At 62.0% G+C, this 57,213-nt stretch carries 53 protein-coding genes (1 of these 53 only partly in view); 28 read left to right on the forward strand and 25 right to left on the reverse strand.

The window, feature by feature from the left end:
* Positions 1 to 159 precede the first annotated feature (159 nt).
* Positions 160 to 1,701, reverse strand: a complete 1,542-nt coding sequence (locus TU80_RS27660; protein WP_017848568.1) for a phosphoenolpyruvate carboxykinase — start codon at positions 1,699 to 1,701, stop codon at positions 160 to 162.
* A gap of 179 nt (positions 1,702 to 1,880) precedes the next feature.
* Positions 1,881 to 2,783: an Hsp33 family molecular chaperone HslO gene (gene hslO / locus TU80_RS27665; protein ID WP_057005852.1), complete on the reverse strand. Its 903-nt coding sequence runs from the start codon at positions 2,781 to 2,783 to the stop codon at positions 1,881 to 1,883.
* Between the two features lie 126 nt (positions 2,784 to 2,909).
* Here hslO and TU80_RS27670 point away from each other — a divergent pair, with 126 nt between their 5' ends.
* Entirely contained in the window at positions 2,910 to 3,713 is an 804-nt protein-coding gene (locus tag TU80_RS27670; RefSeq protein ID WP_057005853.1) for a phosphatase PAP2 family protein, read from the forward strand.
* Between the two features lie 44 nt (positions 3,714 to 3,757).
* On the opposite strand, the gene TU80_RS27675 is transcribed toward TU80_RS27670, so the two are convergent.
* Positions 3,758 to 4,165 carry an RNA-binding S4 domain-containing protein gene (locus tag TU80_RS27675; protein ID WP_017848571.1) on the reverse strand — a complete coding sequence of 136 codons (408 nt, stop codon included), beginning with the start codon at positions 4,163 to 4,165 and terminating at the stop codon, positions 3,758 to 3,760.
* Between the two features lie 116 nt (positions 4,166 to 4,281).
* On the opposite strand from TU80_RS27675, the gene rimA reads away from it, so the two are divergent.
* Genes rimA through rimK form a run of 3 tightly spaced genes read left to right on the forward strand, consistent with a single transcriptional unit; the run spans position 4,282 to position 6,459 of the window.
* Positions 4,282 to 5,061, forward strand: a complete 780-nt coding sequence (rimA, locus tag TU80_RS27680) for a S6 modification regulatory phosphodiesterase RimA (protein ID WP_017848572.1) — start codon at positions 4,282 to 4,284, stop codon at positions 5,059 to 5,061.
* A 13-nt stretch (positions 5,062 to 5,074) separates the two neighbouring features.
* Complete coding sequence (rimB, locus tag TU80_RS27685) at positions 5,075 to 5,557, forward strand: retropepsin-like aspartic endopeptidase RimB (protein WP_026140222.1); 483 nt, start codon at positions 5,075 to 5,077, stop codon at positions 5,555 to 5,557.
* Positions 5,554 to 6,459, forward strand: coding sequence for a 30S ribosomal protein S6--L-glutamate ligase (gene rimK, locus TU80_RS27690; RefSeq protein ID WP_003213178.1), 906 nt, complete (start codon positions 5,554 to 5,556; stop codon positions 6,457 to 6,459). Before rimB ends, rimK begins: the two co-directional genes overlap by 4 nt.
* Positions 6,460 to 6,556: 97 nt before the next feature.
* Here the strand turns inward: rimK and TU80_RS27695 are convergent, their stop codons facing one another.
* Both TU80_RS27695 and ompR read right to left on the reverse strand, forming a co-directional pair.
* Positions 6,557 to 7,870 carry an ATP-binding protein gene (locus tag TU80_RS27695; protein WP_017848574.1) on the reverse strand — a complete coding sequence of 438 codons (1,314 nt, stop codon included), beginning with the start codon at positions 7,868 to 7,870 and terminating at the stop codon, positions 6,557 to 6,559.
* Positions 7,871 to 7,987: 117 nt separating this feature from the next.
* Positions 7,988 to 8,728: an osmolarity response regulator transcription factor OmpR gene (gene ompR / locus TU80_RS27700; RefSeq protein ID WP_003213175.1), complete on the reverse strand. Its 741-nt coding sequence runs from the start codon at positions 8,726 to 8,728 to the stop codon at positions 7,988 to 7,990.
* Positions 8,729 to 9,085: 357 nt separating this feature from the next.
* On the opposite strand from ompR, the gene TU80_RS27705 reads away from it, so the two are divergent.
* From TU80_RS27705 to tauD, 7 genes are all read left to right on the forward strand, one after another.
* Entirely contained in the window at positions 9,086 to 11,410 is a 2,325-nt protein-coding gene (locus tag TU80_RS27705; RefSeq protein WP_046385051.1) for a Tex family protein, read from the forward strand.
* Complete coding sequence (locus TU80_RS27710) at positions 11,410 to 11,793, forward strand: PaaI family thioesterase (protein WP_017848576.1); 384 nt, start codon at positions 11,410 to 11,412, stop codon at positions 11,791 to 11,793. The genes TU80_RS27705 and TU80_RS27710 overlap by 1 nt, the downstream gene beginning before the upstream one ends.
* 214 nt (positions 11,794 to 12,007) lie before the next feature.
* Positions 12,008 to 13,591 carry a glutamate--cysteine ligase gene (gene gshA, locus TU80_RS27715; RefSeq protein ID WP_046385052.1) on the forward strand — a complete coding sequence of 528 codons (1,584 nt, stop codon included), beginning with the start codon at positions 12,008 to 12,010 and terminating at the stop codon, positions 13,589 to 13,591.
* 261 nt (positions 13,592 to 13,852) lie between these two features.
* On the forward strand, positions 13,853 to 14,830 hold the full coding sequence (gene tauA, locus TU80_RS27720; protein ID WP_057005854.1) for a taurine ABC transporter substrate-binding protein: 978 nt from the start codon (positions 13,853 to 13,855) through the stop codon (positions 14,828 to 14,830).
* Positions 14,831 to 14,846: 16 nt separating this feature from the next.
* Positions 14,847 to 15,626, forward strand: coding sequence for a taurine ABC transporter ATP-binding subunit (gene tauB, locus TU80_RS27725; protein WP_017848579.1), 780 nt, complete (start codon positions 14,847 to 14,849; stop codon positions 15,624 to 15,626).
* Entirely contained in the window at positions 15,623 to 16,459 is an 837-nt protein-coding gene (gene tauC / locus TU80_RS27730; RefSeq protein ID WP_057005855.1) for a taurine ABC transporter permease TauC, read from the forward strand. Before tauB ends, tauC begins: the two co-directional genes overlap by 4 nt.
* 14 nt (positions 16,460 to 16,473) lie before the next feature.
* Positions 16,474 to 17,310, forward strand: coding sequence for a taurine dioxygenase (tauD, locus tag TU80_RS27735; protein WP_057005856.1), 837 nt, complete (start codon positions 16,474 to 16,476; stop codon positions 17,308 to 17,310).
* A 143-nt stretch (positions 17,311 to 17,453) separates the two neighbouring features.
* Here the strand turns inward: tauD and mgrA are convergent, their stop codons facing one another.
* The 4 genes from mgrA to epsC form a co-directional block, all read right to left on the reverse strand.
* Positions 17,454 to 18,491: an L-glyceraldehyde 3-phosphate reductase gene (mgrA, locus tag TU80_RS27740; protein WP_017848582.1), complete on the reverse strand. Its 1,038-nt coding sequence runs from the start codon at positions 18,489 to 18,491 to the stop codon at positions 17,454 to 17,456.
* 108 nt (positions 18,492 to 18,599) lie between these two features.
* Positions 18,600 to 19,928, reverse strand: a complete 1,329-nt coding sequence (locus TU80_RS27745) for an OprD family outer membrane porin (protein WP_082107807.1) — start codon at positions 19,926 to 19,928, stop codon at positions 18,600 to 18,602.
* A gap of 212 nt (positions 19,929 to 20,140) precedes the next feature.
* Positions 20,141 to 22,102 (reverse strand): choline transporter BetT, encoded by a 1,962-nt coding sequence (betT, locus tag TU80_RS27750; RefSeq protein ID WP_169796397.1) that lies wholly within the window; start codon positions 22,100 to 22,102, stop codon positions 20,141 to 20,143.
* Positions 22,103 to 22,526: 424 nt separating this feature from the next.
* Positions 22,527 to 23,453 (reverse strand): serine O-acetyltransferase EpsC, encoded by a 927-nt coding sequence (gene epsC, locus TU80_RS27755; protein ID WP_017848585.1) that lies wholly within the window; start codon positions 23,451 to 23,453, stop codon positions 22,527 to 22,529.
* A 166-nt stretch (positions 23,454 to 23,619) separates the two neighbouring features.
* Between epsC and TU80_RS27760 the strand changes: the two genes are divergently transcribed.
* The 13 genes from TU80_RS27760 to TU80_RS32835 all read left to right on the forward strand — a co-directional run bounded on the left by TU80_RS27760 (position 23,620) and on the right by TU80_RS32835 (position 35,573).
* Positions 23,620 to 24,615, forward strand: a complete 996-nt coding sequence (locus TU80_RS27760; protein ID WP_057005858.1) for a D-cysteine desulfhydrase — start codon at positions 23,620 to 23,622, stop codon at positions 24,613 to 24,615.
* 279 nt (positions 24,616 to 24,894) lie between these two features.
* Complete coding sequence (gene tcyJ / locus TU80_RS27765) at positions 24,895 to 25,689, forward strand: cystine ABC transporter substrate-binding protein (RefSeq protein WP_017848587.1); 795 nt, start codon at positions 24,895 to 24,897, stop codon at positions 25,687 to 25,689.
* Entirely contained in the window at positions 25,689 to 26,354 is a 666-nt protein-coding gene (gene tcyL / locus TU80_RS27770) for a cystine ABC transporter permease (RefSeq protein ID WP_017848588.1), read from the forward strand. The genes tcyJ and tcyL overlap by 1 nt, the downstream gene beginning before the upstream one ends.
* A 3-nt stretch (positions 26,355 to 26,357) precedes the next feature.
* The gene (gene tcyN / locus TU80_RS27775; RefSeq protein WP_046385059.1) at positions 26,358 to 27,104 is read left to right on the forward strand and encodes an L-cystine ABC transporter ATP-binding protein TcyN; all 747 of its coding nucleotides are present in this window, start codon (positions 26,358 to 26,360) and stop codon (positions 27,102 to 27,104) included.
* A gap of 306 nt (positions 27,105 to 27,410) precedes the next feature.
* Positions 27,411 to 28,175, forward strand: coding sequence for a hypothetical protein (locus TU80_RS27780; protein ID WP_017848590.1), 765 nt, complete (start codon positions 27,411 to 27,413; stop codon positions 28,173 to 28,175).
* Positions 28,176 to 28,373: 198 nt separating this feature from the next.
* Positions 28,374 to 29,615 carry an SfnB family sulfur acquisition oxidoreductase gene (locus tag TU80_RS27785; RefSeq protein WP_057005859.1) on the forward strand — a complete coding sequence of 414 codons (1,242 nt, stop codon included), beginning with the start codon at positions 28,374 to 28,376 and terminating at the stop codon, positions 29,613 to 29,615.
* A gap of 41 nt (positions 29,616 to 29,656) precedes the next feature.
* Positions 29,657 to 30,850 carry an SfnB family sulfur acquisition oxidoreductase gene (locus TU80_RS27790; protein WP_057005860.1) on the forward strand — a complete coding sequence of 398 codons (1,194 nt, stop codon included), beginning with the start codon at positions 29,657 to 29,659 and terminating at the stop codon, positions 30,848 to 30,850.
* On the forward strand, positions 30,851 to 32,212 hold the full coding sequence (locus TU80_RS27795) for an LLM class flavin-dependent oxidoreductase (RefSeq protein ID WP_046385062.1): 1,362 nt from the start codon (positions 30,851 to 30,853) through the stop codon (positions 32,210 to 32,212).
* A gap of 110 nt (positions 32,213 to 32,322) precedes the next feature.
* A complete protein-coding gene (locus TU80_RS27800; protein WP_046385063.1) occupies positions 32,323 to 33,132 on the forward strand; it encodes a MetQ/NlpA family ABC transporter substrate-binding protein in 810 nt (269 codons plus the stop codon).
* 2 nt (positions 33,133 to 33,134) lie between these two features.
* Positions 33,135 to 34,250, forward strand: a complete 1,116-nt coding sequence (locus tag TU80_RS27805) for a methionine ABC transporter ATP-binding protein (RefSeq protein WP_017848595.1) — start codon at positions 33,135 to 33,137, stop codon at positions 34,248 to 34,250.
* Positions 34,240 to 34,884, forward strand: coding sequence for a methionine ABC transporter permease (locus TU80_RS27810; protein WP_010214125.1), 645 nt, complete (start codon positions 34,240 to 34,242; stop codon positions 34,882 to 34,884). The genes TU80_RS27805 and TU80_RS27810 overlap by 11 nt, the downstream gene beginning before the upstream one ends.
* Before the next feature lie 99 nt (positions 34,885 to 34,983).
* Positions 34,984 to 35,181 carry a hypothetical protein gene (locus TU80_RS27815; RefSeq protein ID WP_134939535.1) on the forward strand — a complete coding sequence of 66 codons (198 nt, stop codon included), beginning with the start codon at positions 34,984 to 34,986 and terminating at the stop codon, positions 35,179 to 35,181.
* A 194-nt stretch (positions 35,182 to 35,375) separates the two neighbouring features.
* Entirely contained in the window at positions 35,376 to 35,573 is a 198-nt protein-coding gene (locus TU80_RS32835; protein ID WP_126587727.1) for a hypothetical protein, read from the forward strand.
* 92 nt (positions 35,574 to 35,665) lie between these two features.
* Here TU80_RS32835 and TU80_RS33760 read toward each other — a convergent pair whose 3' ends face one another.
* Entirely contained in the window at positions 35,666 to 35,794 is a 129-nt protein-coding gene (locus TU80_RS33760; protein WP_256591055.1) for a hypothetical protein, read from the reverse strand.
* A 409-nt stretch (positions 35,795 to 36,203) separates the two neighbouring features.
* Between TU80_RS33760 and TU80_RS27820 the strand changes: the two genes are divergently transcribed.
* Positions 36,204 to 36,830, forward strand: coding sequence for a class I SAM-dependent methyltransferase (locus tag TU80_RS27820; RefSeq protein WP_046385066.1), 627 nt, complete (start codon positions 36,204 to 36,206; stop codon positions 36,828 to 36,830).
* 118 nt (positions 36,831 to 36,948) lie between these two features.
* Here TU80_RS27820 and TU80_RS27825 read toward each other — a convergent pair whose 3' ends face one another.
* The 8 genes from TU80_RS27825 to TU80_RS27860 all read right to left on the reverse strand — a co-directional run bounded on the left by TU80_RS27825 (position 36,949) and on the right by TU80_RS27860 (position 46,545).
* A complete protein-coding gene (locus tag TU80_RS27825) occupies positions 36,949 to 40,014 on the reverse strand; it encodes an efflux RND transporter permease subunit (protein ID WP_057005862.1) in 3,066 nt (1,021 codons plus the stop codon).
* Complete coding sequence (locus tag TU80_RS27830; RefSeq protein WP_057005863.1) at positions 40,011 to 41,081, reverse strand: efflux RND transporter periplasmic adaptor subunit; 1,071 nt, start codon at positions 41,079 to 41,081, stop codon at positions 40,011 to 40,013. Before TU80_RS27830 ends, TU80_RS27825 begins: the two co-directional genes overlap by 4 nt.
* Positions 41,078 to 42,181 carry an efflux RND transporter periplasmic adaptor subunit gene (locus TU80_RS27835; protein ID WP_057005864.1) on the reverse strand — a complete coding sequence of 368 codons (1,104 nt, stop codon included), beginning with the start codon at positions 42,179 to 42,181 and terminating at the stop codon, positions 41,078 to 41,080. Before TU80_RS27835 ends, TU80_RS27830 begins: the two co-directional genes overlap by 4 nt.
* A gap of 578 nt (positions 42,182 to 42,759) precedes the next feature.
* Positions 42,760 to 43,542, reverse strand: coding sequence for a MetQ/NlpA family ABC transporter substrate-binding protein (locus TU80_RS27840; RefSeq protein WP_046488782.1), 783 nt, complete (start codon positions 43,540 to 43,542; stop codon positions 42,760 to 42,762).
* Between the two features lie 125 nt (positions 43,543 to 43,667).
* Positions 43,668 to 44,594: a sigma 54-interacting transcriptional regulator gene (locus TU80_RS27845; RefSeq protein WP_046385070.1), complete on the reverse strand. Its 927-nt coding sequence runs from the start codon at positions 44,592 to 44,594 to the stop codon at positions 43,668 to 43,670.
* A 49-nt stretch (positions 44,595 to 44,643) separates the two neighbouring features.
* Positions 44,644 to 45,225 (reverse strand): alpha/beta hydrolase, encoded by a 582-nt coding sequence (locus TU80_RS27850; RefSeq protein WP_017848603.1) that lies wholly within the window; start codon positions 45,223 to 45,225, stop codon positions 44,644 to 44,646.
* A gap of 229 nt (positions 45,226 to 45,454) precedes the next feature.
* Positions 45,455 to 45,820: a response regulator gene (locus tag TU80_RS27855; protein WP_046385071.1), complete on the reverse strand. Its 366-nt coding sequence runs from the start codon at positions 45,818 to 45,820 to the stop codon at positions 45,455 to 45,457.
* A gap of 38 nt (positions 45,821 to 45,858) precedes the next feature.
* Positions 45,859 to 46,545 carry a Crp/Fnr family transcriptional regulator gene (locus TU80_RS27860; protein ID WP_046385072.1) on the reverse strand — a complete coding sequence of 229 codons (687 nt, stop codon included), beginning with the start codon at positions 46,543 to 46,545 and terminating at the stop codon, positions 45,859 to 45,861.
* 83 nt (positions 46,546 to 46,628) lie between these two features.
* On the opposite strand from TU80_RS27860, the gene TU80_RS27865 reads away from it, so the two are divergent.
* Positions 46,629 to 47,156 carry an Mpo1 family 2-hydroxy fatty acid dioxygenase gene (locus tag TU80_RS27865; protein WP_057005865.1) on the forward strand — a complete coding sequence of 176 codons (528 nt, stop codon included), beginning with the start codon at positions 46,629 to 46,631 and terminating at the stop codon, positions 47,154 to 47,156.
* 109 nt (positions 47,157 to 47,265) lie between these two features.
* Here TU80_RS27865 and TU80_RS27870 read toward each other — a convergent pair whose 3' ends face one another.
* The 6 genes from TU80_RS27870 to dibA form a co-directional block, all read right to left on the reverse strand.
* Positions 47,266 to 48,246 carry a sulfate/molybdate ABC transporter ATP-binding protein gene (locus tag TU80_RS27870; protein WP_017848607.1) on the reverse strand — a complete coding sequence of 327 codons (981 nt, stop codon included), beginning with the start codon at positions 48,244 to 48,246 and terminating at the stop codon, positions 47,266 to 47,268.
* 3 nt (positions 48,247 to 48,249) lie between these two features.
* Positions 48,250 to 49,122 carry a sulfate ABC transporter permease subunit CysW gene (gene cysW / locus TU80_RS27875; RefSeq protein WP_017848608.1) on the reverse strand — a complete coding sequence of 291 codons (873 nt, stop codon included), beginning with the start codon at positions 49,120 to 49,122 and terminating at the stop codon, positions 48,250 to 48,252.
* 13 nt (positions 49,123 to 49,135) lie between these two features.
* A complete protein-coding gene (gene cysT / locus TU80_RS27880; RefSeq protein ID WP_017848609.1) occupies positions 49,136 to 49,954 on the reverse strand; it encodes a sulfate ABC transporter permease subunit CysT in 819 nt (272 codons plus the stop codon).
* Positions 49,955 to 50,122: 168 nt separating this feature from the next.
* The gene (locus TU80_RS27885) at positions 50,123 to 51,133 is read right to left on the reverse strand and encodes a sulfate ABC transporter substrate-binding protein (RefSeq protein ID WP_017848610.1); all 1,011 of its coding nucleotides are present in this window, start codon (positions 51,131 to 51,133) and stop codon (positions 50,123 to 50,125) included.
* Between the two features lie 177 nt (positions 51,134 to 51,310).
* Entirely contained in the window at positions 51,311 to 51,493 is a 183-nt protein-coding gene (gene oscA, locus TU80_RS27890; protein ID WP_010565387.1) for a sulfur starvation response protein OscA, read from the reverse strand.
* 239 nt (positions 51,494 to 51,732) lie between these two features.
* Positions 51,733 to 53,646, reverse strand: a complete 1,914-nt coding sequence (gene dibA, locus TU80_RS27895) for a phosphodiesterase DibA (RefSeq protein ID WP_046385074.1) — start codon at positions 53,644 to 53,646, stop codon at positions 51,733 to 51,735.
* Positions 53,647 to 53,812: 166 nt separating this feature from the next.
* Here dibA and desA point away from each other — a divergent pair, with 166 nt between their 5' ends.
* Both desA and TU80_RS27905 read left to right on the forward strand, forming a co-directional pair.
* Positions 53,813 to 54,997, forward strand: a complete 1,185-nt coding sequence (gene desA, locus TU80_RS27900) for a delta-9 fatty acid desaturase DesA (protein ID WP_046385075.1) — start codon at positions 53,813 to 53,815, stop codon at positions 54,995 to 54,997.
* A gap of 202 nt (positions 54,998 to 55,199) precedes the next feature.
* Positions 55,200 to 56,201, forward strand: a complete 1,002-nt coding sequence (locus TU80_RS27905; protein ID WP_057005866.1) for a sensor domain-containing diguanylate cyclase — start codon at positions 55,200 to 55,202, stop codon at positions 56,199 to 56,201.
* Between the two features lie 64 nt (positions 56,202 to 56,265).
* On the opposite strand, the gene TU80_RS27910 is transcribed toward TU80_RS27905, so the two are convergent.
* Positions 56,266 to 57,213, reverse strand: the 3' portion of a protein-coding gene (locus tag TU80_RS27910; protein WP_046385077.1) for an HDOD domain-containing protein. It continues 261 nt past the right edge of the window; the window shows 948 of its 1,209 coding nt (coding positions 262-1,209); the start codon falls outside the window, past its right edge; it ends in the stop codon at positions 56,266 to 56,268.

Raw genomic sequence — 57,213 nt, forward strand, 5'->3', positions numbered from 1 at the left:
GATGTTGTGGGTCAGTTCCAGTGCCCGAGCGAGACGCATAAAAAAATCCGATGCCAGTGTAGGCATCGGATTTTGATTTTTTGCGGCCAAAGGTCAAGCGAGAAGGCTTAACTGATCGGCATTACCCACAAGGGGCGGCTTTTTCACAACGACCGAATCTTACAACTTCGGACCCGCTGCCTTGATCGCATCGCTCACGTCAAACTTCTTGAAGTTCTCGATGAACAGACCCGCCAGCGCCTTCGCCGCTTCGTCGTAGGCAGCCTTGTCAGCCCAGGTGTTACGTGGGTTCAACAGGCCGGTCTCAACACCCGGTACAGCCAATGGCACGTCCAGGTTGATGGTGTCGAGGTGTTGCGTTTCAACGCCGATCAACGCGCCGCTCTGGATCGCTGCGATCACGCCGCGGGTGGTCGGGATGTTGAAGCGTTGGCCGACGCCGTAGCCGCCGCCGGTCCAGCCGGTGTTGACCAGGTAGACCTTGGAGCCGAAGCCGCGGATGCGCTTGATCAGCAGCTCGGCGTATTCACCGGCCGGGCGTGGGAAGAATGGCGCACCGAAGCAAGTCGAGAAAGTCGACTTGATGCCGCTGCCCGAACCCATTTCAGTCGAGCCCACCAGTGCGGTGTAGCCGGACAGGAAGTGGTAGGCCGCTTGTTCTTCGCTGAGGATCGACACAGGCGGCAGTACGCCGGTCAGGTCGCAGGTCAGGAAGATCACAGCGTTTGGCTCGCCGCCGAGGTTCTTCTCGGAACGCTTGGCCACGTGCTCGAGCGGGTAGGCGGCACGGCTGTTCTGGGTCAGGCTGACATCGCTGTAGTCGGCATGCTTGGCCTCGTCGATGACGACGTTTTCCAGCACCGCGCCGTGCTTGATGGCTTTCCAGATAACCGGCTCGTTCTTCTCCGACAGGTCGATGCACTTGGCATAGCAACCGCCTTCGATGTTGAACACCACGCCCTTGCCCCAGCCGTGTTCGTCGTCACCGATCAGGTAACGGCTTTCGTCGGCGGACAGGGTGGTCTTGCCGGTGCCGGACAGGCCGAAGAACAGGGTCACGTCGCCTGCTTCGCCAATGTTGGCGGCGCAGTGCATCGGCAGTACGTCGGCGGCCGGCAGCAGGAAGTTCTGCACCGAGAACATGGCTTTCTTCATTTCACCAGCGTAAAGCATGCCGGCGATCAGCACTTTTTTCTGGGCGAAGTTGAGAATCACGCAACCGTCGGAGTTGGTGCCGTCACGCTCAGGCACGCACTCGAAATTGGCCACGTTGAGCACTTGCCACTCGTCACGGCCGGCCGGGTTGTACTGGGCCGGGTTGATGAACAGGCAACGACCGAACAGGTTATGCCAGGCAGTCTGGGTGGTCATCTTCACGGCCAGGTAGTGGTCTTCGGAGGCCCCTACATGCACGTGGGAAACAAAATGTTCTTGCGCGTTGTTGAACGCCTCGACGCGAGCCCACAGGGCATCGAACTTGTCGGCCGGGAACTTGCGGTTGATCGGGCCCCAGGCAATGGCGTCCTGGGTCGAAGGCTCTTCAACGATGAAACGGTCGACTGGCGAACGGCCGGTACGGTGACCGGTTTCTACGACCAGTGCGCCAGTATCGGCAAGCACGCCTTCACCGCGCTGCAGGGCTTCTTTGACCAGATCGTCAACACTCAGATCGGTGTATACGGCGTTATTGGCTTGCGTCATGAGGTTCCCCGTCGGCCTGTGGCCGAGTGCTCCAAACGTTTTGTAGTAGAAAGTTGCGCACTACTACCGCGAAAAAAGTGGGCCGGATTATGCCAGAAAAGCCCAAAAAAAGTAGGGCCCTCCCGTCAGAACAGCGCTAATCCGGCATTTGTCAGGTGATTTACCTGTGCTTAAACGTTTTAGTGGCGGGTATCGGAGGGGGTACCGATACCGGCGCCGGCGAACAATTGGACGATATCGGCGGCGTCGAACAGGTAGCGCTGGTTGCAGAACTGGCAGTCGATTTCGATCTGACCACCGTGTTCCACCACCAGATTTTGCGCATCTTCCAGGCCGAGACTGACCAGCGCGTTCGCCGAACGCTCGCGAGAGCAACTGCAATGGAAGCGCAAACCCTGCGCGTCGAACAAGCGCACAGTCTCTTCGTGGTACAGGCGATGCAGGATGGTTTCGTTGTCCAGGGCCAGCAATTCTTCGGCGGTCAGGGTGCCAGCCAGGGCGGTGAGGTTGCGCCAGCTTTCGGCGCGTTCGTCGTCGTCCTTGATGCGGTCGGCGGGCAGCTGTTGCAGCAACAGGCCACGGGCGCGCTTGCCGTCGGCGTTGAGCCAGAAGCGCGTGCCGATCTGCTGGGACATAACGAAATAGTTGGTGAAGCAGTCCGACAGGTTTTCGCCGTCGAGGTCGACGATGCCCTGGTAACGCTGGCCGTCGGTCGGGTCGACGGTGAGCGCCAGCACGCCGTTGGGCATCAGGTCGGCCAGGGTCGCGTCCGGGGCGATCAGGTCAGCCTCATACCGGGCCAGGCCACGGATCTCACGCTCGCTGGAGCACTCGATCATCAGCAACGGGACCGGACCTTCGGACCGCGCCTGCAGGATCAGCAACCCGTCGAATTTCATGGTGCCTACCAACAGCGCCGCCGCCGCCATCAATTCACCGAGCAGTTGCGCGACCGGCTCCGGATAGGGGTGCTTGGCGAGGACTTCGGCATAGCTGCGCTCCAACGAGACCAGTTCGCCGCGGGCGTCGTTCTCGTCGAAGATGAAGCGTTGGGTGAAGTCGGTATCCGGTAAATCAGTCATAGGTCTAGGTATCTGAATTGATGACAAAATTGTTACAACGTTTATAAAATTGAACGCTTTAGCACCATTTTGGTGCGGCTCTCTCCTGGAAACAGAGAGCTTATATAGAGCAAAGAGGGACAGTTTATGAACAATCCGGGTTTGTTCCAAGCCAAGTGGAACCTCCGGCGATGGGCTTTTTGCAATCTACTCGCATTCGGGCTGCTGTGTTTTTGGCTGTGGCCCACAGGCCAGATGCTATGCGTGTTTTTCGACGAGTGGCTGTTTCACCTGTTCAATGCCCCCCTGGCGAGCAATCCGACCTGGCTGCATGTGTGGGCCGTGGCCAGCCTGCGGCCGTTTGATGCGGTGGTCGGCGTGATTCTGCTGACGCTGTTGATTCGCGGCGATTGGGTGTTCAAGGCGGCGCAGGTGCGCCAGGCGTTTCTTGGCTTCTTCGGGATTCTGCTGCTGTTGCTGTTTATCCGCATGCTGTTTTCCAAACTCGCGGCGCAGATGGGTTGGCAACACAGCAGCCCTTCGATAGTGCTCAGCGGCGCGATTCGGATGAGCGACTATTTCCCGGGGCTGGAGAAAACCTGGGAGTTGAAAGACCGTTCGAGCCAGAGTTTCCCTGGGGATCATGCTTCGGTGCTGCTGATCTGGGGAATGTTCATGACGGTATTCGCCCAGCGGCGGGGCCAGGTGCTGGTGATCTGGGGCCTGGCGTTGTTGTTCATGATGCCGCGGCTGGTGGCGGGCGCACATTGGGCGCAGGACGATTATATCGGCGGAGTGTTGCTGGCACTGCTGGCATTGGGATGGGGCTATTACACACCGTTTGCGGCAAAGGTGTCGCAGGTGTTGCTACGGCTGACCGCGCCGGTGTTCGGGTTACTCGCCAAGCTGCCGGTGATCGGGCGATTGAGCGTCATGCGCGCATCCTGCTGACGCCCCACATCTATCGATCCGCTTTGCGCTGACAATATGCGCGGTCAATCGTCATTACCGCTGCCGCGAAACTTGAACAGGTCGCGGCGCTGCTTCTTGCTCGGCTTGCCATCGGTGGTCATGCCTGTGGCGCCGGCCTTACGCATCGCCGCTGCGTTTTCGCGCTTGGCAACGCTGGCTTCGGTCTCGGCATACAGCGCCTGCGCTTCGGGTGCGCCACGGCGCACGCTGGAAAGCGCCTGGACCACGACAGTTTTTTCGTCAAATCCGATACGAATCTGCAACTCATCACCCACGCGCGGCTCTTTGCCCGGCTTGCAGCGTTCGCCGCGATGATGCACCTTGCCACTCTCGATAGCAGCCTTGGCCAAGGCACGGGTTTTATAGAAACGCGCCGCCCACAGCCATTTGTCCAAACGGATTTTTTCTTCCTCTGCCTGCTTCTGAGCCACTTGAATTCCTCGTTCTGAAAAATGTCGCAACTTTACTGTTGAAACCCTTCGACGCATAAACCCCAAGGCTCACCTAAGATACGCCAGGTAGCCCCCTGTTTTCGCGAGGATACCCTGTGACCGACTTCCCGACTTCACTCACCTCGCCCAACCAGCATTGCGTGGGCTGCCAGCAAAGCGAGCCCTTGGGTTTTGATTTTGCATTCGCCTACCAACCGATCGTAGACCTTCGCGACCATTCGGTTTTTGCCCACGAAGCCTTGGTGCGGGGTTCACAGGGCGAAGGGGCGTTGTCGGTGCTGGCCCAGGTCAACGATAGCAACCGCTACCGTTTCGACCAGCGTTGCCGTACCCAGGCAATCGCCGGCGCCGCGGCCCTGGGGATGCAAACCTGTCTTTCCATCAATTTCATGCCCAACGCGGTGTATCGACCCGAACTGTGCATTCGCAGCACCCTGGAGGCCGCCCGCACGCACAATTTTCCGCTTGACCAGCTGATTTTCGAGACGCTGGAAAGCGAACACATAGATAACCATCGCCATTTGACGAATATTCTGCGTGAATACCGCGAATTCGGCTTCAAAACTGCCATCGACGATTTCGGCGCGGGCTATTCGGGGCTGAACCTGCTGGCCGATTTCCAACCTGACTTGATCAAACTCGACATGGCGCTGATTCGCGATGTCGACCAGGATCGTGTCCGCCAGGTCATCGTCCAGGGGATTGTCACAATCTGTGAGCAGTTGGGCGTTACTGTCATCGCTGAAGGCATTGAAAGTGCCGGTGAGCGCGACTTCCTGTCCGACTGTGGAATATTTCTGATGCAGGGCTACTGGTTCGCCAAGCCCGCATTCAACGCGCTGGCCGAGGTTTCCCCTCAAGCCTGGGCGAATTGACCGGTTACCCATATTGAAGACATTTGACCATTTGACCGTTGTCGGTCTGCGTGAGTGGGTGGCACTTCCCGACTTGGGAGTGGCAGGCCTGCGCGCGAAGATCGACACCGGTGCCAGCACTTCGAGCCTGCACGCCACCGATATCGAACCCTTTGAGCGCGACGGTGAGAAATGGGTGCGCTTTACCGCACACCTGGGCAGCGTTGTGCAGTTGCGTCACCGCCGCTGCGAAGCGCCGCTGGTGGCGATGAAAACCATCAAGAGCTCCAATGGTCATGCGCAGGTGCGCTATGTGATCAGCACCACCCTGGCGCTGGGCGACCGGGTATGGCGGGTGGAATTCACCCTCGCCTGCCGCAAGGCCATGCGCTACCGCCTGCTCCTCGGTTCCAAGGCGCTGATTGACGGCCAGTTGGTGGTCAATCCCGGCGTCAAGTACGTTCAAGACAAGCCGGTGTTCCCGGTCTCCACTATTTCTGCCCCAGGTGCTGCATGAAGATTGCTGTGCTGTCGCGAAACCCGCGTCTGTATTCCACCCGCCGCCTGGTCGAGGCCGGCACCGAACGTGGCCACGAAATGGTGGTGATCGACACGTTGCGTGCCTATATGAACATTGCCAGCCATAAGCCGCAGATCCATTACCGCGGCAAACCACTGGAAGGCTTTGATGCGGTGATCCCGCGTATCGGCGCCTCGGTGACCTTTTATGGCTGCGCGGTGTTGCGCCAGTTTGAAATGATGGGCGTCTCCCCGCTGAATGAATCCGTCGCGATCGCGCGCTCGCGGGACAAGCTGCGCTCGCTGCAATTGCTGTCGCGCCGGGGTATCGGCCTGCCGGTCACCGGCTTTGCCCACTCCCCCGACGACATTCCCGACCTGATCGAAATGGTCAACGGCGCGCCGCTGGTGATCAAGGTGCTGGAAGGCACCCAGGGCATCGGCGTGGTGCTGTGCGAAACCGCCACGGCGGCGGAGTCGGTGATCGAGGCATTCATGGGCCTCAAGCAGAACATCATGGTGCAGGAATACATCAAGGAAGCCGGCGGTGCGGATATCCGCTGCTTCGTGGTCGGCGACAAGGTGATTGCCGCGATGAAACGCCAGGCCAAGCCTGGGGAATTCCGCTCCAACCTGCACCGTGGCGGCAGTGCCAGCCTGATCAAGATCACCCCCGAAGAGCGCATGACCGCGCTACGGGCGGCCAAGGTCATGGGGTTGAGCGTGGCGGGCGTGGACATCCTGCGTTCCAACCATGGCCCGCTGGTGATGGAAGTCAATTCATCACCTGGCCTGGAAGGCATCGAGACCACCACCGGCAAGGATGTGGCGGGGATCATCATTCAGCATCTGGAAAAGAGTGGCGGGCCGAACATGACCCGGACCAAGGGCAAGGGCTAGAGGAGCAGTCTTCAGCTTGAAGCTTCAGGCTGCAAGAGACGGGCAGAAGCCGTTTGCTTTTCTCTTGCAGCTCTAAACGTGCAGCTTGCCGCTGCAGCTACACCGCGTCTCGGGGCAACATCAAACCCAACGGCAAGCGCACCCGCGCTTCCAGCCCGCCGCCCTCGCGGTTGCGCAGCTCAACATTGCCGCCATGCATCGAGGCAATCCGCCGCACAATCGCCAGCCCCAAACCGGTGCCCTTGCCACCCCGAGCACGGTCGCCACGGGTGAAGGGGTTGAAGATGCCTTCCAGCTCGGCCGGGTCGATACCGGCCCCGCGATCCATCACGCTCAGCACCACATAGGGCGCAGCACTGTCACCGGAGACATACGCCGCCACTTCCACATCCGAACCGGCGTGGTGCAAGGCGTTGCCGATCAGGTTGTTCAGCAGGCGCTTCATCGAGACCCGACGCAACGCAAACGGCTGGATCGGCTCCAGGCGCATCCGCACCTGCTCGCCATTCTGGTTGTAGGGCGCTACCACCTCGCGCACCAGGTCCGTCAGGTCGACGACTTCCACCACCTCATCGCGACCATCGCGGATAAAGGCCAGGAACTGGTCGAGAATCGCGTCCATGTCCTCGATATCACGCACCATGTCGTCCGTGAGATCGGTATGGTTGCCCATCAGCTCCAGGGACAGCCGCAAACGCGTCAATGGCGTGCGCAAGTCATGGGACACGCCCGCAAGCATCAGCTCGCGCTCGCGCCCGGCCTGTTCGACGTCCTCGGCCATCTGGTTGAACGCGCTGTAGACCTCGGTCATCTCGCTGGGCGTGTCGCTGACCGGCAGGCGCACACTGCGCCCCTGTCCCAGCTGGCGGGCGGCGAACACCAGGCGTTTAAGCGGTTGATTGAGCTGGCGCACGAAAATCCACGCGGACGCCGTCGAAAGCAAGCCGATAGCCAGGAACCAGCCCAGTACATTCCAGATCTTCTGCCCTCGCAAAGGGTGCGGATACAGCGGCACCTTCAGCCAATCTTCCCCCAGGCTCGGCGCGCGCACCCACAGCGCGGGTGACACATGCATACGCAGCCGAACTTCGGTGTCGTCGCCCAGTTCCGCCTGCATCTGGCGCTGGTAAATCTCACTGTAGGGCCAATGCTGCTCGCCTTCCGGCACACCTGCACCCGCCACGCGCACCAGTGTCGCCGCCTTGGCGATTTTCTCGCGGTTCTCGGGGTCGGCCGCCCAATAGGCGCGCAAGGTCAGGGCGACACCGTGGCTGTACTGTCGATCCACCAGCACGTCTTCGTTCATCAACAGATAAACCAGCGTGAGTGCCTTGGAAAACAGAACGACGATGAGCACCAGCCAAAGGGTGCGGGAGAAGAAACTTTGCGGGAACCACAGCGGGGTTTTCATAGGAGACAGCTAGACACCTTGCAGGAACGAGCGGCGCTCGCAGAATTGCAGACGCCGGACATCCCGTCGCCCCTCATGGAGCCAAACGCCAGGATGCCCGCCCCTGCAAATCATCGGTCACTTGGTTGCAGTGCCATCCGGCACAAACACATACCCCACGCCCCACACCGTCTGGATATAACGCGGCTTGGACGGGTCCGGCTCGATCATTCGGCGCAGACGGGAAATCTGCACGTCGATGGAGCGCTCCAGAGCGTCCCATTCCCGACCACGGGCCAGGTTCATCAGTTTGTCGCGGGTCAGCGGCTGGCGCGCGTTCATCACCAGCGCCTTGAGCACGGCGAACTCGCCGGTGGTGAGCATGTGGACTTCATCGCCACGCTTGAGCTCACGGGTGGCCAATGACAGTTCGTAATCGCCGAAGGTGACGCTTTCGTCTTCACTGCCCGGTGCGCCCGGCACCGGCGCCGCCTGGCGACGCAATACGGCCTTGACCCGCGCCATCAGCTCGTCCGGGTTGAACGGCTTGGCCAGGTAATCATCAGCGCCCAGTTCGAGGCCCTTGATGCGGCTCAGCTCATCGCCCTTGGCGGTGAGCATGATGATCGGAATCTGGTTGTTCGCGCCGCGCAGGCGTTTGCAGGCGGTGAGGCCGTCTTCGCCGGGTAGCATCAGGTCGAGCACGACCAGGTTGAACACTTCGCGCCCCAACAGGCGGTCCATCTGCTCGGTGTTCGGCACCGCGCGGGCACGATAACCCTTGGAGTTGAAAAAACGCTCCAGCAGGCTGCTCAGCCCCGGATCGTCATCAACGATGAGAATTTTTTCGCCTTCAGCAGTTTGTGCAGTGCTGCTCATTGGATGCTCCTCTTATCTCGGCGCGCATTATGGCCTAGCTGCCGTTATACGCACCGTGTGCATTGTTAGCAGATTTTTCCTCTACTGCCAGCGAACCCACGCCCTACAACCTGCGGCGCAGTCCCCCCCAAGGACAGAACGCTGGTTATAATGCGGCGCCTTCGTGCAGGGCAACGTCAGATCGTTACCGTTTACTGCCGGGCTTTTTTTCACCCGCTTGTCGTGTTTTTTACGATTTCGAGGGTCAATAGGCAGCCTCTTGACCCAGGCAGCGGCGCCAGTCGGGCCGCTCAACCAGCCTCGTCGGGCCTTGTTTTCCGGGCTTGCGAGCTGCTTTTAAGAATTTCAGGTGGTTTTATGGACAGCATCAACAGCCGCATCGCCGAGGAACTCGGCGTACGCCCCCAACAGGTCGAAGCGGCCGTCGCTCTACTGGATGAGGGCTCCACGGTGCCCTTCATCGCCCGTTACCGAAAAGAAGTGACCGGCAGCCTCGACGACATTCAACTGCGGCACCTGGAAGAGCGCCTGCGCTACCTGCGAGAACTCGACGAACGGCGCATCAGCATCCTCGCCAGCATCGCGGAACAGGGCAAGCTGACCCCGCAATTGGAACGCGACATCAAACTCGCCGATACCAAGACCCGTCTCGAAGACCTCTACCTGCCGTACAAACAGAAGCGCCGCACCAAGGGCCAGATCGCCCTGGAAGCCGGCCTCGGCGACCTGGCCGACGGCCTGTTCAACGACCCATCGCTGAACCCGGATACCGAAGCCGCGCGCTTCATCAACGCTGAAAAAGGCGTCGCCGACGTCAAGGCCGCCCTCGAAGGCGCCAAATACATCCTGATGGAACGCTTCGCCGAAGACGCCAGCCTGCTGGAAAAGCTGCGCACCTACCTGAAGCAGGAAGCCATCCTCAGCGCCCGCGTGATCGCCGGCAAAGAGGAAGAAGGCGCCAAGTTCCGCGACTACTTCGAACACGACGAACCGCTCAAGAGCATGCCGTCCCACCGCGCCCTGGCGATTTTCCGCGGCCGCAACGAAGGTATTCTCAGCTCCGCGCTGAAAGTCGGCGACGAACTGCCGGGCACCATGCACCCGTGCGAAGGCATGATCGGTCAACAATTCGGCATCCAGAATCAGAACCGTCCTGCGGACAAGTGGCTCGGTGAAGTCGTGCGCTGGACCTGGAAGGTCAAGCTCTACACCCACCTGGAAACCGACCTGCTCGGCGAGTTGCGCGACGGTGCCGAAACCGAAGCGATCAACGTCTTCGCCCACAACCTGCACGACCTGCTGCTGGCCGCACCGGCCGGCCCGCGTGCCACCCTGGGCCTCGACCCAGGCCTGCGCACCGGCTGCAAGGTCGCCGTGGTCGACTCGACCGGCAAGCTGCTGGACCACGCCACCGTGTATCCGCACGTGCCCCACAACAAGTGGGACCAGACCCTCGCGATCCTCGCGGCCCTGTGCGCCAAGCACGCGGTGGACCTGATCGCCATCGGCAACGGCACCGCCAGCCGTGAAACCGACAAACTGGCCGCCGAACTGATCAAAAAATACCCAGCCATGAAGATGACCAAGGTCATGGTCTCCGAGGCGGGCGCTTCGGTGTACTCAGCGTCGGAACTGGCTTCCAAGGAATTCCCGGACCTCGACGTGTCGATCCGTGGCGCGGTGTCCATCGCCCGTCGCCTGCAAGACCCACTGGCCGAACTGGTGAAAATCGACCCGAAATCCATCGGCGTCGGCCAATACCAGCACGATGTGTCGCAGCTGAAACTGGCACGCGGCCTGGATGCGGTGGTGGAAGACTGCGTGAACGCCGTGGGCGTGGACGTGAACACCGCCTCCGTCGCGCTGCTGGCGCGGATCTCCGGCCTCAACGCGACCCTGGCGCAGAACATCGTGACCCACCGCGACGAAAACGGTGCGTTCAAGACCCGCGCCGCGCTGAAAAAAGTCGCACGCCTGGGTGAAAAAACCTTCGAACAGGCCGCCGGCTTCCTGCGTGTGATGAACGGCGACAACCCGCTGGACGCCTCGGCGGTCCACCCGGAAGCCTACCCGCTGGTGCAACGCATCGCCGCCGAGACCGACCGCGACATCCGCTCGCTGATCGGCGACGCTGCGTTCCTCAAGCGCCTGGACCCGAAGAAGTACACCGACGAGACCTTCGGCGTGCCGACCATCACCGACATCCTGCAAGAGCTGGAAAAACCCGGGCGCGACCCGCGTCCCGAGTTCAAGACCGCCGAGTTCCAGGACGGCGTCGAAGACCTCAAGGACCTGCAACTGGGCATGATCCTCGAAGGCGTGGTGACCAACGTGACCAACTTCGGTGCCTTTGTGGACATCGGCGTGCATCAGGACGGTTTGGTGCATATCTCCGCGCTTTCGGAGAAGTTCATTAAAGACCCGCGCGAAGCGGTGAAGGCCGGTGATGTGGTCAAGGTCAAGGTCATGGAAGTCGACATCCCGCGCAAGCGCGTCGGCCTGTCGATGCGTATGAGCGACACCCCCGGCGAGAAAATCGACGGTGCCCGTGGCGCCCGCCCAGGCTCGGCGCCGCGCCAGTCGCAAAACAACGCGCCACGCAAGGAAACCGCGACCGCAGCGCCGAGCAACAACGCCATGGCCTCGCTGTTCGCCAACGCCAAACAGTTGAAGAAACGCTGATGGAGATTCCAGCCGGTTTGACCCAAAGCGCGTTCAGCGAACTGATCGGCTGCCGCCTGCAACGCCTGGAGCAGGGCGTTGCCGAGGTGGCCCTGAGCCTGGAGCCGCAACTGCGCAACCGCGCAGGCAAGCTGCATGGCGGGGCGATTTTCAGCCTGGTCGACATCACCATGGGGCTGGCCTGTTCCAGCGCCCACGGGTTCGACCAGCAGAGCGCGACCATCGAATGCAAAATCAACTACATCCGCGCGGTGGAAAACGGCGAGGTGCTGTGTACCGCGCGAGTGATTCACCCCGGGCGGCGCACGTTGGTGGTCGAAGCCGACGTGTACCAAGGTGAAAGACTTGTCGCAAAAGCGCAGGGCACCTTCGCTGTCCTATAGCTCCCCGCCCTCGATTTGAGTTAATTTCGGCGCTGCGATAACAGCGTCGGAATTTTCTTGCTGCGCTACAGCCCAATTCATGGAGTGATGTAGGCTTTTTCAAAGCGGGTCAAATCGACTCAAAACCAGGCGATCACGCCAGTTTTAACTTCACCCTTGTAGACCGTCCTGCCCACCCCCATATTGGGGCGACTGACGCGTGAAGGAATCCAACTTGAGCGAACTTCTCAACCGCCGCCTGGCCCTGCTCGGCAAGCGCGAACACCTCTCCCTGCTGGAGCATTGCTTGCACGGCATCGAGCGCGAATGCCTGCGTGTCACCCATGAAGGTCGCCTGGCGCAGACGCCGCATCCCGAAGCCCTGGGCGCCGCGCTGACCCACGAACAGATCACCACCGACTACTCGGAATCGTTGCTGGAGTTCATCACCCCAGCCCTGCCCAACCCGGCCGATACCCTGAGCAGCCTGGACAAGATCCATCGCTTTGCCTACAGCAAGCTCGGCAGCGAATACCTGTGGAGCCCCTCGATGCCGTGCCCGTTGCCGGCCGAGGAAGACATTCCGATTGCCTACTACGGCACCTCCAATATCGGACAGCTCAAGTACGTATATCGCAAGGGCCTGGCCCTGCGTTACGGCAAGACCATGCAGTGCATTGCCGGCATCCACTACAACTTTTCCCTGCCGGAAAAATTGTGGCCGCTGCTCAAGGAAAGCGAAGGCTTCGTCGGCACCGACCGCGACTATCAGTCCGACGCCTATATCGCCCTGATCCGTAACTTCCGCCGCAACAGCTGGCTGCTGATGTACCTGTTCGGTGCCTCGCCAGCGCTGGACGCAGGCTTCCTGCGCGGCCGTTCGCACCAGTTGGACGTGCTGGATGCCGACACCTTGTACCTGCCGTATGCCACCAGCCTGCGCATGAGCGACCTGGGTTACCAGAGCAACGCCCAGGCCGGCCTGACGCCGTGCTACAACGATTTGGCCAGCTACACCGACAGCCTGCGCGAAGCGGTGGCAACGCCCTACGCGCCTTATGTCGAAGTCGGCACCCACAAGGATGGAGAGTGGGTGCAGCTCAACACCAACATCCTGCAGATCGAAAACGAGTACTACTCCAACATCCGCCCCAAGCGCGTGACCTACACCGGCGAGCGGCCGATCCAGGCGCTGATGGCCCGTGGCATCCAGTACATCGAAGTGCGCTGCCTGGACATCAACCCGTTCCTGCCGATGGGCATCGACCTGCAAGAGTCGCGCTTCCTCGATGCGTTCCTGCTGTATTGCGCGATGAACGACAGCCCGCTGTTCGCCGACAACGAGTGCGGCAACGCCACCTCGAACTTCCTCAGCGTGGTCAAGGAAGGCCGGCGTCCGGGCCTGCAACTGCAGCGCAAGGGCCAGGCGGTGGACATGAAGGAATGGGCCACCGAGCTGCTGGAGCAGATCGCGCCGCTGGCGGCACTGCTCGATCAGAGCCACGGCATCGAGGAACACCGCCAGGCACTGGACGCCCAGTTGGCCAAGGTCAACGACCCGGCCCTGACGCCATCGGCCCAGGTGCTGGCCGCGATGGCCGAGCGCAAGGAAAGTTTCGCCCAGTTCTCCCTGCACCAGAGCGAGGTGCATGCCGAGTATTTCCGCAGCGAACCGTTGCCCGCCGAAGAGCAGGCGCACTTTGAAGAACTGGCACGCAAGTCGCTGGCGCAACAGGTGGAGCTGGAGCAGAACGAAGTGGGCGATTTCGATGTGTTCGTCGGCTCGTACCAGGCTAGCATCCTGGCCATCAGCAACTAAAAACCGAACTCACTCCCCCAGGGAATGAGCTTCATGTGGGAGGGGGCTTGCCCCCGATAGCGGTCCTCAGTTAACTGATCAGTGACTGAACCACCGCTATCGGGAGCAAGCCCCCTCCCACATTTGCCCTCACTGGGATGAAGAATCCCGCCCACCCTTCTCCTCATAAGCTAATTCGAAAAAGTTATTTATTTTCGTATTCTTAGATCATTTAGTCTCCTCACACGCCGACACTCGGCCGCCTGATTGAGGAGCTTCCCTTTGAAACTGCATTCCCCTCTCCGCCTCTTGGCGGCATTGTCCCTGGCCGGTGCCAGCCTGTTCGCCCAGGCGGCGGATGTGACCATCGCCTACCAGACCACCGTGGACCCGGCGAAAGTCGCCCAGGCCGACGGCGCGTATGAAAAAGCCACGAACACCAAGATCGACTGGCGCAAATTCGACAACGGTTCCGATATCATCGCCGCCATCGCGTCCGGCGATGTGCAGATCGGCTACCTCGGTTCCAGCCCGCTGACCGCCGCCATCACCCGTAAAGTGCCGGTGCAGACCTTCCTCGTCGCCACCCAGATCGGCGGTGCCGAAGCCCTGGTGGCGCGCAACGGTTCGGGGATCAATGGCCCGCAGGACCTGATCGGTAAAAAAGTCGCCGTGCCCTTCGTATCCACCGGCCACTACAGCCTGCTGGCCGCGCTGAAGCACTGGAACATCGACCCGGCGAAAGTGACCATCCTCAACCTCGCGCCGCCGGCCATCATCGCCGCCTGGAAGCGCGGCGATATCGACGCCACCTACGTATGGGACCCGGCCCTGGGCGTGGCCAAGGAAAACGGCAAGGTGCTGATCACTTCCGGCGAGCTGGCCACGTTCGGCGCGCCGACCTTCGACGCGTGGATCGTGCGTAAGGACTTCGCCGAGAAGCATCCGGAAATCGTCAGCGCTTTCGCCAAAGTCACCCTGGATGCCTACGCCGCGTACCGCAAAGACCCACAAGCCTGGCTCGCCGACAAAAGCAACGTCGACAAGCTGGTGAAACTCTCCGGGGCCAAGGCCAGCGACATCCCCGCGCTGCTGCAAGGCAACGTCTACCCGCTGGCCGCTGAGCAGGTGACCCTGCTGGGCGCGCCGACCATCAAGGCGGTAACCGACACCGCGGCATTCCTCAAGGAACAAGGCAAGGTCGAGGCGGTGCTGCCGGATTACGCCCCTTACATCAGCGCCAAGTTCATCACCCACTGATCAGGAGTTCATCGCGATGGCCTTGCTACAACTGGAGCGCATCAGCGCACGGTACCCAGGCGCCACAGAACCGGTACTGTCTGATATTTCACTCGAACTTGGGCCCCGGCAATTGCTGGTGGCCCTCGGCCCGTCCGGCAGTGGCAAGACTTCGCTGTTGAACCTGATTGCCGGTTTTGTCGAGCCCTCTGCCGGGCGCATCAGCCTCGATGGCGTGCCAGTCAAAGGCCCGAGCGCCGAACGCGGCGTGGTGTTCCAGGACGATGCCCTGCTGCCCTGGCAGGACGTGCTGGCCAATGTCGGCTTCGGCCTGGAGCTGGCTGGCGTGAGCAAGGCGCAACGCGAAGTGCGCGCCCGGGAAATGCTCGCGCTGGTGGACCTGGCCGGTTTCGACAGCCGGCGCATCTGGCAACTGTCCGGCGGCCAGAAGCAACGCGTCGGCCTGGCCCGCGCCCTGGCGGCGGACCCGCGCGTACTGCTGATGGACGAACCCTTCGGCGCCCTCGATGCATTCACCCGCGAACAGATGCAGGAGCTGCTGCTGCAAGTCTGGCGGCGCACGGCCAAGCCGGTGTTCCTGATTACCCATGACATCGAAGAAGCGGTGTTCCTTGCCACCGATCTGATCCTGCTGGCGCCCAACCCCGGTCAGATCGTCGAGCGCCTGCACCTGGATTTCGGTCAACGTTATGCGGCCGGCGAGTCTGCGCGAGCGATCAAATCCGACCCGCGCTTTATCGAAACCCGCGAACACGTGCTGGGCAAAGTGTTCTCCCAACGGCAGGTGTCCGCATGAGCAGCTACGAACTTCCCGCCACGGTCGCCAAGCCGGTGGCGCGCACCGTTATCCCGCTGCGGCGCAGCCTGAGTACGCGTTGGATCAGCCTGTTGACGCTGGTTGCCTTGCTGGTGATCTGGTGGGCGGTGACCGCCAGCGACCTGATCGAACCATTGTTCCTGCCGCCACCGTCCGCCGTGCTGCAAAAAGGCTGGTTGCTGGCGACCACGGGCTATATGGATTCCACCTTGTGGCAGCACCTCGGCGCGAGCCTCGAACGCATCGGCCTGGGCCTGGGCTTTGCGGTGCTGACCGCGGTCCCGGTGGGGATTGCCATCGGCTCGAACCGTATCGCGCGGGGCATTCTCGACCCGTTGATCGAGTTCTACCGGCCGATTCCACCCCTGGCCTACCTGCCGCTGATCGTGATCTGGTGCGGCATCGGTGAGCTGTCCAAAGTGCTGCTGATCTACCTGGCGATCTTTGCCCCGATTGCCATCGCGACCGCGACCGGCGTGCGTACCGTCGACCCGGCCAAGCTGCGTGCCGCGCAGTCGCTGGGGGCCACGCGCGCCCAGCTGATTCGCCACGTGGTCCTGCCGAGCGCGCTGCCCGACATCCTCACCGGCGTGCGTATCGGGCTGGGAGTTGGCTGGTCGACCTTGGTCGCCGCCGAGCTGATCGCCGCCACCAGCGGCCTGGGCTTCATGGTGCAGTCGGCGGCGCAGTTCCTGGTCACCGATGTCGTGGTGCTGGGGATTCTGGTGATCGCACTGATCGCCTTCGCCATGGAAATGGGCCTGCGGGCCCTGCAGCGTAAATGGGTGCCGTGGCATGGCCAGGCACACTGAGTGATGAGAACCCAATGAGCAGCCTGACCGTTACCCCATTAAGCACCGCCCTCGGCGCGCAGATCAGTGGCGTCGATATCACTCAACCGCTGAACCCCGAACAGCGCGACGCCATCGAACAGGCGTTGCTCACTCATTCGGTAGTGTTTTTCCGCGACCAGCCGCTCACGCCGCAGCAACAAGCACGCTTCGCGGCGAACTTCGGCGATCTGCACATTCATCCGATCTACCCCAACGTGCCGGAACAGCCTGAAGTGCTGATCCTCGACACCGCCGTCACCGACGTGCGCGACAACGCCGTGTGGCACACCGACGTGACCTTCCTGCCCACCCCGGCCCTCGGCGCGGTGCTGAGTGCCAAGCAACTGCCGGCGTTTGGCGGCGACACGCTGTGGGCCAGCGGGATTGCTGCGTATGCGGCCCTGTCCGAGCCGCTGAAGAGGCTGCTCGACGGGCTCACCGCCACGCACGACTTCACCAAGTCCTTCCCGCTGGAGCGCTTTGGCAGCACTGCCGAAGACCTGGCGCGCTGGGAAGAAACCCGCAAGAAGAACCCGCCGCTGTCGCACCCGGTGGTACGCACCCACCCGGTGAGTGGGCGCAAGTCGCTGTTTGTCAGCGAGGGCTTCACCACCAGAATCAACGAGCTGGAAGCGGCGGAGAGCGAGGCGATCTTGAAACTGCTGTTCGCCCACGCGACACGCCCGGAGTTCACGATTCGCTGGCGCTGGCAGGAGAATGACGTGGCGTTCTGGGATAACCGCGTCACCCAGCATTACGCGGTGGATGACTACCGGCCACAGCGGCGGGTGATGCATCGGGCGACGATTCTTGGCGATGTGCCGTTCTGAGCCGAACACGACAGTCGCCACACTGAAGACAAAATGTGGGAGGGGGCTTGCCCCCGATTGCGCTGTATCAGTCAATGCATGTACTGACTGACCCACCGCAATCGGGGGCAAGCCCCCTCCCACATTGACCGGGTCGTGCCGGGTTATTCAGCCGTCGATGGCTTTTCCCACAAGTTGATCCCGCCTTCCAACGCGAACCGATCGATCTCCGCCAGTTCTTCGGCGGTAAAGCTCAAGTTCTTCAGCGCCCCGACGTTTTCAATGATCTGCTCCGGCCGGCTCGCGCCGATCAGCGCACTGGTTACCCGTGGGTCACGCAGGGTCCAGGCCAGGGCCAGTTGGGCCAGGCTTTGGCCACGGCGCTTGGCGATTTCATTCAGCGCGCGCACGTGAGCGAGGTTGGCTTCGGACAAGTGCTTGGCCTGCAACGAACCGCCACCGGGGCGATTGACCCGTGCATCGGCCGGCACGCCATTGAGGTACTTGTCGGTCAGCAGCCCCTGGGCCAACGGCGTGAACGCGATCACCCCGGCGCCGAGGGCTTCGGTGGTGTCGAGCAGGTCTTTTTCCACCCAGCGGTTGAGCAGGTTGTAGGCCGGCTGATGGATCAGCAGCGGGACTTTCCACTCGTTGAGCAAGGCCGCGATTTCGCGGGTTTTCACCCCGGAGTAGGAAGAAATACCGATGTACAACGCCTTGCCTTGCTGCACGGCGGTGGCGAGGGCGCTGGCGGTTTCTTCCAGGGGGGTGTCGGCATCGAAGCGGTGCGAGTAGAAAATATCCACATAGTCGACGCCCAGGCGCTGCAGGCTCTGGTCCAGGCTCGCCAGGATGTATTTGCGCGAACCGCCGCCCTGGCCATAAGGGCCGGGCCACATGTCCCAACCGGCCTTGCTGGAGATGATCAATTCGTCGCGGTAATGCTTGAAGTCTTCGCGCAGCAAACGCCCGAAGTTGATCTCGGCGCTGCCATAGGGCGGGCCGTAGTTGTTGGCCAGGTCGAAGTGGTTGATCCCCAGGTCGAACGCGGTGCGCAGCAGGGCGCGCTGGGTGTCGATCGGGGTGCTGTCGCCAAAGTTGTGCCACAGCCCCAGGGACAGTGCCGGCAGCACCAAGCCACTGCGGCCGACGCGGCGATACGGAATAGATTCGTAGCGGTTTTCGGCAGCGATATAAGTCATCGAATCCTCTCTTGGACGGGGGCAAATAAGGCCTGGGAATAAGCCTATTCCCAGGCCTTTTAAGCAGCTGAATCGCTTAACGTTGCCTTTCCGTTTTACAGCAAACTCCTACCAGAGTGGAACGACATAGCTGACATAAAAGCGGTTTTCATCCTGCACGGTAGCACCGGTAATGTCTGGGCTGGCGTGGGCGTTTTTCCAGGTCACGCCCAGGCCCTTGAGGGTGCCGGTCGGCACTTGGTAGGCCACGGCAACGTTACGTTCCCATTCGCTGGTAGTGCCCTGTGCGGTGCGGATGTCATCGCCGTGGGCATAGGCGGCGGAGAACGTCAGGCCGTTGAGGCCCAGTTTGCCGAAGTCATATTTGTATTGCGCCAGCCAGGTGCGTTCGCCGGCGTGCTGGAATTTGTTCAACTGCATGTTGGTCAGCGCCGGGGTGTCGGCACCCGAGCCGGGGCCCTGGCGGCTGTCGCCGCTGTTCAGGCCGGAATCCAGGTAGGGGAAGTCGCTGCTGCCGCTGTTTTTCTGGATGCCGAGGCCGACGGTATGACCTTCCAGGCTGTAGCTTTCCAACAGGCTGACGGTGGACTGGTTGATGCGGCCCTTGTTCACGCCATCGCCATAGACCCCCGCCGCGGCATAATCCTTGTCGCCATCGGCGTTACCGCCCACCCCCAGGCTGCGGAACATACGCACATCGGTGTCGATCGCACCGACCGACAACGCGTCATGGCGCTTGGCACCGAGGAAGAACTGTTGGTAGTAATCCTCAAGGTTGGAATACCACAGGCTGACGGTGGTGCCCGGCAAGCCGGTGTAGTCGGCACCGCCGAAGAGGAAGCGGTCGCTTTCCTTGGTGCCGCCCGCGGTGATCATGCCCTGGTCGCCGGTTTCATTGCGGATCTTGGTCTTGAAGATATCGCCACCGGTGAAGGTGAAGTCGCTGAGGTCCTTGGAGACCAGTTGCACACCGGTGTTGGTCTGCTGGTACAGGCGGCCGTCGGTGTTGGCCAGCACCGGGTTGTTGCCATACAGCGTACCGACCCGCAGTTCATCCTTGGCGAAGCGCATTTTGAACGTCGGGCTCAGCACGCCGAACTGGTCAGCGGATTTACCGTCGTCCAGCGGGAACATGCTGCCGGGGTAGCGGCCCTGGTGATTCTTGTCATTGAGGTCGCCGCCGGAGTCCAGTTTCAAACCGTAAAACGCCTGCAAGTCGAGGCCGAAACCCACGGGGCCTTCGGTGTAGCCGGACTTGAAGTTGAACTCGAAACCCTGGCCCCAATCGCGAATGCTGTGGGCCTTGGCATTGCTGCCGACCACGTCACGCCCCTGCTGGTTGAGATAGCGGTTGAGCAGGGTCACATCGGCGTGGCTGTCATCGATAAAATCGGCATGGGCGGACAGCATAAAGCTCGCCATGGCGACACCGACCATGGGGCTTAATAACGTCTTCATTGTTACCGGTCTCCGTCACTGTTCTGAAATGAAAGCGTCAAACGCTTCACACAATTACGCAGTGGCTAGATGACAGTTGCGCGTCAAAACGCGGCGGGGGCACATGAAATTAAGTTTAAGAAAGCCCCGTAATAGAGGCTTTGCGTGGGGGTAAAGCGCGCCCTGCCCACGCGGGAGCAGGGCCTGGAACATCAACGCACCAAGTGCAGGAACTGCAGGTGGCGCTCGTACTGGTCGAGAATATCGTTGATGACCTGCTCCTTGGTATAGCCCACCAGATCGTAGTCCTGGCTGCCCTCGCTCAAGTGGACTTCGGCCCGGTAGTAGCGACGGTTGTTGAGCTCCTTGGAACCCATGCCGCCACGGGCAAACGACGGTGTGAAGTACCCGCGCATTTGTACCTGATAAACGAACGGGTGCTCTTCGCCATGGCCGATTTCCAGGCTGACGCTGTCGTTGGACGGGTCAGGCTGGGTGACCACATTCAGGCCCTTCTCGACGAACACAGCGGTCACTTCTTCAATCGCCGGGCGTACCGTCGACTCAAGGAAGCGGTACACCTCGTCGCGCGACGGGAAATGCACCGCCTGGCTCAAACGCTGGCGCCAACCGCCACGGCCCTTGCGCGCCGCGGACACAGGGGCCAACGAATGCAGTTGGGCGATCTGCTTCTGCGATTCGAGGTAGAAGGCTTTGTGCAGCCCCCACATCATCAGCAGCAGGATCAACGAGAACGGCAACGAGGTCAGCACCACCGCCGATTTCAGCGAATCGATACTGCCGGCAAACAGCAAGGCACTGGTCACCAGCGCAGTCATCGCGCCCCAGAACACCCGCAGCCACTTCGGCCCGTCTTCATCGGCGTTGCCGCCTTTGGATGACAGCGTGGACAGCACCACGGTGCCGGAGTCGGCGGAGGTGACGAAGAACACGAAGCTGATAAACACCGTGACCGCGATCACCGTCTTGCTCCACGGGTAGGTTTCCAGCAGCAGGTAGAGGCTCATCGACGGGTCATCGATGGCCGACTGGCCGAGCGCCGTCATCCCGTGATTGAGCACCTGGTCGATGGCGCTGTTGCCGAAGATCGACATCCACGCCAGGGTGAAACCCAGCGGGATCAGCAGCACGCCAAACACGAATTCGCGGATGGTGCGGCCACGGGAAATACGCGCGATAAACAGGCCCACGAACGGCGACCAGGCAATCCACCAGGCCCAGTAGAACACGGTCCAGCCACCCAGCCAGTCGCTTGGCTTGTCGTAGGCGTAGACGTCGAAACTCTTGGTCGGCAGTGCGCCGAGGTAGTCGCCGATGTTCTGGATCAGGGTGTTGAGCAAGTGCTGGGTGGGCCCGGCGAACAACACGAACAGCAGCAGCGCACAGGCCAGCAGCATGTTGATGTCGGACATCACGCGCACGCCCTTGTCCACGCCGGCCACCGCCACCAGGATCGCCGCCCCCATCATCAGGGTGATCAGGCCGACCTGGATCCACTGGGTGTGGGCAATGCCAAACAGGTAATCCAACCCGGCGTTGAGGTGCAGCACACCAAAGCCCATGTCGGCACCGAGGCCGAACACCGTGGCGATGATGCCGAAGCCGTCCACCGCGTAGCCGATCGGGCCGTTGATGCGCTTGCCGATCAGCGGGTACAGCGCCGAACGCAACGCCAGCGGCAGGTTATGCCGGTAGGCGAAGTACGCGAGGGCCATGCCGACAAAGGCGAACACGCCCCAGCCATGCAGGCCCCAGTGCAGAAACAGGATCTGCATGGCCTGGCGCGCGGCATCGGCGTTCATCGCCGCGCCCTGGGGCGGTTGCACCAGGTGCGTCAGCGGCTCGGAGACGCAAAAGAAAAACAGCGTGATGCTGATCCCGGCGGCGAACAGCATGCCGGCCCAGGACAGGTAACTGAACTCGGGCTCGTCGTGGTCGGCACCGAGTTTTATCTTGCCGTAGCCCGATAGCGCGGTGACCACCACGAAGACCAGATACAGAGTCATCGCGAGCATGTAGTACCAGCCGACCGTATTGGCCGCCCAGTTTTGCGCCGCCAGCAACCAGGCACCGGCCTGTTGCGGGATGGCGATGACGATGATGCCAAACAGCAGGATGAAGCTTGCGGCGAAATAGAACACGGGCGCATTCATACGCACCAGACCGCTGGGTGGGGTGGTCGATGCACTCATGAACGATGCACCCCTGAGGTGTGAGATGTGGCTGTGAATAACGGACTCAGCAAAGGTAAGCCTCCTGTTGTGAGCGGGCAGCGAACCACCGATTTAACTTGAACGAACGTTCAAGTTAAACATGGATAGGCGGTTTTGGACTAATCGCAGGGCTGAGTGGTAGGTGATTCCTACACTAGCTCAAGGACTGGTATGACGCCTGGGCGAGGCAAATCATCCAGCGGTTGCCGACTGAAATACCGCTCACATTTGAAACGCAGTCACCCTGTGGGAGGGGGCTTGCCCCCGATTGCGGTGGGTCAGCCAGCACATGCATTGGGCGGCCCACCGCTATCGGGAGCAAGCTCCCTCCCACAGGTTTGTGTGTGATGTTTAAGGGCGTGCGTTACTTTTGGGTGCCGTCGTCATGCTGCAGATTCGCCTGCGTGATGTTCGCCCCCACCGGTACGCTGCGGGTCAGCCACACGTTGCCGCCAATGGTCGAGCCCTTGCCGATGGTGATCCGCCCGAGGATCGTCGCCCCGGCATAGATCACCACGTCGTCCTCGACGATCGGATGGCGTGGATGGCCTTTCTGCAACTGCCCGTCCTCATCCGCCGGGAAGCGCTTGGCGCCCAACGTCACCGCCTGGTAGATACGCACGCGCTCGCCGATGATCGCGGTTTCGCCAATCACCACACCCGTGCCGTGGTCGATAAAGAAACTCGGGCCGATCTGCGCGCCGGGGTGTATGTCGATGCCGGTGGCCGAGTGGGCGATCTCCGCGCTGATGCGCGCCAACAACGGCAGGCCGGCGCGGTACAGATGATGGGCCAGGCGATGGTGAATCACCGCCAGTATCCCCGGATAGCACAGCAGCACTTCATCCACACTGCGCGCAGCCGGGTCGCCGTGGTAGGCGGCCAGCACATCGGTGTCCAACAGGCTGCGCAGGGACGGCAAGGCCAGGGCGAAATCCTGGATCAGGCGGATGGCGCGGGCGTCGACCTCACTGTCATCCTGGCCGCTCTGGCGCGCGGCGTAGCGCAGTTCCAGGCGCGCTTGGCCGAGCAAGGCATTCAAGGCGACGTCGAGGGTGTGGCCGACGTAGAAATCTTCACTTTCCTCACGCAGGTCCACCGGCCCCAGGCGCATCGGAAACAGCGCGCCGCACAGCGCTTCGAGGATCTGCGCCACGGCCTCGCGCGAAGGCAGCTCACGACCGCCGTGCTCGCCACTCATGCGGCCATTGCGCGCTCGCCACTGGTCCCGCGCGCTGCGCAGTTGGCTGACAATGGTGGGTAATTGCCAATGACTGGAACGCTCACTCACGGTATTCACTCCTGACAAAATGGCCATCACTTTACGATAGGCACCCCGGCTGCTCTTAAGAACCAATGGTGCAATGCTAAGAACCATCAAGCATAAACGATTGGCGGTTGCCCGATGAAAAGTGCCTGCCTATAGTCGCCCCATCACTTAGCAACCGTGCGTAGCCATGATCAAACAACAGCTCGACCGTTTTAACCGCCTGGAACTGCTGGGCGGCGCCACTGCCCTGGAAAAACTCGAGCGGCTGTCGACCTGGCTGGGCAGGGACATCTACGTCAAGCGCGACGACACCACACCGCTGGCCATGGGCGGCAACAAGCTGCGCAAACTCGAATACCTGGCGGCCGATGCCATCGCCCAGGGCGCCGATACCCTGGTGACCGCCGGGGCCATCCAGTCCAACCACGTGCGCCAGACCGCCGCGCTGGCCGCCAAGCTGGGCCTGGGCTGCGTCGCTCTGCTGGAAAATCCCACCGGCACCGAAGACCCCAACTACCTCGGCAACGGCAACCGTCTGCTGCTGGACCTGTTCGACGCCAAGGTCGAGTTGGTAGAGAACCTCGACAACGCCGACGACCAGCTCAACGCCCTCGCCGATCGCCTGCGCAGCAACGGCAAGAAGCCGTACCTGGTGCCCATCGGCGGTTCCAACGCGCTCGGCGCCCTGGGTTATGTGCGGGCCGGGCTGGAACTGGCCGCGCAGATCGAAGACAGCGGTCTGGAATTCGCCGCCGTGGTCTTGGCCTCGGGCAGTGCGGGCACCCACAGCGGCCTGGCCCTGGCGTTGAGCGAAGTGCTGCCGCAGTTGCCAGTGATCGGCATCACCGTATCGCGCACTGAAGAAGCGCAGTTCCCGAAAGTGCAGGGCCTGGCCGAGCGCACCGCCGCGTTGCTCGGTGTGGACATCCCCGAGGCCTTCAAGGTGATCCTGTGGGACGAATACTTCGGCCCGCGTTATGGTGAACCGAACGCCGGCACCCTTTCAGCGGTCAAGCTATTGGCGAGCCAGGAAGGCTTGCTGCTCGACCCGGTCTACACTGGCAAGGCCATGGCCGGCTTGCTGGACGGTATCGGGCGTCAGCGCTTTGAGGATGGCCCGATCATTTTCCTGCATACCGGTGGGGCGCCGGCGTTGTTTGCTTACAACGCCGTATTTAACTGAATAAACAGGGATCAACATGTGGGAGGGGGCTTGCCCCCGATAGCGGTGGGTCAGTGATACATGCATAAACTGACACGGCCCTATCGGGGGCAAGCCCCCTCCCACATTGGATTAAGTACATATTCAAAAATAGAATATCAATTTAGATTTATATTATTTTCAAGTCTTAAAAACCGGCTTTATCATCGCGCCGTAGGCGAAGACGCGCTACGCGCTTTAAGGCAGGATACGTCTACCGCGTCACCTGCTTCGCTCAACATAACAACACAGGGGCTCTTCATGACTATTTCTGTATTCCGTCGCACATTGCTGGTCGGCACACTGGGCCTGGCCCTCGGCGCTGGTTGGTTGGGCCAGGCCGTGGCTGGCGAACAGTTGGGCAACATCAAGAAAGCCGGTGAGATCAAGATCGGTCTCGAAGGCACTTACCCACCGTTCAGCTTTGTCGACGAAAGCGGCAAGCTCAGCGGTTTCGAGGTCGAGCTGTCGGAGGCGCTGGCCAAGGAGCTGGGCGTCAAGGTCAAACTGCAGGCCACGCCATGGGACGGCATCCTCGCCGCCCTGGAATCCAAGCGCCTGGATGCGGTCGTCAACCAAGTGACCATCTCCGAAGAGCGCAAGAAGAAGTACGACTTCTCCAAGCCTTATACCGTCTCCGGTATCCAGGCCCTGACCCTGGCCAAAAACGTCGACACCATCAAGACCGCCGACGACCTGGCCGGCAAGAAAGTCGGCGTGGGCCTGGGCACCAACTACGAACAATGGCTCAAGGACAATCAGCCCAAAGCCATCATCAAGACCTACAACGATGACCCCACCAAGTTCCAGGACCTGCGCATCGGCCGCATCGACGCGATTCTGATCGACCGCCTCGCCGCACTCGAATACGCCAAGAAAGCCAAGGACACTGCCGCCGCCGGCGACGCCTTCTCCCGCCAGGAAGCCGGTATTGCCCTGCGCAAAGGCGAGCCGGAATTGCTCGAGGCCGTGAACAAGGCGCTCGACAAACTGCGCGCCGACGGCACCTTGAAGAAGCTGTCCGAGAAGTACTTCAACGCTGACGTCACTCAATAATGGAAGCAGGTTTCCAACTCGCGCTGGACTCCGCGCCCTTTCTGCTCAAGGGCGCGTATTTCACGGTAATCCTCAGCCTCGGCGGGATGTTTTTCGGCTTGCTGCTGGGCTTCGGCCTGGCCTTGATGCGCCTGTCGCGCTTCATGCTGCTGCGCGGCGTCGCTCGCGTCTACGTGTCGTTCTTTCGCGGCACGCCCCTGCTGGTGCAACTGTTCCTGATCTACTACGGCTTGCCGCAAGTGGGCATCGAGCTGGACCCGATCCCGGCCGCCATGATCGGCTTCTCGCTGAACATGGCCGCCTACGCCTGTGAAATCCTGCGTGCCGCCATCGCGTCCATCGAGCGCGGCCAGTGGGAAGCCGCGGCCAGTATCGGCATGACCCGCGCGCAGACCCTGCGTCGGGCCATCCTGCCGCAAGCGATGCGTACCGCGTTGCCGCCGCTGGGCAACAGCTTTATTTCGCTGGTCAAGGACACCGCGCTGGCGGCCACCATCCAGGTGCCCGAGCTGTTCCGCCAGGCGCAACTGGTGTCGGCGCGCACCTTCGAAATCTTCACCATGTATCTGTCCGCCGCCCTGATCTACTGGGTCCTGGCAAGCATCCTGGCGCATTTTCAAAATCGTCTGGAAGACCGGGTCAACCGGCATGACCTGGAGTCTTGAAGCATGATCGTGGTTGAAAAACTGACCAAACAATTCAACGGCCAGGTGGTGCTCAACGGCATCGACCTGGAGGTCAAGGAAGGCGAAGTCGTCGCCATCATCGGCCCCAGCGGCTCCGGCAAGACCACGTTCCTGCGCTGCCTGAACTTCCTCGAAACCCCCACCAGCGGTCGCATCAAGGTCGGTGACATCGAGATCGACAGCAGCAAACCGCTCAACCAGCAACAGGGCCTGGTGCGGCGCCTGCGCCAGCACGTGGGTTTTGTGTTCCAGAACTTCAACCTGTTCCCGCACCGCACCGCGCTGGAAAACGTCATCGAAGGCCCGACCGTGGTCAAGAAGATGCCCCGTGAGGCCGCGACCGCCCTGGGCCGCACGCTGTTGGCGCGGGTCGGCCTGGCCGGCAAGGAAGACGCCTACCCCCGGCGCCTCTCCGGCGGCCAGCAACAGCGCGTGGCGATTGCCCGGGCGTTGGCCATGGAGCCGGAGGTGATCCTGTTCGACGAACCCACCTCGGCCCTCGACCCGGAACTGGTGGGCGAAGTGCTGGCGACCATTCGCAGCCTGGCCGAAGAAAACCGCACCATGGTGATCGTCACCCACGAAATGAGCTTTGCCCGGGATGTCGCCAACCGGGTGATCTTCTTCGACAAAGGGGTGATCGTGGAGCAAGGCGAGGCCAAGGCGTTGTTCGCCAACCCCAGGGAAGAACGCACGAAACAGTTCCTGAGCAAGTTTCTCGCGCATTGACGCGCGCCCACCGGCAGCACAACGCGTGTGGGGGAGCCCGCTCCCGCACACGCCCGGCCTGCCTGGGTAAAACAGCCCCCGCGCCACCCCCGAAATTCCCGCGCCCAGTCAGACCGTTCTGAATCGTCCCAAACCCGCCGTTTAGCCTTTTGCCGCCATTGACGCCCTCCGGCCAACGCTCTTATCTAGCGCCCAGAGGATTGGATCCTATCCCGGCTTTTCACTGAATCGTTCCTTTCGGCCCCCGTCGCGTTCCCGCGCCAAGGGTCCGGAACGATTGCTGCTGGCTGCATCAAGGAGATTACTATGACGCGCACCGCAACCCCGGCCCTGCTCACTGCCCCGACCCTGCCCCAGGCACTTGGCAACGGCATCAACGCCCTGGCCGCCACACAGCTGCAAGTCGACATCGCGCCCTACCCCGGCATGGATGAGGGTGACCTGATCGAGCTGTTCTGGAACAACTGCTTTGCCGACTCGCGGCGTATCACCGCGTGCAAGGTCGGCACCGCCACCCAACTGCGGGTGCCGGAAAGCTTTGTGCAGGACGGCCATGCGCGGGTTCACTACCAGGTCATGCAGATCGGCCACGGCCCCGCACGCTCAGCGGTGACCACGGTGCAGGTCAAGACCAACTACCCGGGCGGCCAACCGAGCGCGCTGTACAGCGACGAAAACCAGAACCTCGCCCCTGTGGGCCTGCCCGACATGATTCGTCGCTACGGCGTCAACAGCAGCCAGGTGCGGCGCGGTATTCCGCTGACCATCGAACCCTACCTGAACATGACCCGCGGCGACGCCATCACCCTGCGCTGGGGCGATGCGCGCCTGGACCTGCCGAAAATACAGGCCCGAGCCGTCGGCATCGCGGTGCAGGTGTGGGTGCCGTCGGCGATCATCATCGAAGCCGGCGACGACAGCCGGCTGGACGTCACGTACTGCATTCTCGATCGGGTGGGCAATAACTCACGCTGGGCGCCGGCCCGCACACTGCGCATCGCCGCCTATGTGCCGGCGACGCCGAAGCGCCCTTCCAGCGCCGCGCAGATCTATCAACCGCGTCGCCCCTGAAGCGTGGGTAACGGCCCTTCTATGCATATTCCTAAAAGTTAGTTTATTTAAATATTTAACACGTTTAGGGTATATAAACCGGACCACCGGACATTCCTGATTGTTTTGTTTCCATTTCATTGAATGCGAGGTCGGTATGGTCAGAATTACCCCGGTGCATAACGCCAGGGCATTACGTGCAGCCAAGGAGCGGCGCTGATGTCTAACTTGGCTCTAACACCCCCCCAGAGTGATCTGGACGTCGCCCCCCTGCTGTTGCCGGCCGTTGTGCTGCGCAACGATGCCCAAGCGCTGAGCGCGGCCCATGAGTTGGCCCAGGCCGCGCGCGTACAGGCCGCCAAGCGCGACCAGCAGCGCAAGCTGCCCTGGGCGCAGATCGAGCAATTCACCCGCAGTGGTCTGGGCAGTATTTCCATTCCCCGCGAGTACGGCGGCCCGCAGGTGTCGTTCACCACCCTGGCCGAAGTCTTCGCGATCATCAGCGCGGCCGACCCGGCCCTCGGGCAGATCCCGCAGAACCATTTCGGCATCCTGCACCTGCTGCAGGGCGCGGCCACCGAGCGCCAGAAAAAACAGCTGTTCCAGAGCGTGCTCGACGGCTGGCGCATCGGTAACGGCGGCCCGGAGCGCGGCACCAAAAACACCCTGGAGCTCAAGGCGCGGATCAGCGCCGAAGGCGACGGTTACGTGATCAGCGGCCAGAAGTTCTACTCCACCGGCGCCCTGTTCGCCCATTGGGTCGCGGTGAAGGCGCTGAACGACGACGGCAAGCAGGTCATGGCGTTTGTGCGCCGTGGCACGCAAGGGCTGCGCATCGTCGACGACTGGTCCGGCTTCGGCCAACGCACCACCACCAGCGGCACCGTGCTGCTCGACCGGGTGCCGGTGGACGCAGAGCTGGTGGTCGAAAACTGGCGCCTCGGCCAAAGCCCGAATATCCAGGGCGCGGTCTCGCAATTGATCCAGGCAGCCATCGACGCCGGCATTGCCCGTGGCGCGCTGGATGACGCCATTGCGTTCGTCCGCGAGCGCTCACGCCCGTGGATCGACGCCAAGGTCGAACGCGCCAGCGATGACCTGTATGTGATCGCCGACATCGGCAAATTGAAGATCGAACTGCACGCCGCCGAAGCCCTGCTGCGCAAGGCCGGCCAGGTGCTGGACCAGGTCAGCGCCGCGCCAATCACCGCGCAGTCCGCCGCACGCGCCTCGATTGCCGTAGCCGAGGCCAAGGTGTTGACCACCGAAGTGTCGCTGCTGACCAGCGAAAAACTCTTCGAACTGGCCGGCAGCCGCGCCACCCTCGCCGAATTCAACCTCGACCGCCACTGGCGCAATGCCCGGGTCCACACCCTGCACGACCCGGTGCGCTGGAAGTATCACGCGGTGGGCGCTTATCGCCTGAACGGCACATTGCCGGCTCGTCACTCCTGGATCTAACCGCCCAGAACACTTTTTCCACGCGCTTCTGGAGAACACCGATGACTTTATCTACCCACGTCGCGCTCATCACCAGCGACGAACAAGCCCTGATTGTCGCCAGCGACCTGGCTGAAGACCTGCGCCGTGACAGCGCCCAGCGCGACCGCGAGCGCCGCCTGCCGCTGCCCGAACTGGACGTATTTTCGCGCTCCGGCCTGTGGGGCATCAGCGTGCCGAAAGCCTACGGCGGCGCTGGCGTGTCCAACGTCACCCTGGCCAAGGTCATCGCGCTGATCGCCCAGGCCGACGCCTCGCTGGGCCAGATCCCGCAAAACCATTTCTACGCCCTCGAAGTGCTGCGCGTGAACGGCAGCCCCGCGCAGCAACAACGCCTGTACGCCGAGGTGCTGGCCGGCCAGCGCTTCGGCAACGCCCTGGCGGAACTGGGCACCAAGACCGCCCACGACCGCGTGACCCGCCTCACCCGCGACGGCGACGGTTTTCGGATCAACGGCCGCAAGTTCTACGCCACCGGCGCGATCTACGCGCAACGTATCCCGACCTCCGTGGTGGACGAGAACGGCATCCAGCACCTGGCCTTCGTGCCCCGCGACAGCGCGGGCCTGACGGTGATCGACGACTGGAGCGGCTTCGGCCAGCGCACCACCGGCAGCGGTTCGGTGGTGTTCGACAACGTGCGGGTCGCAGCGCACGACGTGCTCCCGTTCCAGAGTGCCTTCGAACGCCCGACCACCGTCGGCCCGCTGGCGCAGATCCTCCACGCCGCCATCGACACCGGCATCGCCCGCGCCGCCTTCGAGGACGCGCTGCACTTTGTACGCACCAAGACCCGCCCGTGGATCGACTCCGGCAGCGACAAGGCCAGCGAAGACCCGCTGACGCTGAAGAGCTTCGGCCACTTGAGCATTCGCCTGCACGCCGCCGAAGCCTTGCTGGAGCGCGCAGGCGAGTTTCTCGACCGCGCCCAGGCCGACAGCCACGCCGAGACCGTGGCCGCCGCCTCGATCGCGGTCGCCGAAGCACGCGCCCTGAGCACCGAAATTTCCCTGGCGGCCGGCAGCACCCTGTTCGAACTGGCCGGCAGCCAGGCGACCCTGGCCGAGCACGGCCTCGATCGCCACTGGCGCAACGCCCGCGTGCATACCCTGCACGACCCGGTGCGCTGGAAGTACCACGCCGTGGGTAATTACTACCTCAACGATGAAAAACCGCCACTGCGGGGGACCATCTGAATGGCGAAGAAAAAAATCCTGCTCAATGCCTTCAACATGAACTGCATCGGGCATATCAATCACGGCTTGTGGACGCACCCGCGGGACACGTCCACCCAGTACAAAACCCTCGAGTATTGGACCGACCTGGCGCGAACCCTGGAGCGCGGGCTGTTCGACGGGTTGTTCATTGCCGATATCGTCGGCGTCTACGACGTGTACCAGGACGCCATCGACGTGCCGCTCAAAGAGTCGATCCAACTGCCGGTCAACGACCCGTTGCTGCTGCTCTCGGCCATGGCCGCCGTGACCCAACACCTCGGTTTCGGCCTGACCGCCAACCTGACCTACGAGCCGCCGTATCTGTTCGCCCGGCGCATGTCCACCCTCGACCACCTGAGCCGTGGTCGGGTCGGCTGGAACATCGTCACCGGCTACCTCGACAGCGCCGCCAAGGCCATGGGCCTGACCGAACAGGTCGAACATGACCGACGCTACGACCAGGCCGATGAGTATCTGGAAGTGCTGTACAAACTCTGGGAAGGCAGCTGGGAAGACGACGCCGTGCTCAACGATCCGCAGGCGCGGGTGTATGCGCAGCCGGGCAAGGTGCACAAAGTCGAGCACCACGGTGAGTTCTACCAGGTGGAGGGTTATCACCTGTGCGAACCGTCGCCGCAACGCACACCGCTGCTGTTCCAGGCTGGCACTTCGGCGCGTGGCCTGGTGTTCGCCGGACGGCATGCCGAGTGCGTGTTCATCAGCGGGCGGGACAAGGCCAGCACCCGGCTCCAGGTGGACAAGGTGCGCGCCAGCGCGGTGGCGGCCGGGCGCAACCCGCACGACATCAAGGTGTTCATGGGCCTCAACGTGATCGTTGGCGCCACTGAGGAACTGGCCTGGGCCAAGCATGCCGAGTACCTGAGCTATGCCAGCGCGGAAGCCGGCGTGGCGCATTTTTCGGCGTCCACGGCGATCGATTTTTCCCAGTACGCCCTCGACGAACCGATCCAGTACGTGAAGAGCAACGCGATCCAGTCCGCCACCCAGCACCTGCAGAACAACGATTGGACCCGCCGCAAATTACTCGAGCAGCACGCCCTCGGCGGGCGCTACATCACCGTGGTCGGCTCGCCCGAGCAAGTGGCGGACGAGCTGGAATCCTGGGTCGCTGAAACCGGGCTGGATGGCTTCAACCTCACACGCATCGTCACCCCGGAAAGCTATGTGGACTTCATCGACCTGGTGGTGCCGGAGTTGCAGCGGCGTGGGTCGTACAAGACCGCTTACGACACTGGAACGCTGCGGGAAAAAGTCTTCCACGGCGGCGCCCGCTTACCCGAACAACACACCGGCTCCACCTACCGCCACGGCCCCCTGTAGGAGCGAGCTCGCTCGCGAAGATCGTCAACGATAACGCGGGGCCTCTGATACCCCGCAGCGCCCTCAAGTTTTTCGCGAGCAAGCTCGCTCCTACACATTGGAAACTACCTATGAAAAAGACCCTGTTGTCCCACCCAGTCAAAGCCCTGGCCCTGGCCTTCGGGCTGTTCAGTTCGACGCTGTTCGCCGCCGACGCGCCGCTGAAAGTCGGCACCACCGCGGCCTTCGCAATTCCCCTGGAAGCCGCCGTGGCCGAGGCCGGTAAGCAAGGCTTGAACGTCGAGCTGGTGGAGTTCACCGACTGGATCGCGCCCAACGTCAGCCTGGCCGCCGGCGATATCGACGTGAACTACTTCCAGCACATCCCCTTCCTGGAAAACGCCAAGGCCGCCGCCGGGTTTGATCTGGTGCCGTATGCGCCGGGCATCATCAACAACGTCGGGCTGTATTCGAAAAAATACAAAAGCTTCAACGACCTGCCCCAAGGCGCCAGCGTGGCGATTGCCAACGACCCGATCAACAGCGGGCGCGGCCTGCAACTGCTGGCCAAGGCGGGGCTGATCACGCTCAAGCCGGGCGTGGGTTACAAGGCCACCGAAGAAGACATCATCGCCAACCCGAAGCAGCTCAAGATCCTGCAAGTCGAGGCCGTGCAGTTGGTGCGCGCCTATGACGATGCGGATCTGGTGCAGGGTTATCCGGCGTATATCCGCCTGTCCAAGACCTTCGATGCCGAGTCGGCGCTGCTGTTCGACGGCCTCGACCACCCGGAATACGTGATCCAGTTCGTGATCCAGCCGAAAGCCAAAACCGACCCGCGGGTGATCAAGTTCGTCGACATCTACCAGCACTCGCCGGTGGTGCGCGCCGCCCTGGATAAATCCCTCGGCAAGCTCTACCAAGTCGGCTGGGAAGGTTGAACATGACGGCCGCCAACATCCAACTGCGCGACCTGGGCACACCACCCAGGAACGCCGAGCAGACTGAACTGCATCCGCACCTCAACCGCGCCCATGTGCGCTTTATCAACCTGGGCAAGACCTACGACGGCACGGTACACGCGCTGCAAGGCATCGACCTGGCGATCCAGCGCGGCGAAGTGTTCGGCATCATCGGCCGCAGCGGCGCCGGCAAGTCGTCGCTGATCCGCACCATCAACCGCCTGGAACAACCCAGCAGCGGGCGCGTGCTGATCGATCAGGTCGACATCGGCGCGTTCGACGAAGACCGCCTGGTGGCGCTGCGGCGGCGCATCGGCATGATCTTCCAGCACTTCAACCTGATGTCGGCCAAGACCGTGTGGCAGAACGTCGAGTTGCCGCTCAAAGTCGCCGGCGTCCCCAAGTTGCAGCGCGAGCAGAAAGTGCGTGAACTGCTGGAGCTGGTGGGCCTGAAGGACAAGCACAAGGCCTACCCGGCGCAACTCTCCGGCGGGCAGAAACAGCGCGTGGGCATCGCCCGTTCGCTGGTCCACGACCCAGAGATTCTGCTGTGCGACGAGGCCACCTCGGCCCTCGACCCGGAGACCACCCAATCGATCCTCGGCCTGCTGCGCGAGATCAACCAACGGCTGGGCCTGACCATCGTGTTGATCACCCATGAGATGGCGGTGATTCGCGAGATCTGCGACCGCGTGGTGGTGCTCGAACACGGGCGCATCGTCGAGCAAGGCCCGGTGTGGGAAGTATTCGGCAACCCGCGGCACGAGGTCAGCCGAACCCTGCTGGCGCCGCTGCAACACGGCCTGTCGGAAGAACTGCAAAGCCGCCTGCAACCCACGCCGGCCTCGGCTGACGCCGCGCTGGTACTGCGCTTGCAGTTCACCGGCAGCGCCACCGATGAACCCGACCTGGCCGCGCTGTTCGGCGCCCTCGGCGGGCGCGTGCGCTTGCTGCAAGGCGGCGTGGAACGGATTCAGGGGCATGCCCTGGGGCAATTGCTGCTGGCGGTGAATGGCTCGCCCCATGACCCCGACACACTGCGCAGCCGCGCCGGGCATTGGGCACAACAGGTGGAGGTGTTGGGTTATGTGGTTTGATCGTTTAGTGCAGGGCGCCATTGACACGCTGTTGATGGTCGGCGTGTCGTCGCTGATCGCGTTGCTGGTGGGGATTCCGCTGGCGGTGTTCCTGGTCACCAGCGACAAGGGCGGCATCTACCAGGCTCCGGCGCTGAACCGGGTGCTGGGGGCGTTCGTCAATCTGTTCCGCTCGATTCCGTTTCTGATCCTGATGGTGGCGCTGATCCCGTTCACCCGGCTGATCGTCGGCACCACCTACGGCGTGTGGGCGGCGGTAGTGCCGCTGACCATCGCCGCGACGCCGTTCTTTGCGCGCATCGCCGAAGTGAGCCTGCGCGAAGTCGACCACGGCTTGATCGAAGCCGCACAAGCCATGGGCTGCCGGCGCTGGCACATCATCTGGCACGTACTGTTGCCCGAAGCGCTGCCGGGGATCGTCGGCGGGTTCACCATCACCCTGGTGACCATGATCAACTCCTCGGCCATGGCTGGGGCGATTGGTGCAGGTGGGTTGGGGGATATTGCCTACCGCTATGGTTATCAGCGCTTTGATACGCAGATCATGCTCACGGTGATTGTGCTGCTGGTGCTGCTGGTGGCGGTGATTCAGCTGGGCGGAGACCGCTTGGCGCGGGGGCTGAACAAGCGCTGAGCACTCGTTTGTACCTGTCAAGGTTGACAGTTGTTGGAGGGGGTTTTCGCGGGTTTAATCGGCTCGACACTGTCTGCGACGGATCAGGGAGCGAATACCATGTCCACTGTAACCACCTGCGCCAGGTGCGCCACGCTGGTGTTGGCGCTGGCCGCCGTCACGCTTGGCGATGCAGCGGCAATTCCGCTTCACGGGCAATATTCGACAACTACCGTTAACGACTCCTTCACGTTCAACAAAGGAGGGATCTTTAACTGGGGTAATAATGTGTTTACACAGAAGCTCCAATACAAATAGACACTGACTGACATGTAGTGTGAGTGGACTTCCACCCTCACCCTTACTCATCACTGTGATTAATTCACAAAGCGCGGGGGCTGAACACGCGCTGAGCACTCGTTTGGACCTGTCAAGGTCGACAGTTGTTGGAGGGGGTTTATGCAGCTTTAATCGGCTCGACACCGTCTGCGACGAATCAGGGAGCGAATACCATGTCTACTATAACCACCTGCGCCAGGTGCGCGACGCTGGTGTTGGCGCTGGCTGCCATCACGCTTGGCGATGCAGCGGCAACTCCGCTTCACGGGCAATATTCAACAACTACCGTTAACAACTCCTTCGCATTCAACAAAGGAGCGATCTTTAACTGGAAAGCTAGCACTTTCTATAGATCGCTTGTCCAATACTGACGTTACTTCAGGGCACGCCTTTACGCGCATGAACCATATCGCCACGGGCCTCGACGGTCACGGCCTGGTAATACAAGCCCCCTCCCACATTTTCAACTGCCCTGCTTCGGTTCGCGAATCTTGTACCAAGCCACATACAGCGTCAGCAGCATGGCGATGATGACCCCGTCAATCATCGCGTAGGCCATCGTTGGGTAGGGATCGGTTGGCGCGCTGAGCACTCGTTTGGACCTGTCAAGGTTGACAGTTGTTGGAGGGGGGTTATGCAGGTTTAATCGGCTCGACACCGTTTGCGACGAATCAAGGAGCGAATACCATGTCTACTATAACCACCTGCGCCAGGTGCGCGACGCTGGTGTTGGCGCTGGCCGCCGTCACGCTTGGCGATGCAGCGGCAACTCCGCTTCACCGGCAAAATTCAACAACTACCGTTAACAACATCCCCCAACCCAAATACAGTTACATCTTGATGTCCTCTTTACGGAGTCTACAAATCCTATCCAATGAGTCGTACTACTCCGTAAATTTCACTGATTAATTCAAGCGCAGTCATCAAATGAAGAGCCGTCTCAGGGGGCAGTCAACTGGACATGGGATATAGTCAGCACTTCACCTCCAAAGCGCCTCCCCATGAAACTCGCCCCCGACGACCTCAACCAGATCACCGCCACTACCCTCGACCACTACAACAGCGTGGCCGAGGACTTCCGTGAAGGCACCCGCGATCACGATGTGAGCCAGAACATCGACGCGCTGCTGCGGCATATCCAGGGCGCGGCGCCGTTTACCGTGCTGGACTTCGGCTGCGGGCCGGGGCGGGATTTGCAGACCTTTACGCGCATGGGGCATATCGCCGTGGGCCTCGACGGCTCCGAGCGCTTTGCGCAGATGGCGCGCGAAGACAGCGGCTGCGAGGTGCTGCAGCAGGACTTCCTGAAGCTGGACCTACCCAACGCACGCTTCGACGGGATCTTTGCCAATGCGGTGCTGTTTCACATTCCCAAGCAGGAACTGCCGCGTGTGCTCAAGCAACTGCATGGCGCGCTGAAACCGGGCGGGGTGTTGTTCAGTTCCAATCCACGCGGTGACAACCGCGAAGGCTGGAATGGGCCGCGATATGGGTCTTATCACGACTTGGAAGCGTGGCAATCGTTGCTGACCGCCGCCGGTTTTGTGGAACTGGAGCACTACTATCGCCCAGCCGGACTACCCCGCGAGCAGCAGCCCTGGTTGGCCAGCGTCTGGCGCAAAACCTGAATAACCGCCTGACGATACATTCCAAATGTGGGAGGGGGCTTGCTCGGGATAGCGCTGGGTCAGTCAAAGTTGCGCCAACTGAAGCACCGCTATCCGGAGCAAGCCGCCTCCCACATTTTTAACCGCGCTCTTCCTGATGTTCCGGCTTCGGCTCGCGAATCTTGTACCAGGCCACATACAGCGCCGGCAGGAACAACAGCGTCAGCAGCGTGGCAATGATGATCCCGCCGATCATCGCGTAGGCCATCGGCCCCCAGAACACTTCCCGCGCAATCGGGATCATGCCCAGGCTCGCCGCAGCCGCCGTCAGCAGGATCGGCCGGCGCCGGTGTTCGGTGGCTTGCACCACCGCATCCCACGGCGTGTAGCCGGCCAGTTCATATTCCTCGATTTGCGTCACCAGGATCACCGAGTTGCGGATGATGATGCCGATCAGCGCCAGAATGCCAAGGATCGCCACGAAGCCCATGGGCGTGCCGGTGGGGACCAGCGCCAGCACCACGCCGATCAACCCCAGCGGCGCGACGCTGGCCACCAGGAACATCTTCTGCACGCTGTGCAGCTGGATCATCAGGAAGGTCGCCATCAAAAACAGCATCAACGGCACCACGCTGGCAATCGGGCCCTGGGCCTTGCCGCTTTCTTCCACGGTGCCGCCGGTGGCGACCTTGTAGCCCACCGGCAGGCCGGCGTTGAACGCATCGATCTCGGGCTTGAGCTGTTTGACCAGATCGGTCGGCTGCATCGCGTCGCGCACCGCCACCTTGAGGGTGATGGTCGGCTTGCGGTCGCGGCGCCACACCAGCGGCTGTTCCAGCTCATAACGCACGGTGGCGAAGGCCAGCAGCGGAATCGAGACGCCGTTGGGCGTGACGATCTGCAGGTTCTGCAAGGTTTCCGGCGTGCCGCGCTCGGCATCTTCGGCGCGGCCGACCACGTCGATCAGGTAGATATCGTCATGCACCTGAGTCACCGACGCGCCGCTGACCACGCTGTTCATCAACTGCGCCACGTCTTCGGAAGACAAGCCCAACTGCCGCGCCTTGTCCTGGGCAATCTCGATGCGCAGGACTTTGCCCGGTTCGTTCCAGTCGTAAATGATCTCGCCCAGGTGGCGGTTCTTGTCCAGCAAGGTCGCCAGTTCGATGGCGTGCTTGCGCACCTGGTCAGTGTCTTTGCCGGAGACGCGGTACTGGATCGGCCGCCCCACCGGCGGGCCCATCTCCAGCGGCTGCACAAAGCTGCCGACGCCGACGAAATCCTCACGCAGGCGTTTTTGCAGGCGCGCGATCAACTCGCCGCGCGCCTTCAGGCCCTTGCTGACGATCACCAACTGCGCGTAGTAAGGGTTTTCCAGTTGTTGGTCGAGGGGCAGGTAGAAACGGATCGCGCCCTGGCCGATGTAAGTGCTCCAGCGCTCGATATCCGGGTCGTCCTTGATGATCGCTTCGAGGCGGTCGACGGCTTTGCGGGTTTCGTTGATCGAGGCGTTTTGCGGCAGGTTGAGGTCGACGAGGATCTCCGGACGGTCCGACGACGGGAAGAACTGGTTCTGCACAAACTGCATGGAAAACACCGACGCCGCGAACAGCGCCACGGTGATGCCGATGGCCCACCAGCGGTTGCGCATCGCCCACAGCATGCCGCCATTGAAAGCGCGGCCGATGCGCCCCGGTTCGGCACTGTGGGGTTTCACGTTGGCGCTGAGGATATGCACGCCGATCACCGGCGCAAACAGCACCGCCACCACCCACGACACCAACATCGCCACGGCAATCACCGCGAACAGGGTGAAGGTGTACTCGCCCGCCGAACTGGCGTTGAGGCCGATCGGCACAAACCCGGCCACGGTCACCAGGGTGCCGGTGAGCATCGGGAACGCGGTGGAGGTGTAGGCGTAGGTCGCCGCCTGCGCCTTGGTTTCGCCTTTTTCCAGGCGCGTGATCATCATCTCCACGGTGATCATCGCGTCGTCCACCAGCAAGCCGAGCGCGATGATCAGCGCCCCCAGGGACACGCGCTGCATGGTGATGCCGGTGTATTCCATGAACACGAACACCAGCGCCAGCACCAGCGGGATCGAGCACGCCACCACCAGCCCGGCACGCAGGCCGAGGCTGATAAAGCTCACCACCAGCACGATGATCACCGCTTCGAACAGCGCGCTGGTGAAGCCGCCGACGGCCTCTTGCACCACTTCCGCCTGGTCGGAGACCTTGTAGACGCCGACCCCCACCGGCAGGTCGGCGGTCAGTTCGTCCATTCGCGTGTGCAGGGCCTCGCCGAACGACTGGATATTGCCGCCCTTCTGCATCGCGATCGCCAAACCGATCGCCGGCTTGCCGTTGAAACGGAACATTGGCGTCGCCGGGTCAACGTAGCCGCGGCTGATGTCGGCGACGTCCGCCAGGCGATAGAAGCGGTCGTTGAGGCGCAGGTTGACGTTGGCCAGGTCTTTTTCCGAGGCGAACTGCCCGGACGTCCGCACGGAAATGCGCTCCGGCCCGGCTTCGATCACCCCGGCCGGGGTCACTGCGTTCTGCGCCTGCAGGCTCTGCACCACCTGGCGTTGGTCGATCCCCAGGGCCGCGAGTTTGCGCGTGGAGAAATTCAGGTAAATCACTTCGTCCTGCTGGCCGATCAGCTCGACCTTGCCCAGGCCCGGCACCGCACGGATCTCGGCGCGCGCCTGCTCCACGTAGTCGCGCAGCTGGCGCATCGACAGGCCGTCGCCGGTAAAGGCGTACACCGAGCCGAACACGTCACCGAACTCATCGTTGAACGACGGCCCCTGCAAGCCCTGGGGGAAGCTGCCGCGAATATCGTCGATCTTCTTGCGCACCTGGTACCAGATCTCGGGGATCGCCTTGGCGCTGGTGGTGTCCTTGAGGTACACGAACACCGTGGACTCACCGGGCCGGGTGTAGCTGTTCACGTAGTCGAGGGCGTCGAGTTCCTCGAGTTTTTTCTCGATGCGGTCGGTCACCTGTTTGAGCGTTTCTTCCTGGGTCGCGCCCGGCCAGCGGGTCTGGATCACCATGGTTTTGATGGTGAACGAAGGGTCTTCCTCGCGGCCCAGGTTCTTGTAGGAAAACACGCCCATCAGCAGCGCGACGAACATCAGGTACCAGACGAAGGACTGATGCTTGAGGGCCCATTCGGATAAGTTGAAACTCCCTTTCATCGCGGGCTGTCCTCGTCGATCTTGACTGTTTGCCCCGGTTGCAGGCTGTTCACACCGGCGACGATGATGCGCTCACCGGGCTTGACCCCACCGTTGAGCAAAACGCTGTCGGCGTCACGACTGAGCACCGTGACTTCACGCGGCTGCACGGTCCGGCTTTGGGTGTCCAGCAACCAGATCCGCGTTTTGCCGCCGATTTGCTGCAAGGCGCTCAACGGCAGTTCGATGCGCGGTGGGATGGCCGAGCTCAAGGTCACGCTGATCGCCGTACCCAGCAGAAAAGCCGCCGGCGTGTCGGCCAGGGTCAGGCGCGCGCGACGGGTGCGCGTGGCGCTCTGGGCCTGGGGTTCGATTTCGCGCACGGTGGCGGTGGTGTTCACGCTGGGGTCGAGTTGCCCGGCGACGAGGAACACCACATCGGGCGGCAGACGCTCGGCGAGGCCGGCGGGCAGGTCGATCACCGCCTCCTTGATGTCCGGGCGCGCCAGGGTCACCACTTGCTGGCCCGCGCTGACCACCTGGCCGGCCTCGGCGTTCCAGGCGGTAACGATGCCGCCATGGTCGGTACGCAATCGGGCGTAGTTGAGCTGGTCCTTGGCCTGGTTGACCGAGGCCTGCGCCTGGTCGAGGCTGGCCTGGGTGGTTTTCAGGTCGGTCTGGGCCACGTCCAACTGGGCCTGGGCGCCGACGCCACGGTTGAACAACGCCTGCTGGCGACGGGCGCTGGCCTGGGCGTTGATGAACTGCGCCTGCACGCGGGCGAGGTCACCTTGGACCGCGCGCAGTTGGTTCTGCTGGTCGGTGGGGTCGAGTACGGCAAGTACCGCGCCCTTCTCCACCTCGGCGCCGACATCCACAGTGCGGTGGGCGATGCGCCCGGGCACGCGGAACCCCAGGTTGCTTTCGTAGCGCGCCTGGATGGTGCCGGCGAAACGGCCGAGGGTTTCCTGGTCTTCGGCTTTCACTTCCATGGACAACACCGGGCGCACGGGCTCGGGTGGCGGGTCGTTCTTGGAGCAGGCCAGCAGCAACAGGCTGGCGGCGAGCAGGCCGGTCAGGCGCATCATGGTTGCACTCCTTGGGCCTGGGCCGAGTCGGGCGGCTGGGCGACTTCGACGCGCATGCCGGGGTGCAGCAATTGCCCGCCGGCCACCACGACTTTTTCACCGCCCTGCAGACCGTCGCTGATGATCACCTTGCCGGTGAGGTAACGCGCCACACTGACCTTGCGCAGCTGCGCCAGGCCGTCGCCATCCACCAGCCACACGGCGGGGTCGCTGAGGTCTTTGGTCAGCGCCGACCATGGCAGCTCGATGCTGGGCTTGGCCGGGCCGTTGGCGGTAGCGCTGACCACCGAGCCCAGATGCATGCCCGCGGGCAGGGCCTCCAGAGCGATTTTGACTTGCACCGTGCCGGTATTGGCAGCGACGGCCGGGGTAACTTCGCGGACGTGGCCCTGGACCTTGATACTGGGGTTATCCAACAGGCTCACCGTGATCGGCGCATCGGCCGGCGGTTCCACCAGCAACGACTCGTACACGTCGAATACCGCGTCGCGCTCGCCCTCGCGGGCCAGGCTGAAGATCGGCACGGTGGCCTGCACCACCTGGCCCACTTCAGCCTGGCGCGCAGTAATCACCCCGGGGGCCTCGGCGAACAGCGCGGTGTAGCCCAGTTGCTCGCGGGCATTGGCCAGTTGCGCCTGGGCGGCGGCCAGGGCGCTTTGGCTGCTGCGCAACGCGGCCTGGGCAGTGTCGTATTCGCTGCGGCTGGTGTAGCCCTTGGGCAGGAGTTTTTCCTGGCGCACGAACGCGGCGGCGGTCTGCTTGACCCGCGCCTGCTCGGCCACGACCTGGGCCTGGGCGGAGTCGACACTGCTCTGCAAGTCCTTGGGGTCGAGCTTGGCCAGCACTTGCTTGGCGCTGACATGGTCGCCCACATCGACCATGCGCTGAATGATCTTGCCCCCCACGCGAAAAGACAGATCGGTTTGCACCCGCGCCTGGATATCGCCGGTCAGCGTGACGGCCACTGCGTAGTCAGTCGGCTGCACGGTCTGCACGAACACCCGCGCATGCTGCTTGGGCTCGGCTTTTTCCTGGCCGCAGCCGCTCAGCAGCGCCAACAGGCCAAGTGCGAAGATAACTGTCGAAGGGTGACCGCCCATGCAGGCTCCTTTACGTGATGCCAACTTGCCGGTGTGTAGGCGACTGCGACCTTATAGCAGGGTTCCATGTGCATGGATGGCGCCCAACGCCAATGGTTCCGAAGCTAAACGAACGCCCTCGCTCAAGACGCCGGGTCGCCCAGCCTTTATTGGCATAAACCGTCGATTTTTGATACCGAAATATCACATTGATATCGCCCAACACGATAGCCGCCAGATTCGCGGGGTTGGCGAGTGACGGCTATGGTTGTGGGGTCTGTGATTCGAGGGAATGAACAATGAACGAAGCGAAACCGATTGATCCGCAGGAGCTGGTGAAATGGTTGGTGGCATTGCGCAGGGCGATCAACGCCCGAGTGCGGTGAAACGCTGAAAATCCACGGTGAGATAAAAATCAAATGTGGGAGGGGGCTTGCCCCCGATAGCGGTATGACAGTCACCGATGCATTGACTGAACCACTGCTATCGGGGGCAAGCCCCCTCCCACAATTTTGAGCGCATTCCAAATTCCACCCATAAAAAACGCCGACGCTGTGCAAGCCGTCGGCGTTTAAACCTTGAAAGGTTTTACCGCTCGATCAGAACGCCGGCACGACCGCGCCGTTGTATTTCTTCTCGATGAATGCTTTGACTTCCGGGCTGGTCAGGGCCTTGGCCAGTTTCTGGATAGCAGCGCTGTCCTTGTTGTCCGGGCGCGCCACCAGGAAGTTCACATACGGCGATTTGGCGTCTTCGATGATCAACGCGTCCCTGGCCGGGTTGAGGCCAGCTTCCAGAGCGTAGTTGGTGTTGATCAGGTCCAGGTCAACCTGGTCCAGCACGCGTGGCAGCAGGGCTGATTCCAGCTCTTTGAACTTCAGGTTTTTCGGGTTGCTGGCAATGTCTTTTGGCGTCGCCAGCGCATTGGTCGGGTCTTTCAGGGTGATCACACCGGCCTTCTGCAGCAGCAACAGGGCACGGCCGCTGTTGGAGCCTTCGTTCGGAATGGCCACGGTGGCGCCATCTTTGAGCTCAGAAATGTTTTTGATTTTCTTCGAGTAACCGCCGAAGGGTTCAACGTGTACGCCCACCACGGTGACCAGGTTGGTGCCTTTACCTTTGTTGAAGTTTTCCAGGTACGGCAGGGTCTGGAAGTAGTTGGCGTCCAGACGCTTCTCGGCCACCTGCACGTTGGGCTGTACGTAGTCGGTGAAGACTTTGATTTCCAGATCCACGCCTTCTTTGGCGAGGGTCGGCTTGACCAGCTCGAGGATCTCGGCGTGCGGGACCGGGGTAGCGGCCACTATCAGCTTTTCGTTGGCCTGGGCGAAGCCCGCAGTCAGGGCAGCCGCCAGTGCGGTAAACAACAGAACCTTTTTCATGAGTGTCCTTATCGACATTCCGGGGCGTCTCTGACGACCGTATTGGGGTGGAGTGCCATCGAAGTGCTATCGCGGCGTGAGAGTGACAATACCTAGATTTTTTATTCCCGAACAATACCTTTTATTCAGGTTGATATTCCATTTTGCTCATGTAGGAATTTGCGCAAGGTTTCCCGCTCGGCCGCACTGGCGCTTTCGAATATCCGCTGCACCTGCTCCAGCGGCGAACCGGCGGTCGGCAGGTTCAAATGCTCCGGCAAGATTTCGTCGCCGCTGCTGACCAGCAAGGCAAAGTGGATGACGTTCTCCAGCTCGCGGGTATTGCCCGGCCAGCTGTGGTGTTCCAGCACGCGCTGGGCCGCGTCGCTGATCAGCGGCACCGGCAGGTCCAGGCGCTGGCTGTAGATGCCAAGAAAGTATTCGGCCAGGGACAGGATGTCGCCGACCCGCTCGCGCAAGGCCGGCAGGTCCAGTTGGCCTTCGCTGAGGTAATGGAACAGGCGCTCATTGAACTTGCCTGCGGCCACGGCCTGGGCCAGGTCGATGCTGGTCGCCGCCACCAGGCGCACGTCCACCGGGCTTGGTTGCTGCGCGCCGACGCGGGTGACTTCGTGGTTTTCCAGGGCGGCGAGCAATTTGACCTGGATCGGCAACGGCAAGTCGCCGATCTCATCCAGGTACAAGGTGCCGCCGTTGGCCGAGCCGAACCAGCCGGCCCGGCTGCTCGCCGCGCCACTGTGGGCGCCGGCCGCGTAGCCGAACAGCTCGGCATCGGCGTAGGTCGGGCTGATCGCGCCGCAATTGACCGAGACAAACAGCCCGGCGCGGTCGCTGCCCCGATGGATATGCCGCGCCAGCAACTCTTTGCCGCTGCCGGTCTCGCCACGGATCAACACCGGCAAGGCGCGGGGCGCGAGGTGTTCCAGCGCTTCGCGCAGTTGCCGCGAACGCGGGTCGACGAACACCAGTGCCTTGGCGCGGATGCTCAGCGGGCTTTTTTCGGCGTCGGGGAAGGTCAGCAGCGGCTGACCGAAGGTTTCATGCAGACTCATGGCAGGCTCCCGCCCCCAATCCGCTCAGGGACGGGGCGTTGAAAAAGGTTCAGGCCGTGCGCCGGGCGTGATGCTCCAGGCGGCTTTGCAGGCGATAGAGATACGCGAAACCCTGCTCCCAGCGCTGGTGGCCGGACTTCACATTGATATGCCCGGCGCCGGACAAAATGCCGGCTTCAGCGCCCCAGTCGCGCGCCAGCTCCATGGCCCTGGGGGCGCTGACGGCACTGTCGTTGTCGGAGCTGACCACCTGGCTGGGAAACGGCAGCAGGTCGCGTGGAATCGGCGCGAAGTTACGCAGCGCGGGGGCACAGGCCGGGCGTTCGACATCCGCCGGCGCCACCAGCAACGCCCCACGCACCTGCCGCAAAAATTGCAGCGGGGCAGTGGCAGCCCAGTGGGCCACGGTGATGCAGCCCAGGCTATGGGCGATCAGAATCACTGGCGTGCTGTCGGCGGCGATCGCCTCGGCCAGCGCGGCCACCCAGTCTTCGCGACGCGGCGTCAGCCAATCGGCCTGCTCCACCCGGGCGCTGTTGGGCAGGCTGTTCTGCCAATGCGTTTGCCAATGATCTTCTGGCGATCCTTGCCAGCCCGGCACGATCAGGTAACGAATCGATTCGCTGTGCATGGGTGTGCCCTCCTGCAGCGTTTAACGTTGCTGGACAGTATAGGGACGGGGTTTATATTCGTTAAGGAATAAGAAGCTATTTATTAATAACCAAAAGATCAAGCCATGGGAGGGGCGGTGTATCAGCTAGCGCATTCATCAATTGATCCACCGTCATCGGGGGCAAGCTCCCTCCCACATTTAACAGCCGGGCTTGCCCGCGATCGCGAGAGCCCAGGCCACACATCTATCAGCGCCCGCGATCGCGACGCAGTAGTTTTTTCACGCGCATGACCAGCGCCTTGTCTTCAAACGGCTTGAGTAAATAATCATCCTCATGCAATTCCAAGTCGCGCAGACGGTCTTCGATCCCACCCGGGCTGGTCAGAAACAACACCGGCGTCTCGCCCTTGTGCCGAATCGCCTGCTGCAGTGTCCAGGCATTCAGCCCCGGCAGCATCACGTCCAGAATCACCAGGTCGTACTCGTTGCCCTCGACAAGCCGTTGGGCGGCCATGCCGTTGGCCGCAACTTCCACGGAATAACCGGCCTCGTTCAAACCCTGGGCCATCCGCTGTGCTTCTTCGGATTCATGTTCCACTAACAGCACGCGCATAACACACCTCGATTGATCAGACCTGCAGGCTAACACCCTCAGGTGTGCGCCGCCTCACGCAGGCGCTGTGCATCGAGGATTTCGATCTCGCCATAGCCCAGGCGCACGATGCCCTGGGCTTGCAGGTCCTTGAGCAAGGCGTTGGTGGTCTGACGCGACAGGCTCAACATCGCCGCCAGGTCTTCCTGGGGTAACTGCAGCCGGCGTTTTGAGGGTTCGATGTCGCCGTACCCTTCAATGATCATCAACAAACGATGGGCCAGCCGCACCGAGGCGGGCATCAGGCTGAGCTGTTCGAGGCCGATGAAACTCAGGCGCAACTTTTGGCTCATCAGCAAGGCCAAGTCGCGCCAGTACTGCGGGGTTTCATCGAGAATGTCGAGCAATGCCTGCTGGGGCACCTGCAACAGCTTGCACGGCCCGACCGCACAGGCGTCGTGGGTGCGCGGCAGGCCGTCGAACAGGCAGATTTCACCGAACCAGTAGGGCGACTCCACCAGGCTGAGCAGCGCTTCCTTGCCCTGCTCGTTCACCGCGCTGATCCGCAAACTGCCGTCGAGCACCGCATACAAGCCGCAGGGCGGGTCACCGCGCTTGAACAGGTATTGCCCCGCCGTCAGCAGCCGCAGCCGCGCGTGGGCCAGCAGACTATGCTGAAAAGCGCCGGGCAAGTGGCTGAACCAGTGCCCGGCAGCCAGCCGGGGTCGCCATTGCTCTGCGTTCATGAGAACTCCGAAGATTGTCGCCCAACTGACAGTTAGGCGAAGGCTGACAGGGCATGATCAAACATCCTACAGGAGGAATAACAATGAAAAGCCTCGTCGACCACCTCAGTCAATACGCCGCCTACCACCGCGACCCGCGCAATATCGCCAGCCACTTTATCGGCATCCCGCTGATCGTGGTCGCCGTCGCCGTGTTGCTTTCACGCCCGGAGTGGCCGCTGGCCGGGCTCTGGCTGTCGCCGGCGCTGATCGTCGCGCTGCTTGCGGCGTGGTTCTACCTGCGCCTGGAACTCGCGCTGGGCGTGCTGATGAGCGTGCTGATGGGCTTGTCGGTGTGGGCCGGGCACGTGCTGGCGGCGCAAAGCACGCCGGTCTGGCTCAGCGGCGGTATCGGTATGTTCGTGGTGGGTTGGGTGATTCAGTTTGTCGGGCATTACTACGAAGGCAAGAAGCCGGCGTTTGTGGATGATGTGTCGGGGCTGATCGTCGGGCCGTTGTTTGTGGTGGCGGAGTTGGCGTTTTTGCTGGGGTTGCGGCACGAGCTCAAAGAGCAGATTGAACGCCGCTCCGGGCCAGTCGCTCGCCGCGATCTGAAGCCGAGAGAAGTCTGAATGTGGGAGGGGGCTTGCCCCCGATTGCAGTGGGTCAGTCACTGAAGATATTGACTGATACACCGCTATCGGGGGCAAGCCCCCTCCCACATTTGTTATTGCAGTGTGTTCAGGCTTTTTGCCAGACCTTGGGTTTGAAGAACAAGGTCTCGCCCCGGGCCAGGCCGATCAGGCTGTCGTGGTCTTTCACCACTTCGGCTTCGATCAGTTCGCTCTGGCCTTCGACTTTCAACGTCACCCGCGTGGTCGCCCCCAGCGGCCGGATATCGCGCACTTCGGCGGCATGGTGGTCTTCCAGTTCATGGCGCGACAGCGACACTTCGTGAGGGCGGAACAGCACGTGTTGGTCGCCCCCCAGGTGCAGGCGGTTGGAGTCGCCGAGGAAGTGGTAGACGAAATCGCTGGCCGGGTTTTCGTAGACGTCGCCCGGTGAGCCGATCTGCTCGATCACGCCCTTGTTCATCACCACGATACGGTCGGCAACTTCCATCGCCTCTTCCTGGTCGTGGGTCACGAACACCGAAGTCAGGTTGATGTCTTCGTGCAGGCGCGCCAGCCAGCGGCGCAGCTCTTTGCGCACCTTGGCGTCGAGGGCGCCGAAGGGTTCGTCGAGCAGCAGCACTTTGGGCTCCACCGCCAGGGCGCGGGCCAGGGCGATGCGCTGGCGTTGGCCGCCGGAGAGTTGTTCCGGGTAGCGGTCGGACAGCCAGTCCAGTTGCACCATGTTCAACAGTTCGTGGACTTTGACCGCGATCTGGCTTTCGTTCGGGCGCTGGTTTTTCGGCTTCATGCGCAGGCCGAAGGCGACGTTATCGAACACGGTCATGTGGCGGAACAGTGCGTAGTGCTGGAACACAAACCCGACGTTGCGATCACGCACGTCGTGGCCGGAGACGTCTTCACCGTGGAATACGATGCTGCCGGTATCCGGGGTTTCGAGACCGGCGATGATGCGCAGCAAGGTGGTCTTGCCGCAGCCGGAGGGCCCCAGCAACGCCACCAGCTCGCCACTCTGGATGTCCAGGTTGATGCTGTTCAGGGCCTTGAAGGCGTTGAAGTTCTTGCTGACATTACGGACTTCGATGGACATGGATTATTCCTCAGCCGCAGCTGCGCGCAGGCGGTTGATACGGTTCTCGCTCCACTGCTTGAGCAGCAGGATGAAGAGCGCCAGGATCAGCAACAGACTCGCCACCGCAAACGCAGCGACGTGGTTGTATTCGTTGTAGAGAATCTCGACGTGCAGCGGCAACGTGTTGGTCACGCCGCGAATGTGGCCGGACACCACCGACACCGCGCCGAACTCACCCATCGCCCGCGCGGTACACAGCACCACGCCGTAGATCAGGCCCCATTTGATATTCGGCACGGTGACATGCCAGAACATCTGCCAGCCATTGGCGCCAAGCAGCCGCGCGGCTTCTTCTTCCTGGGTGCCTTGTTCCTGCATCAGCGGGATCAGCTCCCGGGCCACGAACGGCACGGTGACGAAGATGGTCGCCAGCACGATGCCCGGCAAGGCGAACACGATCTGGATGTCATGCGCCTGCAGCCACGGGCCAAAGAAGCCCTGGGCGCCGAACATCAGCACATAGACCAGGCCCGCGATCACCGGCGACACCGAGAACGGCAGGTCGATCAGCGTCACCAGGATGCTCTTGCCACGGAACGAGTACTTGCTCACGCACCATGCGGCGCTGACGCCGAACACCACGTTGAGCGGCACCGAGATCAACACGGCGACCACCGTGAGCTTGAGCGCCGACAGCGCATCGGGCTCAAGGATCGCGGTGAAGAACGCGCCGAGGCCATTCTTCAAGCCCTGGGACACCACGATAAACAGCGGCAGCACCAGGAACAGGAAGAACACCAGCCAGCCCAGGCTGATCAGGATGCGCCGCGACAACGCACTGCCACGCCGGGCAGCGTTGGCCGAGGACGCGGCGGAGATAGACGATTGGGACATGTTCCGCGCCTCCTTATGGGTGTTCGATGCGCCGCTGCAGCAAATTGATCAGCAGCAGCAACACGAAGGAAACCACCAGCATCAGCACACCGATGGAGGTGGCGCCGTGGTAGTCGTACTGGTCGAGCTTGACCATGATCAGCAGCGGCAGGATCTCGGTCTTCATCGGCATGTTGCCGGCGATGAAGATCACCGAACCGTACTCACCGACGCCACGGGCAAACGCCAGGGCGAAGCCGGTCAGCCAGGCAGGCAGCAACGCGGGCACGAGGATGTAGCGAAACACCTGCAACGGCTTGGCGCCCAGGCAGGCGGCGGCTTCTTCGATTTCCCGGGGGATATCGGCGAGGACCGGCTGCACCGTGCGGACCACGAACGGCAACGTGACGAAGGTCAGCGCCAGGGTGATGCCCAAGGGGCTGTAGGCGATCTTGAAGCCCAGGTCGGCGGCGAACTGGCCGACCAGGCCGGTCGGTGTGTACAGCGCGGTCAGCGCGATACCGGCGACGGCCGTGGGCAGGGCGAACGGCAGGTCGATCATCGCATCGATGATCTTGCGCCCGGGGAAGGTGTAGCGCACCAGCACCCAGGCCAGCAGCGTGCCGATCAGGCCATTGATCAGCGCGGCGTACAGCGCGGTGCTGAAGCTCAACTTCAATGCCGCCAGCACACGCGGTGCGGTGATGATGTTCCAGAACTGATCCCAGGTAAGTTGAGCGGCGTGTACAAACATCGCCGCGAGGGGGATGAGTACGATCAGGCTGAGGTACACCACGGTGTAGCCCAGCGTCAGCCCGAAGCCGGGTATGACGGGGGAAATACGACGCGACATAAAAGTCCTTGGTTAGCAGGTCTGACACACAAAACCCGCAGGTGAATGCGTGCTCTGTAGGAGCGGGCTTACCCGCGAAAAACGTCAACGATAACGCGCACATTCTGGGTGCACGCGGTGCCTGGACCTTCTTCGCGAGCAAGCTCGCGCCTACAGAGGGCGGTGTTTTTATTGCGCCGAGTAGATCTGGTCGAACACGCCACCGTCATTAAAGAATTTCGGCTGCGCAGTTTTCCAGCCGCCGAAGTCTTTGTCGATAGTCACCAAATCCAGCTTCGGGAACTGCTGGGCGTATTTGGCGGCGATTTTCTCATCGCGTGGGCGGTAGAAGTTCTTCGCCGCAATCTCCTGACCAGCCGGGCTGTACAGGTGCTTGAGGTACTCGGTAGCGATCTCGGTGTTGCCCTTTTTCTCGGCGTTCTTGTCGACCACGGCCACAGGCGGCTCGGCGAGGATCGACAGGGACGGTACGACGATGTCGAACTTGTCGGCGCCGCCGTTTTCTTTCAATGCCAGGAACGCCTCGTTTTCCCAGGCCAGCAACACGTCACCCTGACCGTTGTTGACGAAGGTGATGGTCGAACCGCGCGCCCCGGTGTCGAGGACCGGTACGTGCTTGAACAGCTCTTTGACGTATTCCTGCGCCTTGGCTTCGCTGCCACCGGCTTTCAGGCCATAGGCCCAAGCGGCGAGGAAGTTCCAGCGCGCACCGCCGGAGGTTTTCGGGTTCGGGGTGATGACCGCCACGTCTTTCTTGATCAGGTCGCCCCAGTCCTTGATGCCTTTGGGGTTGCCCTTGCGCACCAGGAACACGATGGTCGAGGTGTACGGGGTGCTCGCATCCGGCAGGCGGGTCTGCCAGTTTTCCGGCAGGGTCTTGCCCAACTTGGCGATTTCGTCGATATCGCCGGCCAGGGCCAGGGTCACGACGTCGGCACGCAGGCCGTCGATCACCGCACGGCCCTGTTTGCCCGAGCCGCCGTGGGATTGCTGGATCTTGACGCTGTCGCCGGGGTGGGACTGTTTCCAGTAGCTGGTGAACTCAGCGTTGTAGTCCTGGTACAGCTCACGGGTCGGGTCATACGAGACGTTGAGCAACTCGTAGTCCTTGGCAACGGCAGACCCGGCAAACACGGCGCTGGCCAAGGCAGCCAGGGCGTAACGGCGAATCGACGACATAGAAAGCTCCTGAAATTCCGGGGTGTTGGCTGACGACTGCAGGAGCGAGCTGGCTCGCGAAAAACGTCAACGATAACGCTGCGCATCAGGTGCAACGCGTTGCCTTCAAGCTTTTCGCGAGCAAGCTCGCGCCTACAGGGGCATTTTTTATAGTGATGGGTCTATCGCCGCTCTTGCTCAGGCCGGTTTGTTACCCGGGTTCTGCAGGCGGAATTTTTCTTTGCGTTCGATCTGTACTACTTGAGCGTTGTGTACAGTGATTTCCACCGCGCCAAAGCGCAGATCGCGCAACGCGCTCTGGATCTCACGCAAAATGGCTGCTTCGTCCTGGCCGTCGACGCTACGTAGAGATGCGCTCATGGTCTCGCTCCTGAAATGAATAGTGCCGCGCAGTGGCGGCACTGCTTGCGGCGTGAGGGCGATAGTAGATAAGCGCGGATATTCTTAAAAATACTATTTAAGAATGTTTATATAACCAGAAAGAATTTTCTGGCCGGACGTGGGGTTACGACGGCGTTTTGTGGCCAAGTGCCAAAATCGAGCCTGGCGAATATCCAATTGTGGGAGGGGGCTTGCTCCCTCCCACAGTTGACTGCATTTCAACTCTGGATGGCGGGTGCCCGGTCCCAGTCGATTTCACACGCTGGCATCGGGCGGCCAAACCAATAGCCCTGGCCCATGTCGCAGTTTTGCTCCAGCAGGAACCGCGCCTGTTCCACCTGTTCGATCCCTTCGGCGTGTACCTGCATGCCCATGCTTTTCGCCAGGGCGATCACCACGCGCACGATGGCGGCGTCGTCTTCATCCCACGGCACCCCGGCGACAAAGCCCTGGTCGATCTTGAGCTTCTGCACCGGCAGGCGCTTGAGGCGCAGCAGCGACGAATAGCCGGTGCCAAAGTCATCAATGGCCAGGCGCAGGCCCAGCTCGCGCAGGCGGTGCAGTTGTTCCAGGGCCACTTCGGGGTCTTCCATCACCGCGCTTTCGGTAACTTCCAGCTCCAGGTAAGCCGGGTCCAGGCCAGTGTCGTGCAGCACCTTGGCGACTTGCTCATACAACTCGCGTCGCGCAAACAAGCGACTGGACACGTTGATCGCGATAAACCTCAACGGCGCGCCGTCCTCCAGCCACTGGCACATCTGGGCGCAAGCCTCGTGCATGACCCAGGCGTCGATATCGGCAATCAACCCGGTGCGTTCGGCGATGGGGATGAACTCGACCGGCGGCACCAGGCCACGCTCCGGGTGTTGCCAGCGCACCAGGGCTTCGACGCCGATCAGGCGGCTGGTGTGCAGGTCGTGAACCGGCTGGTAGTAGACACGCAGCTCCTGCTGGTCGAGGGCGCGGCGCAGTTCGCCGGCAATTTCCACGCGGTTCTGCGCGTGGGCAGTCAACTCTTCGGTGTACAACGCGTAGCCTTCACGGCCGACGCTCTTGGCCTTGAACAACGCGGAATCGGCGTTACGCAACAACTGCTGGGCACTCAGCGCGTCGCTGGGAAACAGGCTGATGCCAACGCTCGCACTGATAAACAACTGGTGGCCGTCGAAATTGAACGGGAGTTTCATCGCATCGAGCATGCGTTGCGCGAGCGCGGCGGCCTGCACCACCTGTGGACAGTTTTCCGCCAACACCGCGAATTCGTCCCCGCCCAGCCGCGCCAGCGTCACGCCGGTGCCGAACTGGCTTCTCAGGCGTTCACCGACCAATTTGAGCAACTGGTCGCCGACGTTATGGCCCAGGCTGTCGTTGATGATCTTGAAGTGGTCCAGGTCGAGCAGCAGCAACGCACAACCGCGTTTATGCACTTGCGCCGAAGCCAGGGCCTGTTCGGCGCGGTCGGTGAACAGCAGGCGGTTGGGCAGGTCGGTCAGCGGGTCGTGGTGCGCGAGGTGCGCCAGTTCGTGCTCGGAATCCTTGATGGCGCTGATATCGGAAAACACCGCGACGTAATGGCTGACATGGCCGAGGTCGTCGTGAATCACCCGGATGGTTTGCCACTGTGGATAAATTTCGCCGCTTTTGCGCCGGTTCCAGATTTCCCCGCTCCACTCGCCGGTTTGTTCCAGGGCCAGGAACATCTGCTGGTAAAAACTCGACGAATGGCGGCCTGACTTGAACAAGCTGGGTTGCTCGCCCATGACATCTTCGCGCCGATAGCCGGTGATCGCCATAAAGGCCCGGTTCACATGGACGATCTGCCCCTTGGCATCGGTGACCAGCACCCCTTCACGGGTGCAATCGAACACGGCAGCGGCCTGGCGCAGGCGCTCGCGGCTCTCTTTGAGCGGTTGCTGCAATTCGTTGACGCGCGCAAAGCGCGCGCACATCAGGTAAATCACCAGGGCGCTGAGGGCCACCCACACATAGCCGCGCAGCTGCAGCCACTGATTTAACTCAACCGGGTCATCGAGGAACTTGATCAATACCCGGTGAGTAAGCACAACCCACAGCAGCGAAACCAGCAGATATACCAACCCCGCACGCCGGGCACCTCGGTATGAGAACAACATATGGCCAGTAATCCTTACTAAAAAGCTAGATTCGCCCTAAAAAGGTTACGGATTATAGAATAAGAAACATCCCGTCACTCCTATCTGAAAGGTCGGCTGGTTTTCTCTGTGAGCTTAGTGATAATGCGTGAGCTGTTTTTTTCTTTATCTGAGGGCCATACAGCCTATGTGGTACAACGGTTTTCTTGACCTGTCAGCCTGGCAACTGGTGGCAGTCACCCTGTTGATGACCCACGTGACCATTATTGGGGTCACCGTCTATCTGCACCGCTATTCAGCCCATCGCTCCCTGGAGCTCAATGCCGGCCTGAAACACTTCTTCCGCTTCTGGCTGTGGCTGACCACGGCGCAGAACACCCGCGAGTGGACCGCCATCCACCGTAAGCATCACGCCAAATGCGAAACCGTCGACGACCCGCACAGCCCCGTCATTAAAGGCCTGTCTACCGTATTGCGCAAAGGTGCCGAGCTCTATCGCGCCGAAGCGGAGAACCCCGAGACCCTGCGCATCTACGGCAAGAACTGCCCGGACGACTGGATCGAACGCAAACTCTACACGCCCTACCCGCTTTTGGGTGTGGCAATCATGGGTGTGATCGACCTTCTGCTGTTCGGCACCATCGGCATCACCATCTGGGCGATCCAGATGATGTGGATTCCATTCTGGGCCGCCGGTGTGATCAACGGCCTCGGCCACGCCGTGGGCTATCGCAACTTCGAATGCCGGGACGCGGCGACCAACCTGGTGCCGTGGGGCATCATCGTGGGCGGCGAAGAGCTGCACAACAACCACCACACCTACCCCAACTCCGCCAAACTGTCGGTGAAGAAATGGGAGTTCGACCTCGGCTGGGCGTGGATCAAGCTGTTCAGCTTGCTGCGCCTGGCCAAGGTGCAGCGCGTCGCGCCGATCGCCCACCGCGTCGAAGGCAAGGGCCACCTGGACATGGACACCGCCATGGCGATCCTCAACAACCGTTTCCAGATCATGGCCCAGTACCGCAAGCTGGTGATCGGCCCGCTGGTCAAGCAGGAACTGGAGAAGGTCGATCACTCGGTGCGCCACCAGTTCCACCGCGCCAAGCGCCTGCTGTCGCGGGAAACCAGCCTGCTGGATGACCGCCACCACCTGCGTATCCAGAGCATGCTGGAACACAGCCAGGCCCTGAAAGTGATCTACGAAAAGCGTCTGGCCCTGCAGCAGATCTGGCTCAAGACCAGCTCCAACGGCCACGATATGCTGGCCGCGATCAAGGAATGGGTGCATGAGGCCGAGGCCAGCGGCATCCAGTCCCTGCGCGATTTTGCCCACCAATTGAAGACCTACTCGTTGCGCCCTGCAACGGTGTGAACACGCGGAGGGGGAAGGCTTGCCTTCCCCTTTGATCGCTTTTTTGACGCCATTCTCCAGACACCCATAAATCCGTCACAATCGCCCCCAATGACGGAACTTAGACGCAATTCGCCCCTCTCAAACAACACTTCGCCATCATGGTGGCCCCTTGTTGTGACCGCTGCTGAACCCTGCGGCGCGCCCAGAGAGAGTTGTGCCGATGGTCCAAGAAAAAACGCACCTGCCCGATCCCCCCACCGCTGAACCCCCACGCCCCGCAGCCGCAGCAACCTTGCTGGCGTTGATGCACGCCCAGGGCGAGGTCGAGCGGCTGAGTGAGCGTGAGCAATTACTCAGTTCCCTGCTGGTCAGCGTGAATGCGGTGCTATGGGCCATCGACTGGGCGTCGCGACGCGTGCTGTATGTGAGCCCGGCGTATGAGCGGGTGTTTGGCCGTTCCGCCGGCATGCTGCTGGCCGACCACCGGGAATGGCGCAACAGCATTCACCCCGAAGACCTCGACTACGCCGAACACAGCCTGGCCCGCGTACTCGAACAAGGCGCCGTGGAAGACCGCGAGTACCGCATCATCACGGCCGGCGGGCAGATTCGCTGGCTCAGCGACAAGTGCTACATCAACCAGCAGGCCGAACCGGGCGAGCCGTTGATCGTGGTCGGCATGGCCGAGGACATCACCGACAAGAAACAGTTGGAGCTGGAACTGCACCGCCTGGCCACCACCGACGTGCTGACCCAGAGCAGCAACCGCCGACACTTTTTCGAATGCGCCAACCAGGCCTTCGACAGCGCCCGCGCCCAGGCTGCGCCGCTGGCATTCCTGCTGCTGGACATCGATGACTTCAAGGACGTCAACGACACCTACGGCCACTTGGAGGGCGATCAGGTGTTGCGGCGCATTGCCGAGAGCGGTCGTGGCGTACTGCGCCGTGGCGACCTGTTCGGGCGCATTGGCGGCGAAGAGTTCGCCGCCGTGCTGCCCGGTTGCGCGCCGGAGATGGCGCTGCAAGTCGCTGAGCGGCTTGGCAAGGAAATCCAGGCGTTGAGCTTCAGCTATGAAGGCCACGCATTCACCGTGACGGTCAGCCAGGGCCTGGCCAACCTCAACGAGCAAGACTCGACCCTGAACAACCTGTTCGCCCGCGCGGATGGCGCCATGTACGAGGCCAAGCGCCTGGGCAAAAACCGCGTGGTTGCTGGCTAGAGGATCAACACAGAGCAAATGTGGGAGGGAACCTGCCCCGCCCACATCTGAACTTCATAACCCTTTAGGCCTTGCGCAACCTCATCAGCTCCGACAGCCCCATTTTCAGCAAGCGCGCGGTCTTGCTCCTGGCCAGCGCTTCCAGCCCTTCATGCTCGGTCAACCGCGCCATCTGCGCCGCCAGGTTCATCACCAGCGCCTCCCGCGAATACACCCCGCCTTCCAGGGAGTAGATCGCCGCGATCAACTGGCGCAGTTCCAGCGGCAAGCGCCAACGCGTGCGCAACGCCGAACCGTAGGCGGCACCCAAGGCGTGCAGCGACTCGCCAATCGCTTCGTCATCCAGCGCCCCGCCACCCTGGCGCCAGTCTTCCAGGCAGCGCAACAACGCCAGGTCGCCGAGCCGATGCAGGATGCCCGCGCTGTAGCAGCGCTCGTGGTCCAGCTCCAGCATGCGCGCCAGACGGCGGGCGTAGTCGGCGGTGTCCTGGGACAACTGCCAGTGACGCTCGGCATACGCCACCAGGCCCGGATCACCCAATACCACGTTGTGCTTGAGCGCCAGGCCGAGTATCAGGTTCATGCTTTGCCCGGCCTGCAGCTTGTGCAACGCCGCCGACAGGGTCTGCACCGGCGTGCCGTGATGGCCGGCGCTGTTGGCGGCGGCGATCAGCACGGCGGTGATCTGCGGGTCCATACACACGCGGTCTTCCAGGCACTTGAGGTCCAGGCCCTCCGGCCCGAGGCTGTCTTGCACGGCGGCCTTCACATCGACCCACAGCGGCGCGCCATCGCAGGCGTCGCGGCGGCGCTCGAGGAACACCGGCAAGGTCATGCCCGGCGCCAGTCGCGGCACTTCGCAGTACACGCTTTCGCCTTCGTTGAGCAGCAGGTCTTGCAGGCGCTGGGTCAGGCCGTCCATGTTCAGCGGTTTGGTCAGATACGCCGTGGGCGCCAAGGGCAAGGCCTCACGCACGCTGGCGCTGTCATTGCGACTGCTCAAGAGGATGAA

Origin of the sequence: Pseudomonas veronii (assembly GCF_001439695.1) — a bacterium.
Taxonomy (GTDB): domain Bacteria; phylum Pseudomonadota; class Gammaproteobacteria; order Pseudomonadales; family Pseudomonadaceae; genus Aquipseudomonas; species Aquipseudomonas veronii.

Bases quoted from the DNA above. Each gene is read 5' to 3' on its own strand.
- TU80_RS27800 (WP_046385063.1), top strand. From the start codon at position 32,323: ATGAAAAAGACCCTGTTGTCCCACCCAGTCAAAGCCCTGGCCCTGGCC.
- oscA (WP_010565387.1), bottom strand. From the start codon at position 51,493: ATGAGCGCATCTCTACGTAGCGTCGACGGCCAGGACGAAGCAGCCATT.
- TU80_RS27885 (WP_017848610.1), bottom strand. From the start codon at position 51,133: ATGTCGTCGATTCGCCGTTACGCCCTGGCTGCCTTGGCCAGCGCCGTG.
- ompR (WP_003213175.1), bottom strand. From the start codon at position 8,728: ATGAGCAGCACTGCACAAACTGCTGAAGGCGAAAAAATTCTCATCGTT.
- TU80_RS27790 (WP_057005860.1), top strand. From the start codon at position 29,657: ATGACTTTATCTACCCACGTCGCGCTCATCACCAGCGACGAACAAGCC.
- tcyJ (WP_017848587.1), top strand. From the start codon at position 24,895: ATGACTATTTCTGTATTCCGTCGCACATTGCTGGTCGGCACACTGGGC.
- tcyN (WP_046385059.1), top strand. From the start codon at position 26,358: ATGATCGTGGTTGAAAAACTGACCAAACAATTCAACGGCCAGGTGGTG.
- TU80_RS27780 (WP_017848590.1), top strand. From the start codon at position 27,411: ATGACGCGCACCGCAACCCCGGCCCTGCTCACTGCCCCGACCCTGCCC.
- TU80_RS27745 (WP_082107807.1), bottom strand. From the start codon at position 19,928: ATGGTCGGTGTCGCCATGGCGAGCTTTATGCTGTCCGCCCATGCCGAT.
- TU80_RS27820 (WP_046385066.1), top strand. From the start codon at position 36,204: ATGAAACTCGCCCCCGACGACCTCAACCAGATCACCGCCACTACCCTC.
- TU80_RS27805 (WP_017848595.1), top strand. From the start codon at position 33,135: ATGACGGCCGCCAACATCCAACTGCGCGACCTGGGCACACCACCCAGG.
- TU80_RS27865 (WP_057005865.1), top strand. From the start codon at position 46,629: ATGAAAAGCCTCGTCGACCACCTCAGTCAATACGCCGCCTACCACCGC.
- TU80_RS27815 (WP_134939535.1), top strand. From the start codon at position 34,984: ATGTCCACTGTAACCACCTGCGCCAGGTGCGCCACGCTGGTGTTGGCG.
- tcyL (WP_017848588.1), top strand. From the start codon at position 25,689: ATGGAAGCAGGTTTCCAACTCGCGCTGGACTCCGCGCCCTTTCTGCTC.
- tauB (WP_017848579.1), top strand. From the start codon at position 14,847: ATGGCCTTGCTACAACTGGAGCGCATCAGCGCACGGTACCCAGGCGCC.
- desA (WP_046385075.1), top strand. From the start codon at position 53,813: ATGTGGTACAACGGTTTTCTTGACCTGTCAGCCTGGCAACTGGTGGCA.
- TU80_RS27860 (WP_046385072.1), bottom strand. From the start codon at position 46,545: ATGAACGCAGAGCAATGGCGACCCCGGCTGGCTGCCGGGCACTGGTTC.
- betT (WP_169796397.1), bottom strand. From the start codon at position 22,102: ATGAATGCGCCCGTGTTCTATTTCGCCGCAAGCTTCATCCTGCTGTTT.
- TU80_RS32835 (WP_126587727.1), top strand. From the start codon at position 35,376: ATGTCTACTATAACCACCTGCGCCAGGTGCGCGACGCTGGTGTTGGCG.
- cysW (WP_017848608.1), bottom strand. From the start codon at position 49,122: ATGTCCCAATCGTCTATCTCCGCCGCGTCCTCGGCCAACGCTGCCCGG.
- TU80_RS27760 (WP_057005858.1), top strand. From the start codon at position 23,620: ATGATCAAACAACAGCTCGACCGTTTTAACCGCCTGGAACTGCTGGGC.
- TU80_RS27845 (WP_046385070.1), bottom strand. From the start codon at position 44,594: ATGAGTCTGCATGAAACCTTCGGTCAGCCGCTGCTGACCTTCCCCGAC.
- mgrA (WP_017848582.1), bottom strand. From the start codon at position 18,491: ATGACTTATATCGCTGCCGAAAACCGCTACGAATCTATTCCGTATCGC.
- tauC (WP_057005855.1), top strand. From the start codon at position 15,623: ATGAGCAGCTACGAACTTCCCGCCACGGTCGCCAAGCCGGTGGCGCGC.
- TU80_RS27830 (WP_057005863.1), bottom strand. From the start codon at position 41,081: ATGATGCGCCTGACCGGCCTGCTCGCCGCCAGCCTGTTGCTGCTGGCC.
- TU80_RS27705 (WP_046385051.1), top strand. From the start codon at position 9,086: ATGGACAGCATCAACAGCCGCATCGCCGAGGAACTCGGCGTACGCCCC.
- TU80_RS27850 (WP_017848603.1), bottom strand. From the start codon at position 45,225: ATGCACAGCGAATCGATTCGTTACCTGATCGTGCCGGGCTGGCAAGGA.
- TU80_RS27840 (WP_046488782.1), bottom strand. From the start codon at position 43,542: ATGAAAAAGGTTCTGTTGTTTACCGCACTGGCGGCTGCCCTGACTGCG.
- TU80_RS27785 (WP_057005859.1), top strand. From the start codon at position 28,374: ATGTCTAACTTGGCTCTAACACCCCCCCAGAGTGATCTGGACGTCGCC.
- TU80_RS27710 (WP_017848576.1), top strand. From the start codon at position 11,410: ATGGAGATTCCAGCCGGTTTGACCCAAAGCGCGTTCAGCGAACTGATC.
- tauD (WP_057005856.1), top strand. From the start codon at position 16,474: ATGAGCAGCCTGACCGTTACCCCATTAAGCACCGCCCTCGGCGCGCAG.
- hslO (WP_057005852.1), bottom strand. From the start codon at position 2,783: ATGACTGATTTACCGGATACCGACTTCACCCAACGCTTCATCTTCGAC.
- dibA (WP_046385074.1), bottom strand. From the start codon at position 53,646: ATGTTGTTCTCATACCGAGGTGCCCGGCGTGCGGGGTTGGTATATCTG.
- TU80_RS27660 (WP_017848568.1), bottom strand. From the start codon at position 1,701: ATGACGCAAGCCAATAACGCCGTATACACCGATCTGAGTGTTGACGAT.
- cysT (WP_017848609.1), bottom strand. From the start codon at position 49,954: ATGTCGCGTCGTATTTCCCCCGTCATACCCGGCTTCGGGCTGACGCTG.
- TU80_RS27825 (WP_057005862.1), bottom strand. From the start codon at position 40,014: ATGAAAGGGAGTTTCAACTTATCCGAATGGGCCCTCAAGCATCAGTCC.
- TU80_RS27855 (WP_046385071.1), bottom strand. From the start codon at position 45,820: ATGCGCGTGCTGTTAGTGGAACATGAATCCGAAGAAGCACAGCGGATG.
- TU80_RS27870 (WP_017848607.1), bottom strand. From the start codon at position 48,246: ATGTCCATCGAAGTCCGTAATGTCAGCAAGAACTTCAACGCCTTCAAG.
- TU80_RS27835 (WP_057005864.1), bottom strand. From the start codon at position 42,181: ATGGGCGGTCACCCTTCGACAGTTATCTTCGCACTTGGCCTGTTGGCG.
- rimK (WP_003213178.1), top strand. From the start codon at position 5,554: ATGAAGATTGCTGTGCTGTCGCGAAACCCGCGTCTGTATTCCACCCGC.
- TU80_RS27695 (WP_017848574.1), bottom strand. From the start codon at position 7,870: ATGAAAACCCCGCTGTGGTTCCCGCAAAGTTTCTTCTCCCGCACCCTT.
- TU80_RS27905 (WP_057005866.1), top strand. From the start codon at position 55,200: ATGGTCCAAGAAAAAACGCACCTGCCCGATCCCCCCACCGCTGAACCC.
- TU80_RS27670 (WP_057005853.1), top strand. From the start codon at position 2,910: ATGAACAATCCGGGTTTGTTCCAAGCCAAGTGGAACCTCCGGCGATGG.
- TU80_RS27810 (WP_010214125.1), top strand. From the start codon at position 34,240: ATGTGGTTTGATCGTTTAGTGCAGGGCGCCATTGACACGCTGTTGATG.
- TU80_RS27795 (WP_046385062.1), top strand. From the start codon at position 30,851: ATGGCGAAGAAAAAAATCCTGCTCAATGCCTTCAACATGAACTGCATC.